The sequence below is a fragment of the Mesorhizobium comanense genome, from assembly GCF_005503535.1.
GTDB lineage: Bacteria > Pseudomonadota > Alphaproteobacteria > Rhizobiales > Rhizobiaceae > Mesorhizobium > Mesorhizobium comanense.
This window is the reverse complement of record NZ_SCNN01000024.1, coordinates 1-57,671: the sequence shown is the minus strand read 5'-3', so window position 1 is coordinate 57,671 and position 57,671 is coordinate 1. Positions and strand designations below refer to the sequence as shown.

General features: G+C 61.5%; 44 protein-coding genes and 3 tRNA genes. 26 read left to right on the top strand and 21 right to left on the bottom strand.

From position 1 onward, the window contains the following. The first annotated feature begins 162 nt into the window (after window positions 1-162). Window positions 163-1,134: an NAD-dependent epimerase/dehydratase family protein gene (locus FFS37_RS29075; protein WP_137934411.1), complete on the top strand. Its 972-nt coding sequence runs from the start codon at window positions 163-165 to the stop codon at window positions 1,132-1,134. 33 nt (window positions 1,135-1,167) lie between these two features. Here FFS37_RS29075 and glf read toward each other — a convergent pair whose 3' ends face one another. After that, entirely contained in the window at window positions 1,168-2,349 is a 1,182-nt protein-coding gene (glf, locus tag FFS37_RS29070) for a UDP-galactopyranose mutase (RefSeq protein WP_137934410.1), read from the bottom strand. A 16-nt stretch (window positions 2,350-2,365) separates the two neighbouring features. After that, the gene (locus FFS37_RS29065; protein ID WP_137934409.1) at window positions 2,366-3,271 is read right to left on the bottom strand and encodes a hypothetical protein; all 906 of its coding nucleotides are present in this window, start codon (window positions 3,269-3,271) and stop codon (window positions 2,366-2,368) included. 51 nt (window positions 3,272-3,322) lie between these two features. Here FFS37_RS29065 and FFS37_RS29060 point away from each other — a divergent pair, with 51 nt between their 5' ends. From FFS37_RS29060 to FFS37_RS29045, 4 genes are all read left to right on the top strand, one after another. Continuing rightward, window positions 3,323-4,426 (top strand): hypothetical protein, encoded by a 1,104-nt coding sequence (locus tag FFS37_RS29060; protein WP_232375804.1) that lies wholly within the window; start codon window positions 3,323-3,325, stop codon window positions 4,424-4,426. Between the two features lie 320 nt (window positions 4,427-4,746). Continuing rightward, entirely contained in the window at window positions 4,747-5,781 is a 1,035-nt protein-coding gene (locus FFS37_RS29055; protein ID WP_137934408.1) for an extracellular solute-binding protein, read from the top strand. Between the two features lie 94 nt (window positions 5,782-5,875). After that, a complete protein-coding gene (locus FFS37_RS29050) occupies window positions 5,876-7,303 on the top strand; it encodes an amidase (protein ID WP_137934407.1) in 1,428 nt (475 codons plus the stop codon). A 27-nt stretch (window positions 7,304-7,330) separates the two neighbouring features. After that, the gene (locus FFS37_RS29045) at window positions 7,331-8,026 is read left to right on the top strand and encodes a TetR/AcrR family transcriptional regulator (protein ID WP_137934406.1); all 696 of its coding nucleotides are present in this window, start codon (window positions 7,331-7,333) and stop codon (window positions 8,024-8,026) included. Between the two features lie 6 nt (window positions 8,027-8,032). Here FFS37_RS29045 and FFS37_RS29040 read toward each other — a convergent pair whose 3' ends face one another. The 5 genes from FFS37_RS29040 to FFS37_RS29020 are packed head-to-tail and all read right to left on the bottom strand — an operon-like array spanning window position 8,033 to window position 12,600. Further along, window positions 8,033-8,794, bottom strand: coding sequence for an MBL fold metallo-hydrolase (locus FFS37_RS29040; protein ID WP_137934405.1), 762 nt, complete (start codon window positions 8,792-8,794; stop codon window positions 8,033-8,035). 3 nt (window positions 8,795-8,797) lie between these two features. Then, window positions 8,798-9,862 (bottom strand): ABC transporter ATP-binding protein, encoded by a 1,065-nt coding sequence (locus FFS37_RS29035; RefSeq protein ID WP_137934404.1) that lies wholly within the window; start codon window positions 9,860-9,862, stop codon window positions 8,798-8,800. Beyond that, window positions 9,859-10,641, bottom strand: a complete 783-nt coding sequence (locus FFS37_RS29030; protein ID WP_137934403.1) for an ABC transporter permease — start codon at window positions 10,639-10,641, stop codon at window positions 9,859-9,861. Before FFS37_RS29030 ends, FFS37_RS29035 begins: the two co-directional genes overlap by 4 nt. 2 nt (window positions 10,642-10,643) lie before the next feature. After that, window positions 10,644-11,507 (bottom strand): ABC transporter permease, encoded by an 864-nt coding sequence (locus FFS37_RS29025; RefSeq protein ID WP_137934402.1) that lies wholly within the window; start codon window positions 11,505-11,507, stop codon window positions 10,644-10,646. Between the two features lie 10 nt (window positions 11,508-11,517). Next, window positions 11,518-12,600, bottom strand: a complete 1,083-nt coding sequence (locus tag FFS37_RS29020; RefSeq protein WP_137934401.1) for a polyamine ABC transporter substrate-binding protein — start codon at window positions 12,598-12,600, stop codon at window positions 11,518-11,520. Window positions 12,601-12,693: 93 nt separating this feature from the next. Between FFS37_RS29020 and FFS37_RS29015 the strand changes: the two genes are divergently transcribed. Beyond that, window positions 12,694-13,308: a TetR/AcrR family transcriptional regulator gene (locus tag FFS37_RS29015; protein ID WP_137934400.1), complete on the top strand. Its 615-nt coding sequence runs from the start codon at window positions 12,694-12,696 to the stop codon at window positions 13,306-13,308. A 99-nt stretch (window positions 13,309-13,407) separates the two neighbouring features. Continuing rightward, complete coding sequence (locus FFS37_RS29010) at window positions 13,408-13,959, top strand: DUF2569 family protein (protein WP_137934399.1); 552 nt, start codon at window positions 13,408-13,410, stop codon at window positions 13,957-13,959. Window positions 13,960-13,983: 24 nt separating this feature from the next. Here the strand turns inward: FFS37_RS29010 and FFS37_RS29005 are convergent, their stop codons facing one another. The 7 genes from FFS37_RS29005 to iolE form a co-directional block, all read right to left on the bottom strand. Beyond that, a complete protein-coding gene (locus FFS37_RS29005; RefSeq protein ID WP_137934398.1) occupies window positions 13,984-14,301 on the bottom strand; it encodes a hypothetical protein in 318 nt (105 codons plus the stop codon). An 11-nt stretch (window positions 14,302-14,312) separates the two neighbouring features. Then, complete coding sequence (gene iolG, locus FFS37_RS29000; protein ID WP_137934397.1) at window positions 14,313-15,305, bottom strand: inositol 2-dehydrogenase; 993 nt, start codon at window positions 15,303-15,305, stop codon at window positions 14,313-14,315. A gap of 20 nt (window positions 15,306-15,325) precedes the next feature. Continuing rightward, the gene (locus tag FFS37_RS28995) at window positions 15,326-16,135 is read right to left on the bottom strand and encodes an ATP-binding cassette domain-containing protein (RefSeq protein ID WP_137934396.1); all 810 of its coding nucleotides are present in this window, start codon (window positions 16,133-16,135) and stop codon (window positions 15,326-15,328) included. Next, a complete protein-coding gene (locus FFS37_RS28990; RefSeq protein ID WP_137934444.1) occupies window positions 16,135-17,175 on the bottom strand; it encodes an ABC transporter permease in 1,041 nt (346 codons plus the stop codon). The genes FFS37_RS28995 and FFS37_RS28990 overlap by 1 nt, the downstream gene beginning before the upstream one ends. A 208-nt stretch (window positions 17,176-17,383) precedes the next feature. Next, window positions 17,384-18,373, bottom strand: coding sequence for a rhizopine catabolism ABC transporter substrate-binding protein (locus FFS37_RS28985; protein ID WP_137934395.1), 990 nt, complete (start codon window positions 18,371-18,373; stop codon window positions 17,384-17,386). A 98-nt stretch (window positions 18,374-18,471) separates the two neighbouring features. Next, window positions 18,472-19,314, bottom strand: a complete 843-nt coding sequence (locus FFS37_RS28980; RefSeq protein WP_137934394.1) for a polysaccharide deacetylase family protein — start codon at window positions 19,312-19,314, stop codon at window positions 18,472-18,474. Beyond that, window positions 19,304-20,233, bottom strand: a complete 930-nt coding sequence (iolE, locus tag FFS37_RS28975; protein WP_137934393.1) for a myo-inosose-2 dehydratase — start codon at window positions 20,231-20,233, stop codon at window positions 19,304-19,306. Before iolE ends, FFS37_RS28980 begins: the two co-directional genes overlap by 11 nt. Before the next feature lie 265 nt (window positions 20,234-20,498). Here iolE and mocR point away from each other — a divergent pair, with 265 nt between their 5' ends. From mocR to FFS37_RS28940, 7 genes are all read left to right on the top strand, one after another. After that, a complete protein-coding gene (gene mocR, locus FFS37_RS28970) occupies window positions 20,499-21,971 on the top strand; it encodes a rhizopine catabolism transcriptional regulator MocR (protein ID WP_137934392.1) in 1,473 nt (490 codons plus the stop codon). Between the two features lie 468 nt (window positions 21,972-22,439). After that, the gene (locus tag FFS37_RS28965; protein WP_137934391.1) at window positions 22,440-24,605 is read left to right on the top strand and encodes a type I secretion system permease/ATPase; all 2,166 of its coding nucleotides are present in this window, start codon (window positions 22,440-22,442) and stop codon (window positions 24,603-24,605) included. A 3-nt stretch (window positions 24,606-24,608) separates the two neighbouring features. Beyond that, the gene (locus FFS37_RS28960; RefSeq protein WP_137934390.1) at window positions 24,609-26,054 is read left to right on the top strand and encodes an HlyD family type I secretion periplasmic adaptor subunit; all 1,446 of its coding nucleotides are present in this window, start codon (window positions 24,609-24,611) and stop codon (window positions 26,052-26,054) included. Further along, a complete protein-coding gene (locus FFS37_RS28955) occupies window positions 26,044-26,580 on the top strand; it encodes a GNAT family N-acetyltransferase (RefSeq protein ID WP_137934389.1) in 537 nt (178 codons plus the stop codon). The genes FFS37_RS28960 and FFS37_RS28955 overlap by 11 nt, the downstream gene beginning before the upstream one ends. Before the next feature lie 259 nt (window positions 26,581-26,839). Then, on the top strand, window positions 26,840-27,025 hold the full coding sequence (locus FFS37_RS28950; protein ID WP_137934388.1) for a hypothetical protein: 186 nt from the start codon (window positions 26,840-26,842) through the stop codon (window positions 27,023-27,025). 89 nt (window positions 27,026-27,114) lie between these two features. Continuing rightward, the gene (locus FFS37_RS28945; protein WP_171026470.1) at window positions 27,115-28,101 is read left to right on the top strand and encodes an SEL1-like repeat protein; all 987 of its coding nucleotides are present in this window, start codon (window positions 27,115-27,117) and stop codon (window positions 28,099-28,101) included. A gap of 1,329 nt (window positions 28,102-29,430) precedes the next feature. Continuing rightward, complete coding sequence (locus tag FFS37_RS28940; protein ID WP_171026469.1) at window positions 29,431-46,248, top strand: calcium-binding protein; 16,818 nt, start codon at window positions 29,431-29,433, stop codon at window positions 46,246-46,248. 356 nt (window positions 46,249-46,604) lie between these two features. Here FFS37_RS28940 and FFS37_RS28935 read toward each other — a convergent pair. After that, window positions 46,605-46,680, bottom strand: a tRNA-Thr gene (locus FFS37_RS28935). A 161-nt stretch (window positions 46,681-46,841) separates the two neighbouring features. Here FFS37_RS28935 and FFS37_RS28930 point away from each other — a divergent pair. The 3 genes from FFS37_RS28930 (at window position 46,842) to FFS37_RS28920 (ending at window position 48,040) form a co-directional block, all read left to right on the top strand. Continuing rightward, a complete protein-coding gene (locus FFS37_RS28930; protein WP_137934385.1) occupies window positions 46,842-47,009 on the top strand; it encodes a hypothetical protein in 168 nt (55 codons plus the stop codon). 274 nt (window positions 47,010-47,283) lie between these two features. Further along, on the top strand, window positions 47,284-47,493 hold the full coding sequence (locus tag FFS37_RS28925) for a hypothetical protein (RefSeq protein ID WP_137934384.1): 210 nt from the start codon (window positions 47,284-47,286) through the stop codon (window positions 47,491-47,493). Between the two features lie 226 nt (window positions 47,494-47,719). After that, window positions 47,720-48,040: a BA14K family protein gene (locus tag FFS37_RS28920; RefSeq protein WP_137934383.1), complete on the top strand. Its 321-nt coding sequence runs from the start codon at window positions 47,720-47,722 to the stop codon at window positions 48,038-48,040. Window positions 48,041-48,115: 75 nt separating this feature from the next. On the opposite strand, the gene FFS37_RS28915 is transcribed toward FFS37_RS28920, so the two are convergent. Then, a complete protein-coding gene (locus tag FFS37_RS28915; RefSeq protein ID WP_137934382.1) occupies window positions 48,116-48,544 on the bottom strand; it encodes a hypothetical protein in 429 nt (142 codons plus the stop codon). A 120-nt stretch (window positions 48,545-48,664) separates the two neighbouring features. Between FFS37_RS28915 and FFS37_RS28910 the strand changes: the two genes are divergently transcribed. After that, window positions 48,665-49,036, top strand: a complete 372-nt coding sequence (locus FFS37_RS28910; RefSeq protein WP_137934381.1) for a hypothetical protein — start codon at window positions 48,665-48,667, stop codon at window positions 49,034-49,036. Here FFS37_RS28910 and bhcR read toward each other — a convergent pair whose 3' ends face one another. Then, complete coding sequence (bhcR, locus tag FFS37_RS28905; protein ID WP_137934380.1) at window positions 49,037-49,858, bottom strand: HTH-type transcriptional regulator BhcR; 822 nt, start codon at window positions 49,856-49,858, stop codon at window positions 49,037-49,039. It lies immediately after the preceding gene. Here bhcR and FFS37_RS35870 point away from each other — a divergent pair. The 4 genes from FFS37_RS35870 to FFS37_RS28890 all read left to right on the top strand — a co-directional run bounded on the left by FFS37_RS35870 (window position 49,784) and on the right by FFS37_RS28890 (window position 53,686). Then, a complete protein-coding gene (locus FFS37_RS35870) occupies window positions 49,784-50,014 on the top strand; it encodes a hypothetical protein (RefSeq protein WP_171026468.1) in 231 nt (76 codons plus the stop codon). The two genes, bhcR and FFS37_RS35870, sit on opposite strands and share 75 nt — an antisense overlap. Before the next feature lie 57 nt (window positions 50,015-50,071). After that, complete coding sequence (gene gcl, locus FFS37_RS28900; protein WP_137934379.1) at window positions 50,072-51,853, top strand: glyoxylate carboligase; 1,782 nt, start codon at window positions 50,072-50,074, stop codon at window positions 51,851-51,853. Window positions 51,854-51,863: 10 nt separating this feature from the next. Then, window positions 51,864-52,661 carry a 2-oxo-tetronate isomerase gene (gene otnI / locus FFS37_RS28895; protein WP_137934378.1) on the top strand — a complete coding sequence of 266 codons (798 nt, stop codon included), beginning with the start codon at window positions 51,864-51,866 and terminating at the stop codon, window positions 52,659-52,661. A gap of 107 nt (window positions 52,662-52,768) precedes the next feature. Continuing rightward, the gene (locus tag FFS37_RS28890) at window positions 52,769-53,686 is read left to right on the top strand and encodes a 2-hydroxy-3-oxopropionate reductase (RefSeq protein ID WP_137934377.1); all 918 of its coding nucleotides are present in this window, start codon (window positions 52,769-52,771) and stop codon (window positions 53,684-53,686) included. 117 nt (window positions 53,687-53,803) lie between these two features. On the opposite strand, the gene FFS37_RS28885 is transcribed toward FFS37_RS28890, so the two are convergent. Beyond that, on the bottom strand, window positions 53,804-54,652 hold the full coding sequence (locus tag FFS37_RS28885; RefSeq protein ID WP_137934376.1) for a TrmH family RNA methyltransferase: 849 nt from the start codon (window positions 54,650-54,652) through the stop codon (window positions 53,804-53,806). Window positions 54,653-54,854: 202 nt separating this feature from the next. On the opposite strand from FFS37_RS28885, the gene FFS37_RS28880 reads away from it, so the two are divergent. Both FFS37_RS28880 and FFS37_RS28875 read left to right on the top strand, forming a co-directional pair. Next, a tRNA-Tyr gene (locus FFS37_RS28880) sits at window positions 54,855-54,939 on the top strand. Between the two features lie 91 nt (window positions 54,940-55,030). Beyond that, window positions 55,031-55,104 (top strand) — tRNA-Gly (locus FFS37_RS28875). Window positions 55,105-55,184: 80 nt separating this feature from the next. Here FFS37_RS28875 and FFS37_RS28870 read toward each other — a convergent pair. Next, a complete protein-coding gene (locus tag FFS37_RS28870) occupies window positions 55,185-55,643 on the bottom strand; it encodes a YidB family protein (RefSeq protein ID WP_137934375.1) in 459 nt (152 codons plus the stop codon). Between the two features lie 130 nt (window positions 55,644-55,773). Here FFS37_RS28870 and FFS37_RS28865 point away from each other — a divergent pair, with 130 nt between their 5' ends. Next, window positions 55,774-56,031, top strand: a complete 258-nt coding sequence (locus FFS37_RS28865; protein WP_137934374.1) for a GlsB/YeaQ/YmgE family stress response membrane protein — start codon at window positions 55,774-55,776, stop codon at window positions 56,029-56,031. Between the two features lie 78 nt (window positions 56,032-56,109). On the opposite strand, the gene FFS37_RS28860 is transcribed toward FFS37_RS28865, so the two are convergent. Then, a complete protein-coding gene (locus tag FFS37_RS28860) occupies window positions 56,110-56,247 on the bottom strand; it encodes a hypothetical protein (RefSeq protein WP_232375801.1) in 138 nt (45 codons plus the stop codon). Window positions 56,248-56,344: 97 nt separating this feature from the next. Beyond that, window positions 56,345-57,232, bottom strand: a complete 888-nt coding sequence (locus FFS37_RS28855) for a DMT family transporter (protein ID WP_137934372.1) — start codon at window positions 57,230-57,232, stop codon at window positions 56,345-56,347. 293 nt (window positions 57,233-57,525) lie between these two features. On the opposite strand from FFS37_RS28855, the gene FFS37_RS28850 reads away from it, so the two are divergent. Next, window positions 57,526-57,671 (top strand): GTP-binding protein (locus FFS37_RS28850; protein WP_232375805.1); only part of this gene is annotated, 146 nt, incomplete at its 3' end.

Sequence of the window (57,671 nt, the reverse complement as noted above, 5' to 3'; positions counted from 1 at the left end):
GGCCCGCAGCCGGCTGGCGCAAGACAAGTTTGATCGTTGCAATTGCAGCATCGATGAAAGCACTGATACAAGACCTCCGGATTCGGACAGGATCCGTTTCCCACCATCTTCGGGAAGCAAGCCGCGGCGCGATGACCGGCCGAATTCTGGAGGGGAGGGCGCATGCCGCGCAACGTGTTGATTTCCGGAGGCTGCGGCTTCGTCGGTTCGCATCTCGTCGATCGCCTGTTGCGGCGCGATGACCTCCAAAAGCTCGTCGTCGTCGACAATCTCTGGACCGGATCGCGCGATAACATCGCTCATGTCGCGGACCCGCGATTGAGTTTGCGGATTGCCGACGCCGAAAGCTTCGCAGCCGATGAACGTTTCGACGAGATCCTCCATCTGGCGTCGCCTGCTTCCCCGGTATGGTACATGCGCGAGCCGGCGCGTACGATCCGGGCCAATATAGGCGGCGCGCTCAACCTTCTGTCGCTGCTCAGACCCGGCGGCCGTTTCTGCTTCGCCTCGACTTCTGAGGTTTATGGCGATCCCATGGTTTCGCCGCAGCCGGAGAGCTACCGGGGTGCCGTGGACTGTACGGGTCCCAGATCCTCTTACGACGAAAGCAAGCGATGCACAGAGGCACTGCTGTTCGAGGAGCAGCGCGTAAGCGGCCTTGATGTGCGTGTCGTCAGGCTGTTCAACACCTATGGACCGCGCACGCGTATCGATGACGGCCGGGCCGTTTCGAACTTTGTCAGCCAGGCCCTGACCACCGGGGTCCTGACCGTCTATGGCGACGGCTCCCAGTCACGCAGCTGGGGCTATGTCGACGACATCGTCGATGGGCTCGAACGCTTCTTCTGGCGCGACGGCATCGAGCACAAGGGGCCTTTGAACCTCGGCAACAATCGCGAAATCTCGGTTGTCGACATTGCGAAGTTCGTGTGCTCGCTCGTTCCGGGCAGCCGCATCGAACACTATCCTCCCGTCCCGCAGGATCCGACAAATCGCTGCCCGGACCTTACCCTGGCAAAGCGGCTTCTTCCCGGCTGGGAGGCGACGACCGGCTACGAGGAAGGGATCCTGCGCACCTTCGAATGGTTCAGGCGCCAGATCGCTGGCGGCGGCAAATCGGCGGCAACCAGCTGAGACCGGAAATTCCAGCGTATTGGAGCCTCGCCGTCACGGCGACCGCGAAACGGAATCTAACCGGCCGGCAAAATAGGGCTCAAGAACGGTCTCGAAGGCCTTGAGGGCCGCGCCGATCGCCTGGTGCATGTCGAGATACCGGTAGGTGCCGAGCCGCCCGCCGAGATGCAGGTTCTTCTCGGCGGATGCCCGTTCGAGATAGCGGCGGTAGACCGCCTGGTCCCTTGCCGTGTCGATCGGATAATAGGGTTCGTCGGCGCGGCCGGCAAAGCGGGAATACTCGCGACCTATGAGCGTCTTGTCGCTGCCATGCTGGCGTTCCGGATTGAAATGCCGGAATTCGACCACGCGGGTATAGGGCACGGTTTCATCGGCATAGTTCATGATCGCCGTGCCTTGATGGTCCGGCGTATCCATGACCTCCAGATCGATGTCGATGGTCCGCCAGCCGAGCTCACCTTCGCTATAATCGAAGTAACGGTCGATCGGACCGGTATAGACGACCGGCAGGTCCTTGCGCAGAAGCGGTTTGATATCGAAGAAGTCGATGCCGAGCCTTGTTTCTATGAGTTCGTGCGCCAGCATCCTTTCGAAGATCGCCGTGTAGCCGTCCACGGGTTGGCCCTGGAAGCGATCATTGAAATAGCCGTCCTCGAATGTGTAGCGGACCGGCAGGCGGGCGATGATCTGTGCCGGCAGTTCACGAGGATCCGTCTGCCATTGCTTGGCGGTGTAGCCCCTGATGAAGGCTTCGTAGAGGGGGCGGCCGACGAGCGAGATCGCCTTCTCCTCGAGATTGGCCGGCGGACGGTCGCCAAGTTCCGCCGCATGCTCGGAGATCATGCGGCGGGCCTCGTCGGGGCTCAGCCGTTTGCCGAAGAACTGACAGATCGTGGCAAGGTTGATCGGCAGAGGATAGACCTTGTCGCGATAGGTCGAAAAGGCGCGATGGCGGTAGGTCGTGAACCCGCTGAAGGTCCGCAGGTAGTTCCACACCTCCTCGTTGGATGTGTGGAACAGATGCGGGCCGTAGCGATGGATTTCGACACCGGTGACGGGGTCCTGTTCGGTAAAGGCATTGCCGCCAATATGCCGGCGTCGGTCGATCACCAGCACGCGCCGGCCAAGTTGAGTGGCGATGCGCTCGGCGAGCGTGGCGCCGTAGAAGCCCGCGCCGACGATGAGGATCTCGGCTTCGCCCAACAGATTGTCCATTCGCGGATTTGCCGCCCTATGGCTCGAGTTCGATCTGGGAAAGATTGACAGGTCTGGACCATTGCCGGCGCAGAAGGCTCCACAACCGCTTCTTGAGCCGCGATGCCTGCCGGAAATGCTTTCTGTCCGCAAAATAATCGGCCACCATGCGCAGGCCGATCATGGATCGCGATCGCCAGTGCCTGCCTTTGCGGTCCACGGCCCCATAAGACAGCGGAAAGAACTCGCCGAATCCATACCGCACGGCCAGCAGGCGATATTCCGCCTCAGGCGTGCGGCCGGACTTGAGCATTGCTGTCGCCAGATGATTTCCGACTGGCCGTGTATGGCGGACGGGCAAGGCGTCGAAGACAGCAGATGTTCCGAGATTCTGCTCGGCAAGTCTCGTCCACAGAAGGTCAAGACCGAACCCACTCATGGAGTCTCTGAAAAGAGGTAGCATCCTGCATGCCACGTCGGATCTCAAACAGGGAGCCATGACCTCGACCTTGTCAATCAAACGAAATTCAAAACTCTTGGAACGCAGAAACGGCAGATGGCTATAATAGCTGTCCGGCGTCAGTGCCGGTTGGGCAACGTGAAGGTCCAGTCGGCGCATATTGGAAAACATCGCCTCGATGGTTGCCCTGTCTGCCTCCAGATCATCGTCCGGAAACCAGATGTACCGGTAGCGATCGAGAAGTTCAGGTCGCTGGGTGAGCAAGGCGTGGATGCCGTCCCATTTGCCTCCGATGTAGTCGACCCTGTTTTCATGGGGCTGCCGGAACAGCGACGGATCGGCGCCATAGTAGCTGACGATCAGATCGAATTCGCATCCGCGATCGTCTGCGCCCCATCCGCGATGGAGGGAGTTGTCACCCGCCCGCACGACCACGAGATTGCGCTGGGCGGCGTTCGTCAAAGATGGGTTTTCGAGAACCATGCTTCGGTCCAAGCTATTGCTGCCCCTGGCGAGGCCGTACACCAAAGCCGGATGAATGCGAAGGGCCGGGCCGGGGATTTGTTCGTCCGATCATTGTCGCTGCGATCCCAGGGATGTCGAGCGCGCCTGGGCCGTGCGACCATCCCACACCGCAATTTGAATTTGGATTCACGGTGCGATCGGATTTACCTCGCTGGAACATTCGGACCGTTATGCGGGAGGATTCTGATGAAGCTGATCGTCGTGACGCCGGCGGGTCGTGAAAAATATCTTCGCCTGCTCAGCCATCATGTTCTCGGGAGTCCCGAAGTGCATGAATGGCAACTTTGGGACAATTGCCGAAACGATGCCGATCGCGCCTATCTCCGGCGCTTGGCGGCGAGTGATCCGCGCTGCAGCATCAAGACGCTTCCAAGCGCGGATGGCAGCGTCGAAATCATCGGCAGGTTCTTCCGTTTCTGCGATGACGCCGACGCTCTGTACCTTCGCCTCGACGACGATGTGGTTTTCCTCGAGGACGACTTTCTGCGCCGATACAAGGAACGCGCCATGGCCGAGAAAGGGTCGGCGCTCTGGTATGCGCCGCTCATCATCAACAATGCGGTCTGCAACACGTTGATCAAGAATTTCTCCAGGGTTCTGATCGATGGGCCACTCACCTGTCAGGCTATGTGTCCTTATTCCTGGGCCCATGCCAGCTTTCCCGAGGCGCTTCACCCGGTCTTCATCGAAGCGGTTCGGACGAACCGGCTGAGTGACTTCCGCGTGCCGGACCGGGAAGTCAGGCTGGGCCGTTTTTCCATCAACGCGATCGGTTTCTTCGGGTCGGACGTGCTGGGCCTGGGCGAGTTGTTCTATCCGCCGGGAGATGACGAGGAAGAATGGCTGTCGGTGACCTTGCCGGCAAAGCTCGATCGTCCGGGCAAGGTCTTCGGTAATCTCGCGGCATCCCATTTCAGTTTCTTCACGCAGGAGCAACGGCTGCTGCAGACCAGCATCCTCGACGATTACTACGCACTCGCCGGACTGCCGCCCCCGCTTTACGACAAGCCGATCGTGCGCAAGAGACTGAAGGATCGGCTGCGGCCTTGGCGGAAGCCGAGGAATTCGGCGCCGCGCTACTCCATTTCACTTCCGACGACCGGCTCGGACTGACGCCCTGGTTCGCCCGGTGCACCAAACCGGCCGCGAGTGCGTGACCAGTTGAGGTTGGGGTGCGTCGTGCAAGGGCCACCCTGACACGCAGGTGCGCGGCCCGCCAGCGATGCGTGAAAAGATATTGACTGAATAGTTAGTCATAGTTATTCCTGATGCCAAGAATGGCCAGCCGGCGTTGCCGGTGAATGGCCCCGGAAGGGAACATCGTGACAGTCGGGCGGCCGTTCGTGGAGCTGAATGGCGCCTCCGGTTTTTCGTCAGAGAAAAATGGACCCGAGGCGATGACGCGGACGGTCCCAACAATGGGAGCAACTCGCATGAACTGGAAACTGACCGCGGCGGCCGTCGGGCTGACACTTTTTACCGCAACAGGTGTCGCGCGCGCGGATGGCGAACTCAACATCTACAACTGGGGCAATTACACCAGCCCGGACCTGATCAAGAAGTTCGAGGAGACCTACAAGGTCAAGGTCACGGTGACCGACTACGACTCCAACGACACCGCGCTTGCCAAGGTGCGCCAGGGCGCTTCGGGCTATGACATCGTCGTGCCTTCCGCCAGTGTCGTGCCGATCTGGATCAGCGAAGGTCTGCTGCTGGAGACCGACCCCAACAAGATGGAGAATTTCAAGAATGTCGATCCGCGATGGGTCGACGTTCCCTTCGATCCGGGCCGCAAATATACGGTTCCGTGGCAGTGGGGCACGACCGGCATTTCGGTGAACAAGTCGGTCTATGCCGGCGACCCGAACACCTCGGCGCTTTTCCTCGATCCGCCGACCGAACTTGTCGGCAAGATCAATGTCGTGCCCGAAATGGGCGACATCATGTTCCTCGCCATCGCCTATGAGGGCGGCAAATACTGCACCGACGACATGCAAGTCCTGAAGAAGGTGCACGACAAGCTGGTCGAAGCGAAGGCGAAGTGGCTTTCGCTCGATTACGCGGCCGTCGATGGCCTTGGCCGGGGCGACATCGCCGCCGGCGTCAACTGGAACGGCATATCGCTGCGCGAGCGGCTGCAGAACGACAAGATCGTCTACGGCTACCCGAAAGAAGGCTTTCCGATCTGGATGGACAATGTCGCGGTTCTCAAGGACGCCAAGAATGTCGAGAACGCCAAGCTCTTCCAGAATTTCATCATGGACCCGAAGAATGCCGCGATGATTTCGGCCTTCGCCCGCTACGCCAACGGCATCAAGGGTTCCGAGGCTTTCCTGCCCGATGACATGAAGTCCGCGCCCGAGGTGGTGATCCCGGCCGAGTTCGCCGACAAAGGCCAGTTCATGCCGGCCTGTCCGTCTGACGTGCAGGCGCTCTACACGAAGATCTGGACCGACCTCCAGAAATAGCGGCGCCCGGCTACCCCATCACATACCGGACCGTGAAACGCGGTCCGGTTACCTCTCATGCCAGGTGCGATCCTACGATCGCAGGAGATTTTCCATGTCCGATCTCGACCTTTGCTATATGCCGGCCCACGAGGCGCTCCGGCTGTTCAAGGCCAAGAAACTCTCGCCCGTCGAACTGATGCAGGCGACCATCCGCCGTGCCGAGGCGACAAAGTCGTCGATCAACTGCCTCACCTTCGAGCATTTCGAAGAGGCGCTGAAGCTCGCCGCCAGGGCCGAGGCGAAGTATGCCAGGGGCGCCAGGACCGGCGCGCTCGAAGGGCTGCCGATCGGCATCAAGGACGAGAGCTACATCAAGGGCAAGCCGACATCGCATGGTTCGCTGCTGTCCAGGGATGCGATGGGCGGCCACACCTCGACCATGAACGAGCGCATCATGAAGGCGGGCGGCATCGTGCATGCCCGCACGGCAACGCCGGAATTCAGCTGTGCCGGCTACACCTGGTCGAAGCGATGGGGCGTCACCCGCAACCCCTGGAATCCGGATTTCACGCCGGGCGGTTCGTCGGGAGGCGCCGCGGCCACGCTTGCCTCCGGCACGTCGTCGATCGCCACCGGATCGGACATCGCCGGATCGATCCGCATTCCAGCTTCGGCCTGCGGCCTGGTCGGCTTCAAGCCGCCCTACGGCCGCAATCCGGACGAGCCGCCGTTCAACCTCGACTTCTACTGCCACACCGGACCGTTGGCCCGGAATGTCCGGGATGCGATCCTGCTGCAGAATGTCATGGCCGGACCGAGCCCGCTCGACATCGCGACGCTTCGCCCGAAGCTGCGCCTGCCGCTCGACTACAAGCCGATCAAGGGTTGGAAGATCGCCTTCTCCATGGATCTGGGCTCGTTTGAAGTCGACCCGGATGTGCGCAGGAACATGCTCGCCGCTTGCGATGTGTTCCGCTCCCTGGGGGCTACCGTCGAGGAAGTCGATCTTGGCTGGGACGACGGGGTGCTCAAGGCCGGAATGGCTTATCTGGAACATCTTTTCGGCGCGTCGCTGTCGCAACTTCTTGCCGAACACAGCAGCGACATGACCAGCTATGCCCGGCGGTTTGCCGAGGACGGCCAGAAATCAAAGGCCACCGATTTCGTCGCGACGCTGGATGTGGCCGCGCGCATGTACCAGACGCTGGGCCCGATGCTGGAGACCTACAATGTGCTGATCTGTCCAACGAACGCCCTCCCTGCCGTGCCGGCGGAGTTCGATCAGACCACGGGCACCGTCGAGATCAACGGCAAGCAGGTCAACCCGTCCCTGGGCTGGGTGATGACGACACCGTTCAACATGGTCAGTCGCTGCCCGGTGCTTTCCATGCCATCGGGGCGCGCGGCCAACGGTGTGCCGACGGGCTTCCAGATCGTCGGGCGCACCTACAGCGATGCCGATGTCTTCCGGGCCGCGATGGCCTATGAAGCGGCACAGGGGCAATGGTACACAACGGCCGGGACGCGCCCTTCGCTCTGACCGGGCGGCGGAAGGAAGAGACGAAAGATGGTGCAACGCAAGGCGACGGCAAAAGGCGCGGTCGCGACAAGCAAGGGCAGGGCGTCGGCCAATGACGCCGCCCCCAAGGACCGCCGGCGCGAGCGCGGCGAAGCAAGCGTGCAGCGCATCATCGACGCCACGATCGAGCTCATCGCCGAGGAGGGCCTGGCGAGCGTCACGATGCAGCGCATCGCCCAGCATGTCGGTTCGTCCAACGCGCTTGTGGTCTTCCATTTCCGCAGCAAGGAGAACCTGTTCCGGGCCGCCCTGCAATATCTCAGCGACCAGTATGACGAACTGTGGCTGCAATTGGTGCGGGCGCCGGGCCTGTCTCCGGTGGAGCGGCTGCTGGGGGCGGTTGGCTGCGCACAAAGCTTTGCCCGCCAGCATCCCCAATGGGTATCGGTCTTCGTCGCGTTTTCCAGCGACCGCAAGAGCATGCAGATCTACAATGAGATCGGCCTGCCGAGCGATCTGGCCTACACCGCCGAGGCGACTGAGTTCCTGGTCGAGATCGCGCGCAGCGGCGGCTATACCGGTGTCGACATTCACACGCTGTCGGAGAGCCTGAACTACCTGGTTCACGGTGCGTGGTACTGGGATCACCTGAACCCTGCCGGCCGCCACACGGACGTTTTGCGCAAGACCATGCTGCTGCTGCTGCACCAGGCATTTCCGAGGCATTTCGATCCGATGCAGTAGCCAGTCTCAGGGGTGGGGCCGCAAATGACAGCCGGCCTGCCGTTTCCGGTCGAGATACTCGTCGATCAACTGCCGATAGCGCACCTTGCCGAAGCTCGGGAAATGGCCGCCATGCACCACGCTGACATCGAGGTCACGCATGGCAAGCAGCGTCTCCATATAGTCTGATATGTCCGAGTGGTAGACGTCATCGATCAGCGGGCCGTCATAGATGATGTCGCCGGACAAAAGGATGCCGGTCTTGTCCTCGTAGAGCGCGATGCCGCCAGGCGAGTGGCCCGGTGTGTGGACGACCTCGAAGGCGCGGTCGCCGAGATCGACGATGTCGCCATGCTCGAGCAGACGGCCGGCCGGCGCGGGCAGGATGCGATAACGCCCCGTGTCCCAACCTTGCGGCTGGCGATCGAACATCTCCTCGGTGGCATAAGTGCCGGCCGCCGTCCATTCGTTGCGTGGATCGGCGAGGATTTCTGCCTCGGCCGTGTGGACGCAGCGGTCGGGGAATTCGTGGTGGCAGCCAATGTGGTCGAAATGCGTGTGGCTGGCCACGCAGGTGAGCTTTCGTTCCGTGACCAGCGGCACCTGACGCCTGAGGCTGACATGGCCAAGGCCGCTGTCGAACAGAAGATCCCGGTCGCGGCCACGCACATGCCACATGTTGCAGCGGAAGAACGGCTTTATCCACGGCTCATGAATGAGCGTAACACCGTCCGCCATGCGTATGGTTTCGTACCAGTTTTCAGCGTCGACAACCGCAAGCGTGCTCATATCTCAGCCGGCCAGTTGGATGATGTCGCCAGCGTTGCATGAAACGCCGATCTTGTCGCCTGACTGGATGACGGCCGAAGCCGGCGCCTTGGCGATGAACTGCAGGCCGGGATCCTGGTCTGATGTGGCAAGCACGCGCTTGAAACTGCCCTGGAAGACGACGTCGCTCACCTTGGCCGTGCCAAGCGAGGTATCGCTTTTGCCTTCACCAAGGATGAGGTGCTCGGGCCGGATGGCAAGCGCAAGGCCTGCTCCCACGAGCGATGTTCCCGGCAGCGAAATTGAGCCGGTCCCGGTTGCGATCGTCATGCGTCCATTGTCATTGTTGCTGACCTTGCCGGCCAGGATCGTGCTTTCGCCCATGAAGGTGGCGGAGAAGCGCGTCGCCGGGCGGGCATAGACGCGCTCGGGTGGGCCCTCGTCCTCGATGCGGCCGTCATTCATCACCACGCAGTGGTCGGCCAGCGCCATTGCTTCCTCCTGGTCGTGGGTGACATGGATGAAGGCGGTGCCGACGCGTTTCTGGATCGCTTTCAACTCATCCTGCATCTGCCGGCGCAGCTTGAGATCGAGCGCGCCGAGCGGCTCGTCGAGCAGCAGCACGGCTGGCTCGATCACCAGGGCACGCGCCAGCGCGACACGCTGGCGCTGGCCGCCGGAAAGCTGATGCGGCTTTTTGTCGAAGGCCGAGGCAAGGCCAACCAGCGCCAGTGCCTCACGGGCTTTTGCCGCGCGCGTTGCCGCGTCCACGCCCTGCATGCGCAAGCCGAAACCGACATTGGCGCCAACGCTCATATGCGGAAACAGGGCGTAATCCTGGAACACGGTGGTCGTCGGGCGTCTGGCGGGTGGCGTCGAGGTGCAGTCCTCGCCCCTGATCAACACCTTGCCTTCGCTCGGATTGACGAAGCCGCCAAGAATGGAGAGCAGCGTCGTCTTGCCGGAGCCGGAGGGGCCGAGCAGGATGGTGTAGCTGCCGGGCTCGATGCGCAGCGAGACGTTTTTCAGCACCGCCAGCTGGCCGAAACGATGCGAGATGTCGCGGATGTCGACGAGGGGTGTGCTCATGCCGGCTTTCTCCGGAGCAGCGTCAGTTCGAACAGTACGACCAGCACGATGGAAACGGCGAAGACCAGCGAACCGACGGCGTTGGTTTTCGGATTGAGGCCCGAGCGCAGCAGGTTCCAGATTTCCACCGGCAAGGTCGTCTCGAAACGGGTCAGCAGGAAGGAGATCACGAATTCATCCCAGGAGAAGGTCATCGACAGGAAAAAGCCGGCGAAGATAGCGGGGGCCATGACCGGCACGGTGATGAGCAGCAGCACCTTCCACTCGGGCGCGCCGAGGTCGCGAGCCGCACGCTCGATGTTGACCTGGTGGTCGCCCATCTGGCTGTAGATGATGGCAAAGCAGAGCGGCAGGTTGATCACGACATGGCCGATGCCGGCCGCCAGCAGCGATTTTGGCACGCCGGCCCAGTTGAACAGCACCAGCAACCCCATGCCGATGATGAGGTAGCTGACCGTCAGCGGCAGCGTGATCAGGCCACGCAACAGGGCGGAGCCCGGCAGGACGAAGCGGGCGAAGCCCCAGGCCGACAGGAAGCCCAGCGTGACGGCGGCGAGCGATGAAATGGACGCCACCAGCAGGGAATTGACAAGCGCCGAGGTCAGCCGCGTGTCCGAAAGCACCGCTTCGTACCAGCGTAACGACGGGCCGGTGAAGGGAGGGATCGGGAAGGAGGTCGACTGGAGCGAGAACAGCACCAGCACCACCACCGGAAGAAAGATGAAGGCATAGACGGCAAGCGCGTAGAGCCACGAAACGATGCGAACAGCCCGGTGCATGGTCAGGCCCGCTCGATCTTGAGCCAGCGCGCGCAGGCAAGATAGGCGACGGTCACGACCGCCATCAGGATGATGGACAGCGCTGAAGCCAGTGGAAAGTCGCCACGCCGGCCGATCTGCATCATCACCAGCTGCGGCATCAGAAGCTCGTTGTTGCCGCCGAGAATCTGCGGCGTGATGTAGTCGCCGATGCACAGAACGAAGGTCAGGAACGCGCCGACCATGATGCCAGGAAGCGTGAGGGGCAGCACGACATGCAGGAAGGTGCGGACCGGCCCGGCACCGAGATCTGCGGCCGCCTTTCGGTAACTCGGACTGAGCTGCTTGAGGTTGGCGAAGATGGTCAGCGTCAACAGCATGACGAAGAAATGCACGAAGCCGGTGACGGTGGCTAGCCGAGTGTTGGCGAGCTGCAGCGGTTCGCTGATCAGCCCGGAGCCGGTCAGCACGCGATTGATGACGCCGTTCTGCGCCAGCACCAGCAGCCAGGAATAGGAGCGCACGACATAGGATGTCCAGAACGGCAGCACGGCCAGCATCAGCGCCAGCCGCTGCCAACGCTCCGGCACCTGCTCGGCCAGGATCCAGGCGAAGGGATAGGCGAGCAAAACGGAAACCAGAGTGACGATCGCGGTCACCTGAAGCGAGTTCACCATGGCCTGCAAGTAGGAGGGGTTGGTGAAGAACTGGCTGTAGTTGGACAAGGCAAAGCCGCCGCCCTCATGCGCGGTGAGGCTCGACAGCCCCATGGCGATGAACGGCAGGACGAAAAATGCCAGCGTCCAGCCGAGCGCCGGCGTGACCAGGGCCCAGGGCAGGGCGCGGCCCGCCCCTCGGCCAGGGCCATTGTTTGCAACCGGGTTCATATGCCGCTGCCTACTTGGCCTGCAGCATCTCGGTCCACATGTCCTGCATCTTCTTGTCGAGATCGGCATTCGGCGCCGGGTAAGCCTGGGCGCGCGACAGGAAGCCCGGCTGCTCGTCGAAGCGCAGCACCTTTTTCTGGTCGTCGGTCAACGCGGCCTTGGTGTTGGACGGCATGCCCCAGTAGCAGGACGAGGTGGCGAGCCGCGCCTGGCCTTCCGGGCTCAGAATGTACTGGATGAATTTCAGCGCCATGTCCTTATTCTTCGAATCCTTGAACATGGCCAGCGACTGCGACCACAGCACGGCCCCTTCCTTCGGGATCGAGAAATCGAGCGCGGGGTTTTCCTTGGCGAGGCCGGCCGTCACCCACTCGCCGCCGCCGACCAGTACATCGACCTCGCCGGTGGCGAGCGCCGTCTGGCTGGCGGTGACTTCGCCGACCAGCTTGGCGTTGGCCTTCATCTTCAGAAGTTCTTCCTTCAGCGCGGGCAGATCGGCTTCGGTGAGGTCGGCCGTCTTCTTGCCGATGGCCAGCGCCGCCATGCCGATGACCGGGAGGTAATAGTCGTAGATCGCGACCTTGCCCTTGTATTTGTCTGATGTCAGCGAGGCCAGCGACTGCATGTCGGCCGGATCGACCTTGGTCTTGTTGAAGCCGATGGTGTTGTAACCGAACTTTTCGGTGATGCCGTAGCGCTTGCCGTCGACGATGGTCGACTTGTCCATCTTCACCTGCGGGAAGAGATCGCCGAAGGGGAGCTTGTCTTCCGGCAGCGGCTCGAACAGGCCTTTTTCGACGCCGCGCGGCACGTCGATGGAATCGATCACCATCACATCCCAGTCGCCCGGCTGCGACTGCTCGACGATCGCCAGGCCGGCGCCGGTGCCTTCGAATTCCTTGACGTTGACCTTGACGTTGTTGGCCTGCTCGAAGGGCTGCAGAAGTGCCGGATCGGAGTGATCGCACCAGATCAGCGCGTTGAGATCGGCGGCCTGAGCACCGCTCGCCGCGATGAGCAGCGCGGCTGCCGCGCAAGCTGCCGCGAGATTGCACTTCAGGGTGGAAAGCGGATTGCGGATGTTGCTGGTCATCGAGTGTTCTCCCTTGCCTTGCTGGCTTGTTGGAGAAAACTTGAACCAATTCTAAAATTGAGTCAATTATGATTTTCTGGCAAAGAGGCCGATATGAGTGGATTGCGCGAAAGACAGAAGGCGGACCGGCATCGCCGCATTATCGAGGCGGCGGCTGAGCTTTTCCGCGAGGCCGGCTATGAGGGCGCCAAGATCGAGGCGATCGCCGCGCAGGCCGAAGTGTCGATCGGCACGATCTACAATTACTACCAGAACAAGGGCGACATCCTCGGCGCTATCGTCTCCCTGGAGGTCAACGAGGTGCTGAATGCGGGGCGCGGCGTCGTAGACAATCCGCCGGCCAATGTCGGCGATGCGCTGGACACGCTGGTCGGCATCTATATCGAGCATTCGCTCCACTATCTCAGCAAGGAGATGTGGCGGCAGGCCATGGCGATCTCGACGCAGCAGCCCGACAGTCCTTTCGGACAGGCCTACACCGCTCTCGACGGTTCTCTGACCGAGCAGATCAGCGCGCTCATCGCTCGCTTGCAGGCACTCGGACTGGTCCGCCAGGATGTCGACGGCAAGGCGCTCGGCGAACTGATCTTCAACAACATGAACATGATGTTCATCGAGTTCGTAAAGCGCGACGAAGCCAGGATACCGGAATTGCGCTCCGCGATAAGACGGCAGAACCGGATCCTCGTGACTGCGATCGTGGTGTGAGATTTCGGATCGTTTGAAGACGCGCGTTCACCGGGGCTTGCGTTCGCGTGCCTGTTCCTGAATAATGCAACCTGGGGATGCATTTTTGGGAGGGGTAGAGTGCATTTTTCATTCTGGCATTGGGCAGTGGTTCTTTTGATCGTGGGTGTGCCGGTGTTTTTTACCGTACGCTCGGCGAGACGGTCTTCACCCGAAGCAGCGCCTGTAGGGTTCGGAGGCTGGCTGATGCTGCTGGCGATCGGCCAGGCGCTGGCTCCGCTGCGAATTCTCAGCATCATAGCGGGATCGATAGAGGGCTATCAGCAGATACTGACGGTCCAGAACGGCGCACTGGTTGTCTATGGCGAACTCGTGCTGCTGATTGGCTTCATGCTCTTTCAGGTGATTGTCTTCATCGCGATGGTACGGCGCAGCCACCGTTTCAAGCGGCTGTTCTTCTACCAGTGGCTCGCGATACCCGTGGTCTTCATCCTCGACACGGCGTTGATCGCGATGGTTCTTGACGTCCCGGCAAGCCAGGTGCTGGCTGGTGGCGCGGCGGTGGCGCCGATAGTTTCGTTCGTATTGGCGGGTGTCTGGGTCGCCTACGTCTATAAATCGGTCCGGGTGAAGAACACTTTTGATGCGCCGGCGGGGCTTAAAAGCGCTTGATCACTGCCGTGAGCCTTTCTGTTCTTACCGGACGCGCCCTCTCAACTGGTCGCGCACGGCTTCGCGAAAGCTGCGGAAGCGCGGATAGCCAAGCAGTGACAATAGTCGAAGCAAGGTGGTGACCGGCAGGCCCGTGGCCGCGGCCATGCCGGCCGCCGTCATGAATGCGGCGTCGGCCCAGCGATGCCTCAGGAAGGCGCCAAGCTCCGGATATTTGGCGACGAGCTTCGGTTCGCGGGAGAGAGCGGCGACAAGTGCCGGCGGCGGCGACGGCCGTTTGAGCGGCGTCGGGAGCGCACGGCGAACCGATGGCTGCAACGAGGGCAGGTCAGGGCTCGTCATGGCAAACGCGCTCAGATCCTCACCGGCTCGAAGCGGCCGGACTTCACTGAGGCGAGGGCCGCCTCGCACAGGATCATCGCCTTGCGCCCGTCGGCGGCTCCGACCGCAGGCGTACGCCCGCTGGCGACCGATTGAATGAAATGGTCGAGCTCGGCCTGGTAGGATTCGGCATAGCGCTCGACGAAGAAATAGAGCGGCCGGTCGGCCGATATCCCGGTCTCGCCGCTGAAACTGACCGAGGTCGGGGTTCGGTTGCTGGCCTGCAGCATCCCCTTGGAACCATGCACCTCGATACGCTGATCGTAGCCGTAGACGGCGCGCACGCTGTTGTTGATGTGGCACTGCCGGCCCGAGGCGGTGCGCAAGATGAACATCGCCGTGTCGTAGTCGCCCAGCTTTTCATAATAGGGCAATACCAGCGACGAGCCCGTGGCGAAGAGTTCGACGGGTTCTTCGCCCAACAAGAAGCGCGCCATGTCGAAATCGTGGATGGTCATCTCGCGGAAGACGCCGCCGCCGCTTGCCAGAGCCTCCTCGCTTTCCGGCTCGGGATCGCGGCTGGTGATGATGACCTGCTCGACCGCGCCGATCTCGCCGGCATCGATCCTTTTACGCACGGCGGCGAAGGATGGATCGAAGCGCCGGTTGAACCCGATCTGCAGCGGCACGCCGGCCTTTTCGACCGCCGCCAGGCATTGATCGGTGCGGGCAAGGTCGAGGTCGATCGGCTTTTCGCAGAAGATCGCCTTGCCCTTCGCGGCGGCCTCGATGATCAGATCGGCGTGGGTGCGGGTTGCCGAGGCAATCACCACCGCCCTGATCGCCGGATCGTTCATCACGGTCGCGGTGTCGGCGATCTCCGCGCCCGTCTCCGCGGCCATTCGCTCGGCCGTGTCGCGGCGCGGATCGACGATATAGCGAAGGCGTACGCCCGGATGGCGGGCGAGATTTTTCGCATGCACCGAGCCGATCAGCCCGGCGCCGAACAATGCGGCGTCGATCATTTTTCTCTCTTTTCAGTCCTTCAGGAAACCGCTTCCACTTCGGATCCGGATTTGCCGAAGCGCTCCAGTTCCTGCTGCAATTCGCGGATCTCGCGGCCGCCGGCCATCATGTCCAGCACCTCCTTCTCGGTGATCTCGCCCTTGCGGAAAGTGCCGAGCGAGCAACCCCGGTTCAACATGGTGAAGACGTCGCCGATCGGATAGGCGTGGTGGATGTTGTGGGTGATGAAGATGACGGCGAGCCCGCGTTGGCGCGCCTGGGCCACATAGCGCAGCACGATGGAGGCCTGGTGCACGCCGAGCGCCGAGGTTGGCTCGTCGAGGATCAGGACGCGCGCGCCATGGTAGACCGCGCGCGCGATCGCAACGCACTGGCGTTCGCCCCCCGAAAGCGTACCCACCGCCTGCTGCGGGTCGCGCACATTGATGCCGATCTTGCCAAGCTCCTCATAGACGATGACGTCGGCGCGTCTCATGTCGATGCGCCTGGTGATCCACGCGCCCTTCAACGGCTCCCGGCCCAGGAAGAAATTGCGGGTGATGCTCATCAGCGGGATCATCGACAGATCCTGGAAGACGGTGGCGATGCCGGCATCGAGCGCCTGGCGCGGTGATGTGAAGGTCACCGGCCTGCCATCGACATACATCTGGCCTTCGCTTGGCGTGTGCACGCCCGACAGTGTCTTGATCAGCGTAGACTTGCCGGCGCCGTTATCGCCGAGCAGGCAATGCACCTCGCCGGCATGTGCGGCAAAGGACATGTCGCGGATCGCCGTAACCGAACCGAAGCGGCGGGTGACGTTGCGAAGTTCAATCAGCGGTTCAGCCATCAGCGTGCCTCCGTCGCCTTGCGGCGCACGTAATTGTTGACCAGCACCGCGATCAGAAGCATCGAGCCGAGGAAGACCTGGAACCAGTCCGTGTCGATGCCTGTGTAGAAGATGCCCATTTCCACCGTGCCGAAGATCAGCGCGCCGAACATGGCGCCGATCGCCGAGCCATAGCCTCCGGTCAGCAGGCAGCCGCCGATCACCGCGGCGATGATGGCCTGGAATTCCTTCTGCGTGCCGCGCAGCGTGTCGGCGGAACCGGATTCCAGCACCTGGATGACGGCAAAGAGGGTGGCCGAAAGCGCGGTGCCGATGAAGAGCAGGATTTTCACGCGGTCCACGGGCACGCCGACGTTGCGGGCGGCACGGTCGTCGCCGCCGACGGCGAACACCCAGTTGCCGAAACGCGTCTTGATCAAAAGCCAGGTCGCGAACGCCGTCACCACCATCCACCACAGGATGGACATGGACAGGCCCTGGACCATCGGCGAGCCGTCGGGACGCGCCGCGATCCAGCCATGGCTGGCGAGCCACGCGAAAACCGGGCCGCCGAATTTGCCGCCGAACAGCCAGACGACGAAACTGCCCTCGTGGCCCTCGGTGATATAGGGGATCTGCGTGCGGCCGGTGATGGTGCGGGTGACCGCAAGGGTGAGGCCGCGCAGGATGAACAGGCCGGCAAGCGTCACGATGAAGGACGGCAGCCTGGTGCGCACGACGAGGAACCCGTTGAGCGCACCGACGACCATGGCGACGACGAAGGTGATCACCACTGTAACCGGGATCGAAAGCCCGAACTGGGTGACGCAGAGGCCGATGGTGACGCTGGCAAAGCCGATCATCGAACCGAGCGACAGGTCGAACTCGCCACCGATCATCAAAAGCGCGACCGCGGCGGCGAGGATGCCGAGTTGGGCTGAGACTTGAAGGAAATTTGCAATGCCGGCCGCGCTGAACAGGCCGCTGCTGCCCGCGGTGATGCCGAAGGCGAGGAAGACCAGGATCGTGCCCGTCAGGGCACCGAGTTCGGGACGCCGCATCAGCCGGGTCAGGCTTCGCGAAACGGGTTTCGGCTCGGGCGAGCGGGCCGGGTTCAGTGCATCTGTCACAATCGTCAAACCTCAGTCGGTGTCTGGCCTCAGTCGGTGTCTGGAGCAACGTCCGGGGAGCCCATGAAGCGGCCTTGCCGGCGAAATTGCATCAATACAAAGCGGCCCGCCAGCCAGGGAACCGGCGGGCCGCCCAGGCTCAGCGGATGCCGGCCTTACTGAGGTCGCCGACGGCGGCCGCGTCATCCTTCATGATGAAGGACGGTCCGGTGCGCACGGCCGAGGTGGGGAAGGTCCTCCACATCGCCTTGTTGGTCAGGAAGACGACCGGATAGTAGCCCATCATGTATTGCTGGTTGTCGATGCCGAACATCATCGTGCCCTTGCTCACGGCATCGAGGATTTCGGGCGACAGATCGAAGGTGCCAATCTTGTAATTGCCGATCGTCCCGGCGTCCTGGAACATCTTGAGCAGGGGCGCCGCGACGGTCGGACCGAGCGTCAGCACGCCGGTGACGTCGGGATGCGCGGTCAGATAGCCCTCGACGCGGCGCGTCACATCGGTCGGGTCCATGGTGGCCGCGACGACGGCGGAAGCGCCACCGCTCTTCTTCAGCCCGTCATTGTAGCCTTCGCAGCGCTTGTCGAGGCTGACATTGCCGACCTCGTGGTTGACGCAGATGCCTTGCTTCACGCCAGCCTTGGCCATGATCTCGCCAGCCTTGACGCCATTGTCGTATTCCGAGCCGCCGCCGACGAAAAGATCGAGGCCCCACGGCTCGACCGCTTCCTCGCCGCTGTCGATGACGACGACCGGGATGCCCGCAGCCTTGGCGGCCTGGATCGGCGCCTTCAAGGCATCCATGTCGGGAATGGAGACGACGAGCCCGTCCGGCTGCGAGGCTGTCGCGGCCTCGATCATGCGGGCCATGCGCACCACGTCGAAGGTTTCCGGCGCCTGGTATTCGACCTTGACGCCGAGTTGCTTGGCGGCGGCCTGCATGCCGTTCTTCACCACGCTCCAATAGACGTCGTTGGCCTGGCCGTGGGTGACGAAGACGATGCGCACATCGCTCTCCTTCTTCACCTGTGCCGGCGCCGGGAGGATGCTGGCGCCGGCAAAGGCAAGCGAGAGCGCGGCCGCGCCCAACGCGTTTCGGATTCCAGACATTGAGAATAAGGCAGTCATCATCGTTCTCCTCAGTTATTGTTGTCGTTGCTCAGGTCCGGCTCCAACCCTCCCGGTCGGGCCATTTCGTCTTCATTCCAGTCGTCTCCGGAGCAGGATCATGCCCTGAAGTCCTGCAGTGAGCCCCGGCGGATGGACAGTCCCTCCACGAAGGCCATGAAATTCGGGTCTGGAAGCAGGTCGAATTCATCGATGCGGATCTGGGCCGAGTTCGGTTCGATCACCTCGATCTCGCCGGGCGCGTTGGCATGCAGGCACAGGAAGTTCAGGCCCTCGCCGATCTGCCTGAACAGCGTTTCGTAGCGCGCGCGGGCCGGCTGGTTGCGGTGCCAGGGCGTCTCCAAGACGGCGCTGGCCAGTGTTTCGCCGGCGTCCGCGAGCCTCTTTCCAGGCGCGGCATAAATGCTCTCGTCGAGCTTGCCGAGGTTGTGGATAGGCCCGTAGACGGAGATGGTTTTCGGAAACAGCGTCGGAATGCCGTATTCGATACCGACCGCGGCATAGCGGTCGACGAATTCGGGCGAGAACACCGCGCCCATGTGGCCGTCAATATGCGTAAGGGAAAGCCCAGCCGCCAATGCCGCATCGATCTGGGCCCGCATCTCGGCTTCTACCGCTTCCGGCTCGCCCCTGGCGCGCAGTTCGGGCACGCTGCGAAAGAGATAGCCGTCGCCGTCGACGATGCCTGACGCCTGGCTAGCCTTGGTCAGGGGCCGCCAGCGGTAATATTTCTTTTCGGACGTGAGCGTGATGTGGACGCCGAGGTTGAGCGAGGCGTCCCGGGCCCCTTCCTCGGCGATTTCCAGGTACCACGGGCAGGGCACCATGACCGAGCCACTGTCGACCGCGCCGGCACGTTTCAGGGCCAGGTAGGCGACATTGGCGCCATGGCACATGCCGACGTCGTCGATGTTGATGACGACCTTGCGTTCAGCTGGCATTGTGGAATTCCTTGTTACGCTGTTCCACGGTGAAACCGGCGGCTTCGGCGAGCGTCTTCAGGTTGCGATAGCCCATCGTGGCATAGGTCAGCGGATGCGCCCTGGCCGGGTCCTGCTCGGCCTCGACCACCAGCCAGCCGGAATAGCCGTTGTCGGCGAGCATCTTCAGCAAACTGGGATAGTCGATCGCGCCGTCACCGGGCACGGTGAAGATGCCTTCCATCACCGCGCCCATGAAGCTCATGTCGGTGTCACGCGCTTTCTTCAGCATCGCCGGGCGCACGTCCTTGCAATGGACGTGGACGACGCGGCCGACATGGCGGCGCAGCAGCTTTTCCGGGTCGCCGCCGGAAAAGGCGCAGTGCCCGGTGTCGTAGAGCAGGCCGACCGCTTCGCCAGTGGTCTTCATCAGCATGTCGATCTCGCCGTCGGTCTCGACGATCGTGCCCATGTGATGGTGGAACGCCATGCCGACACCGAAATCCGCGAAGCGTTCAGCGAGCCGTGTTATCTTGGCGCCGTAGGGCTTCCATTCCTCGTCCGCGAGCCTTGGGCGCTGCGAGATCGGGTCGTGGATCGCCCCATGGCGGCCACGCGAAGTATCGGCATAGACGACGTGCTTCGCGCCGAGGTCCCTGAGCAATGTGAGATGCGGGCGGATCGCCTCGAATTCCTCATCCACCTCCTTCTCGCAGATGCGCCCGTCATACCAGCCCGACACCAGGGCGAGCCCGTAGTGGTCGAGGATCGGACCGAGCGTGCGGCTCTCACGAGGAAACTTGCCGCCGAGTTCTGTACCGGCATAGCCCGCCTGCGCGGTTTCGCTCAGACACGTCTCGAGCGGCGTGTCGCCGCCAAGTTCCGGCACATCGTCATTGCTCCAGGTGATGGGATTGATGCCAAGTCGAACTGTGCTCATTGCTCGCTTTCCAGCCGCGGCCAAGGGCCCCGGCATATCTCAAATCGAAGGAGGAAAAGGCCACGGTGGACGACGGCAGGCTGAAAACCCTTGCCGTTTCCCGCTGGCGCGGCGTCCTCCCAGTGCCTCGCCAACATCTTGCGAAACGAAGTCTACGCTGCTCTGTCTCCATCGCGAGGTCCAGTTTTCTGGAAAATGAAGGAACCAGTTGCATGTGTTTCCCGCTGTGGCAGGATGCGGCGGACAGCCGATGTGAGGAGGCGGGATGCAACCCCTGCAACGCAAGCGCCAGGCCTTTCCGCTCGACATGCTGGCGGTAAACCGTGCGAGCGGCGAGCATCTGTCACGCCAACTTTATCACGGGCTGGTGGCCATCATCCGCAACCGTACGCTGGCGCCGGGCTCCGAGCTTCCCTCGACACGAGCGCTCGCGGCGGAGCTCGGCCTTGGTCGCAACACCATCGTCTCGGCTTATGATCAGCTCGTCACCGAAGGCTATCTGGCGAACCGCCAGGGGGCGCGGCCGGTCATTGTCGACCTGCCGGACGGACCGCGCGAAGCGCCGGCCGAGGCACCGCCCGTGCCGCTGCGATCACCCTCGCGGCGCGGCGAGGAACTGCTCAGCCAACCCTGCCACCATGGCACGCCCGGGCGCTTTGCCTTCCACCCCGGCATGCCGGATGCCGCGAGCTTTCCCTTCGGCGTCTGGGGCAGGCTGGTCGCGCGCCGCGCCAGCCACGGCGAAACGCTGTTCGGTACCTATGAGGTGACCGGCCATCCCGCGCTGAAACAGGCGATAGCCGGCTATCTTTTCTCGGCGCGCGGCGTCGGCTGTCGGCCCGAGCAGATCGTCATCACCACGGGTGCGCAGGCCGCCTTCGATCTTCTGGCGCGCCTGCTGCTCGATCCCGGCGATCCGGTATGGATGGAGGAGCCCGGCTATTACGGCGCGAAAGCCGCCTTCACCGTTGCCGGCGCCCGCATCGTGCCCATCCCGGTCGACCAGGAGCGCGGCTGGCGGCTCGACGCGCCCGATCCCGCGCCACGCCTCATCTATGTAACGCCGGCCTGCCAGCATCCGCTCGGCATCACGATGCGCATGGAGGAGCGGTTGCGGCTGCTCGACATCGCCGAGACCGGCAATTCCTGGGTGATCGAGGACGATTTCGACGGCGAGTACCGCTTCCAGGGCCGGCCGGTGCCGGCGATCCAGAGCATGGACCGCTCCGGCCGCGTGATCTATGTCGGCACCTTCGCCAAACTCCTGTTCCCGGCGCTGCGCCTCGGTTTCATGGTGCTGCCGCCGGAGCTTGCCGAACGCATCGCCAATGCGCTGTCCACCACGGGCCAGTTCGCGCCGCTGGTGCTGCAGGCAGCACTCGCCGACTTCATCACCGAAGGGCACATGAGCCGGCATCTCAAACGCATGCGCCGGATCTACGCGCAGCGCCGTCAGCTCTTCCGCTTCGTCGTGGAAGAAAGGCTCGGCCGGGAAATGACATTGTCACCGGCGGAAGCGGGAATCCAAGTGGTGGGCTATCTCAGGCCCGGCATCGACGACATCAAGGTCAGCCACGCGGCGGGGCGCCGGGCGATCAACGTCTCACCGCTGTCAAAATACTTCCAGAACACCGCGCCCACCCAGGGCCTCGTGCTGGGTTACGCGGCCTGCAACGCGGCGCAGACGATCGAGGGCGTCGACCGCTTGGCCATGGCGATCCGCGAGACGCTTTCTTGAAAGGAACGGGCGCTCTACAGCGCGGCACGGGGGCGGGGAATGCCTGTTTTCTATCGATGCTGGTACCCCCGGCAGGAATCGAACCCGCGACCTTCGGTTTACATGGGCGCAGGTCGTCGGCCGGGCTTTGCGTCTCGTCTGCCGAATTCTTACTGGTGTCCACCGAGCAATCCCTCCTCATAATCGCAGGCGTTTGATAACCGCTTGCCGGTTTGAAGATTTCCGAAGGTAGGTCTGCCCTCTCTCCACAGGCGATAGAGCTAGCATCGCTTCAGTTGTCGGGATACTCGACTGCAGCGCCAACGTCTTAAAAATCGCAATCACTGGCGATGAATATTAAGACGTACTAATATTAATGGTTATCCCACATCCAGAATATACAAATATTTCTCCGGCACCTACTTGCGTAGCAATTAGAAGCGGCTCATGAATCGACGGGTACTATTTTAGTGCCTTACCGGGGGGTAGGTGAACTCCGTCACGCCTACAGTCGTGCGTCTGGACAGTGGTGTCATTTGCTTGACGCTGATGACGCAGTATTTGCGCCAGCCGGCGGACCCGGATGCCATTCGCCATGACCTTGGCCTTGGCGAAAGGCTTGCCGATCGCGTTGACATTGTGCGGGCGGCGAAGAGGCTGAAGCTGAAGGCCAGGATAGCCACGCCGTCACCGAAGCGGCTGGACCGTCTGCCGCTGCCGGCGATCATTGAGAAGACCGACGGCAGCTTCGCGCTGCTGGCCGCAATTTCCCTGGGTAAGGTTCTGCTGCAGGATCCGCAGGCTGGCGCGCCGCAGGAGATAACGCGCGGGGATTTCGAGGCGCTGTGGAGCGGCCATGTCGTTCTGGTCACCAGCCGCGCTTTCGCGCAAGGTTTTTCCAGGCGTTTCGACTTCTCCTGGTTCATTCCCGAGATCATCCGTTATCGCTGGATCTTCGCCGAGGTCCTGCTCGCCTCATTCTTCGTGCAACTGCTCGGCCTGATCTCGCCGATCTTCTTCCAGTTGGTCATCGACAAGGTGCTGGTTCATAACGGCCTGACCACGCTGGAAGTCTTGGTCATCGGCCTGTCGGCCGTATCGATGTTCGAGGTGCTGCTCACCGGGCTTCGCACCTACACCACCATTCACACCACCAGCCGCATCGACGTGGCGCTCGGCGCAAAGCTGTTTCACCATCTGCTTAGCCTGCCGATCGCCTACTTCGAGGCGCGGCAGACCGGCCAGACCGTGGCGCGCGTGCATGAGCTCGAAAACATTCGCGCCTTCCTCACCGGCTCGGCGCTGACCGTGCTGCTGGATGTCCTGTTCCTCTTTGTCTTCCTCGCGGTGATGTATCTCTACAGCCCGTGGCTGACGCTGATCGTGGTCTGCTCGATCCCGGCCTATGTCATCCTGTCGATGGCGGTGACACCGGAGTTTCGCCGCCGCATCGAGGAAAAGTTCAACCGCGGCGCGGAGAACCAGACGTTTCTGGTCGAATCCATCGTTGGCGTCGAAACGCTGAAGGCGATGGCGGTGGAGCCGCAGATGCAGCGGCGCTGGGAGGACCAGCTCGCCGGCTATGTCGGCGCTGGTTTCCGCACCGCCAGGCTCGCCAATTTCGCCTCCAACACCGCCCAGCTCATCTCCAAGGCGGTGATCGTCGCCACCATGTGGTTTGGCGCCAAGGCGGTGGTGGCCGGCGACATGACGGTCGGCCAGCTGGTCGCCTTCAACATCATGGCCGGTCGCGTCTCCGGCCCGGTGCTGCGGCTGGCGCAGCTCTGGCAAGACCTGCAGCAGGTTCGCATCTCCGTCGATAGGCTCGGCGACATCCTCAACGCGCCGGTCGAAATATCGGGCGGCGGCGGGCAGGGTTCGCTGCGCAAGATTTCAGGCCATGCCGCCTTCGATCACGTCACTTTCCGCTATCGTCCTGGCGAGCGCGAGATCCTGAGCGACGTCTCTTTCCAGACCGAGCCCGGCGAGATCATCGGCATTGTCGGGCCGTCCGGCTCGGGCAAGAGCACAGTCGCCAAGCTTTTGCAGCGGCTGCATGTGCCGGAGCGCGGACGCGTGCTGGTCGACGGCGTCGACCTGGCGCTGATCGATCCAAGAAGTCTGCGCCGCCAGATCGGCGTCGTGCTGCAGGAGAACATCCTGTTCCGCCGCACGGTGCGCGAGAACATCGCGCTGGCCGATCCGGCCTTGCCGCTGGAGCGCGTCATCGAGGCGGCAAAGCTGTCGGGCGCGCATGACTTCATCCTGCAACTCAAGTCGGGCTACGACACGGTGCTGGAGGAGCGTGGCGCCAACCTTTCCGGCGGCCAGCGCCAGCGCATCGCCATTGCCCGGGCGCTGGTCACCAACCCGCGCATCCTGTTGTTCGACGAGGCGACCAGCGCGCTCGACTACGAGTCGGAATACATCATCCAGCAGAATATGCGGCTGATGGCCAAAGGCCGCACCGTGTTCATCATCGCGCACAGGTTGGCGGCCCTTCGCGACGCCACCCGCATCATGACCATCGAGGCGGGCCGCATCACCGAACAGGGCACGCATGAGGAGCTTTTGAAACTCAATGGCCGCTACGCCCAGCTCTACCGGCTGCAGGCCGAGCAGCACCCCTCCACCCAACCTCAGGCGGCGGAATAGGTGATGGGGCGCTATTGGCAAGCGGTGAAAGAAGGTGTGGCGCGCGAGGCAGAGGCCAAGCGTCCGAAACTCAACCGCGACGAGCGCGCCTTCCAGGCAGCCGCGGTCGAGATCCTGGAAACGCCGGCCTCGCCGGCCGCGCGTATCTTCGCCGCGCTGATCATGGTCTTCGCCACCGGCGCGCTCACCTGGTCGTGGTTCGGCCGCATCGACACCTATGCGACCGTGCAAGGCAAGCTGATCCCGATCGGCAAGGTGCAGGTCATCGAACCGCTGATCACCGGCACGGTCAAGGCGCTGCATGTCAAGGCGGGCGACCATGTCGCGGCCGGCGACACGCTGGTCGAGCTCGACCCCTCCGAATATCAGGCCGAGCGCCAGAAGAACGCCGGCAACCTTGCCGCGGCGCAAGTCTCCAAGGCGCGGCTCCAGGCGCTGATCGATGCCGTGGCCGACGGTACATCCTCTGACGATGCAACGTTCGTCGTGCCCGAAAACGCCCCGACACCCCTGGTCGAGCTGCAACGCTTGCAGATGCGCCAGTCGCTGGCGGCCTATCAGTCGGAACAGGACAGCCTCGAAGCCGAGATCGCACAGAAGCACATCGAGATCGAGCGCGCCGGCAAGACGTTGGTCGAGCGTCGCAAGCTGGTCGAACTCGCCGGCGACAGACTGGATGTCTTCGAAGAACTCGAAAAGCGCCAGGTTGGCATCAAGACCAGCACCATCGAAGCCCGCCAGGGCGAGCAGGACCAGCTGATGGCGACGGTGTCCGACGAGGGCCACATCGCCGAACTCGAAGCCACGGTGAAGACGCTTACGGCGCAAAAGCGTGCCCGCCGTGACGCCTATCTCGACAAGGTCGCCACCGAACTTATCGAGATCGACCGCTCGATCGGGGTGCTGCGACAGGATCTCGCTAAGGCTACGCTCTTCGAGCGCGCCAGCCTGCTGAAATCCCCGGTCGCCGGCCGCGTGCAGCAGCTCGAAGTCAATACGTTGGGCGAGGTCGTGCAGACCGGACAGAAGCTGATGGTGATCGTGCCCGACGGCACCAAGCTCGAGATCGAGGCGATGCTGCTCAACCGCGACAAGGGCTTTGTCCATGAAGGGCAGGAGGCGCGGGTCAAGCTCGAAGCCTTCCCCTTCACCCGCTACGGCACGCTCGACGGCAAGGTGCTGACCGTCTCCAACGACGCGATCCCCGCAGGCGCGCCGCAGCAGCCATCAGCGGCCAGGGAAGAGACCGCCCGCGACGCCTCCGGCCCGCTGGTGTTCCCGGTGCGCATTACGCTGAACGAGACGTCGATACGGGTCGAGGGCAAGGATGTTGTCTTGACACCCGGCATGTCGGTGACGGCGGAGGTCAAGACCGGCAATCGCCGCGTGCTGGAGTATCTGCTCGACCCGCTGATGGAAATGACGGATGAGGCGTTTCATGAGCGGTGAGGCGGAGATTTTGCAGCGTCCCGAACAAGGCGCGCAACAGAGCCCCAAACAGAGCATCGTTCGTGTGCGCCTGTCTGAAGATGGAGACTGGGCGGCGATACGGTCCCTTGTTCGTCAGTTTCATGCGCGCACCATCTTTGCCGACATGCCGTTTTCCGAGGGCAAGTTTGACGAGATCGAAAAGCAGATCCGGAGTGCGCCGCCGAACCAATGCCTGCTCGTGGCCGAGGCGCGGGGCGAACTGGTCGGTCTGGCCTGGTTTTCCGCCGGCGAATACTTGATCGGCGAGGGTGGATTGATGACCACCGCCCACCTCATTGCCGTCGATACGCAGCGTTGCGGCCGTTTTCTGTCGGCAAAGGTGTTCACGCGCCTGGTTCGCGGCATCGTGCTGTGGTCGCAGAGCCGCAATGCCAAACATGTCCTGATCCATGTCACGACGGGGACGGCAATCAAGGAGACGGACCGGCTGTTACGAGCCGGCGGAGCCAGGCTCCTGGGAGGCGGATATGTCATTCATGTGTAATGCCGGACTGCTGGAATTGCCCCGGAAGAAGCGAAATATATGCTATGTCCGACGTACTCGTACGAGTTGTGCAATAATCTTGATCAGTATTAGTCCGCTCTATTGACTTGTGAGTGCGTCGAGACGTAGCTTGCATATGATAAAAGTCGTATATTTTTGGTCCTTGGAGGTGAGGATCTGCTGTGTGCGACAAATTAGATTTATCTGATACATATGGCCACTCAAGCAATGTTTCGTGGAAATCCATGGGCAGGGATGGATGAGTCGCGCGCAGAGGCCGGAGACAGGGCTGCATGCGACGCCTCTGGGGGCGGTGAAGTTTCCAGCGTGCATCGTGCCGGGTGAGACTTCGTTTCGCGTCAAGGATGGGGGATGTCGTGCTGACGCCTGGCGTGTCGAGAAGGTGGAGGTCAAGACCGGCAACCGCTGCGTGCCGGAGTCTTGATCGATCCCGTGGTGCGCTGACGGATGAGGCTCTTCATGAAAGATAGGGCGCCTGCGGAGGGAGTCCAAAATTTGCGGAGGCGAGTGTCGTTGACTCAAAAAATCGCTTCGTGGGTCCGTGCGGTAGCATTCCTCTGCGTGGTGTTGTCGCCAGCTTTGCCTTTGACAGATGCCTTCGCGGGTTCGTTAGAGGCACAGGCGGCCTACAACGCCAAGAATTATGAGGAAGCGTTCAAGCAGTGGAAGCCGCTGGCTGATGCTGGGGATCCGGCCTCGGAATTTGGCCTGGGTGTCTTGTATGGCCAAGGTCTGGGTGTTGCTCAGGATAAAAAGCAAGCTGTAGCTCTATGGCGCAAGGCTGCGGAGCAAGGAAATTCCGACGCTGCTTACTATCTAGGCTCCTGTTACCTGCTCGGTGAAGGTGTTGACAAAAAAGATGCGTCGGTTGCCGCGGTATGGATTCGACGTGCTGCCGAGGCCGGGCAAACTGAAGCCCAAAATCAGTTAGGCAGCCTGTACTGGCGAGGCGAGGGTGTGCCTGCCGACGACAAGCTAGCATTTGGTTGGTGGCTCAAGGCTGCTCAAGCGGGTGTTGCAGAGTCGCAATTTAACGTCGGAGCGTCTTACACGTCTGGCAGAGGCGTTGCCAAAGACGATGCGCAGGCAATGGCATGGCAACTAAAAGCAGCGCTCCAAGGGCATGCTGTAGCGCAATACGTGTTGGGTTACAGGTATTTTCAGGGGACTGGTGTTGCCACCAGTGGGGCAGATGCAATCGCATGGTGGCTGAAGTCCGCAAATCAGGGCTATGTCAATGCAGAGCTGGCCTTGGGGAATGCTTATGCCGAAGGAAAAATTGTAGAGAGGGATGTAAATTCTGCCAAATATTGGTGGGAGATGGCGGCAAATCAAGGCAATGCGGATGCGCAATTTAATCTTGGTTTTTTGTACTATAATGAGATAAATGGACACATAGACTACGGAAAGTCGGCGTTTTGGCTTAAAAAAGCTGCATCAAATGGGAATGAAAAAGCAAAATATCTATTGGATATGATGAAATCTAAGGGGCAACTTTAGCTAAAGATTCTGGAGGGTGACTTGGCCAACGGCAGTTTGCTCAGTGGATCGAACTCGCAACCGAAAGAGAAGTCCAGCACCGTAAGTGGCGGGGTGGAACAAGAAGGACAAAACATTACCGGATTTACGCTTAGTGGTCAGGTCGGGTATGGGCAGATAAGTGTTACTTTTGGGCCAAAAGATGAAAAAACTGGGCTTAGTAAGATAAGCGGTTTTGTTGGGGTTGGTACGCCAGGTCCTGTTAATGCCAAGGCTGGAATTACTTTTGATAGCACAGGGAAAATAAGTGTAGGAGTAAATATACAGGTAGGTGTTGGTCCAGTTAGCGTCACGGTATTCGATGCGCAGTTTGGAGTCTCTCCAACGCTTAAATTCGATCCAACTACCGTAGCGATGTTGAATCTACAAAATACGTATAATTATCCTAATGTAGGCGCAACGCCTGTAAATGTTGGGCCAAATCCATTCGGTGGGCAGGTAAATTTTACGGCGCCCCCATCAGCACCAAAATTTGATGTTGATGATATGTTCAGTTCAATTAGTGGAGTTAATTGGAATACATTTACAACTGGACCGGCATGGCTTACGACGCCGCCCGATTATTCATGGAGTTATACGCCTGATCCAATTCGGGATCCAACTAATCTGCGCCCCTACTCAATGCCTAATGTCGACTTAGGTATGTATGTCTGGTCCGGATATACCGGAGTCGATACCGGTCTGGATACTCCAAGCGAAACCAACGCTAAGAACCGGACAGCGCCGGGACTGCCCTCCGGATACACCGGCCCGGGTACGGGCTTGGATAGTCCAAGCGAAACCAACGCCAAAAACCGGACAGCGCCAGGATTGGCTCCCGGATACACCGGCCCGGGTACGGGCTTGGATACTCCAAGCGAAACCAACGCCAAAAACCGGACAGCGCCGGGACTGCCCTCCGGATACACCGGCCCGGGTACGGGCTTGGATAGTCCAAGCGAAACCAATGCCAAAAACCGGACAGCGCCAGGACTGCCCTCCGGATATACCGGCCCAGGCACAGGCCTAGATAGCCCAAGCGAAACCAACGCTAGAAACCGGACATCGCCGGGACCCGGCAATGCCGGGGGAATCGGCGCTGGGCCAGGCTCCGGTGGCGGTTCACCTGGCGGTGGCAGCGGCTACACCAACACGGGCAACAATCCTGGCAATAAAAGCGCCCCCGGTTATTTAGGGGGCACTTCGCCGAGCACCGTGACGGACAACCAAAATCCCGCCGCGTACGGACCTGGCTTGGCTCCCCCCGCGCCGCCCAAGTACTCTCCCCCAGCGCCCGAATTTCTTGGAGGCGTGCCGATTACCAATATTTCACCGCCGCCCGCGCCGGTTGGCGTATTTCCGTCTTTTAATCCGCTTGTCCCGTCCATGCCCTATTCTGTGGCCACGCCAGCCCCTCGCGCCCGTCGCGCGCCCCCTACAAAACCCGCCGCACCGCGCGTGGCTCCCCCGGCCTTGGTCGTGCCACCGAAAGTTTATATCCCAGGCTTCAACGACGCCAGCACCGCCCCCATGGATACTATCGGCGCGGGCGTTAAGGATGCGATTGACAAAGGCATGTCGGCCAAGGCCGTGAGGGCGGCGGTCGCGCAGGCCGCCATCAATCAAAAAGTAGACCCCAGAGACCCGAATTTGAAGGTAATGGTCGATCGCCAGCTCGCGGCTGCGGGCAAGTCCGATCACACGAGTAACGCAAGTCCCAGCAAGTCAGGCGGCATCAACGACTCCGGCGGCTATTCCACCACCGGGAATGACCGTCATGGCAACTACAGCAGCAGTGCGGCCAGCCATGCCGGCGCCAATGGAAAATCCGGTGCCAAACCCGTATTGCTCGACCTCTCGGGCAATGGCCTTTCGGTCGACACCTTGTCGACCTCGTCGCAGTTCCTCGATCTCGATGGCGATGGCTATCAGCACCGCACGGCTTGGGCGGGAGACGGCAATGGCGTCCTGGTGCTCGATGCCGATGGCGACGGCAAGATCAGCCGCTCCAGCGAATTTGCCTTCACCGAATGGGACCCGACGGCGAGCAGCGATCTCGATGCGCTGAAGAGCGTGTTCGACACCAATCACAACGGCATGCTCGATGCCGGGGACGATCGCTGGTCCGACTTCAAGATCATGGTCGGCGGCCAGCTTGTCTCGCTGGCATCGCTCGGTATCACGTCGATCGGCCTGACGGCGACAGGTAGCGGCCAGAACTTTGCCGATGGCTCGGCCATCACCGGGACGGCGGTCTACACCAAGACCGATGGCAGCACTGGCGCGGTCGGCAATGCGGTTCTTGCCTCGGACGCCAATGGCTACATCATCCAGAGCAACACCGTCACCAATGGCGATGGCTCGAAGACCACGACGCTTGGCGGCTACGACAAGGACGGCACGCTCGCCTTCCAGAACCGCATCACCGTCAGCGCCGACGGCCTGTCGAAGACGACGCAGTTCGACGATGACGGCAACGGCACCTATGAGCGCTCGCAGACCGATGTCACGAGTGTGGCGGCGGGCGTGCGCCAGCGCGTTGTCAGCGATTTCAACACCGACGGTTCCCTGGCCGAGCGGACGACCACGACGACCAGCGCCGACAAGATGACGGTGACGACGACGCTTGACCAGGATGGCGACGGCGCCGCCGATCAGACGCAGGTGTATGTCAGGAATGCCAACGGCTCGACCGCGACCACGGTTTCGGAAACCAGCGTCAACGGAACTCTGCTTCGCAAGGTGGTGACATCGGCGTCGGCGGACGGCCTTACCAAAACGGTGCAGAGCGATTCCACCGGCAGCGGCGTCTATGATCTGATCAGCACCGAAACAACGGTTGTTGCCGGCGACGGCACGCGCACCAAGACGGTTGCGGAAACCAGCAGCGGCGGCACGCTGATCGATCGCGAGCAGACTGTCACCAGTGCCGACGGCCGCACGCGCACGGTCTCGCATGATCTGGACGGCAACGGCGCTTACGAAACCCGCGACGTCACCGCCATCACCAATGGCGCCAATGGCTCTTCGGTCACCACGGTTTCCACCTACAGCTCGACCAATGTGCTGATCGCCAAAACGGTCGCCACCACCACCGCCGACGGCCTGTCGAAGACGGTGTCGACCGATCTGAATGGCGATGGGTTGAACGACAGCGTCTCTTCGGATGTGACGGTGGTTGGCGCCGGCGGCAGCCTGGCCCAAACGCAGCAGGTCAAGAGCCGCGACGGCACCTTGCTGTCCAGCACCATCACCAACACCAGCGCCGACCGCAAGACGATCTCGATCTCCACCGACGCCGATGGCGACGGCCACACCGATGCGGTCAAGACCATCGTAGTCGACGGCGCCGGGGTGACCACGTCAACCGTCAGCCTGTTCAATCCGGACGGCTCGCTGGTTGGCAAGACCTTCGACCAGACCTCCGCCGATGGCCTGTCGCTGACGAGCAAGGCCGATATCGACGGCGACGGAACCTACGATAAGGTCATCACAGATGTGACGACCACGGATGGTTCCGGCAACCGCACGCGCACGGTCACGACCAGAAGCGCCAACGGCACGCTCACCGGCAGCTCGGCCACAACCACGAGCGCCGACAGCCTGACACAGACGGTCAGGGACGACATCAATGCGGACGGCACGCTCGATCGCACGACGGTAACCGCGACGGTGCTCGGTGGCGACGGCAGCCGCACGGTCACATCGACGACCACCAGCACCAGCGGCGCGCTGCTGGCGAGGACCGAAGCCAAGACCAGCGCCGACCGCAAGACCGTAACGACCAAGATCGATGCCGACGGCGACACGAAGACCGATCGGACGCAGATCGTCAGCACCGGCAGCGATGGCAGCCAGACCGTCACAATATCCGACACCGACAGCAACGGCGTGCAGCACGCCGAGTCTGAAACGACACTTTCCGCGGATCGCCTGACAACAACAGACAAGCAGGACGTCAACGGAGATGGCGTCTATGACGATATCACCCAGGCCATCACCGTCATCGGCACGAACGGCACCCGCACCACGACCACCTCGGAGACGTCGAGCAACGGCACGCTTTTGTCGAGGACGATCGGTGCCGTTTCGGCAAACGGCCTCGTCATCGATGCTCAGATCGATTCCGATGGGGACGGTACGGTCGAAAGCAAGGTAAACGACACCACAGTGCTCAATGCCGACGGTTCGACGACGCGGACGGTGTCGTCGCTGGCCGGCAGTGGCGCCCTGATCGGCAAGACGGTCACCGCCACTAGCGCTGACGGCCTGACCAAGACGATCTCGACCGATCTGAATGGCGATGGACTGTACGATACCGTTGCCTCGGATGTGACGGTGATCGGCGCAAGCGGCAGCACGTCGCAAACCCAGCAGCTCAAGAGTCGCGACGGAACCTTGCTGTCCAGCACAGCCACCAGCACCAGCGCCGACCGCAACACCGTTTCGGTCTCCACCGACGCCGATGGCGACGGCCATGTCGATACTCTCAAGACCGTTGTGGTCGGCAGTGATGGTGTCACGCGCTCGACCGTCAGCATGTTCAATGCCAATGGCTCGCTCAGGGGCAAGCGTGTTGATGTGACCTCTGCCGATGGCCTGTCACTGAGCAGCTATGTCGACCTCGATGGTGACGAGGGCGCAACAGAGTCGGGTAGCTATGATTTGACGACCTACGATGTGACGACATTGGATGCGTCGGGCTATCGGACGCGCACGGTGTCGGTTTTTGACGTCGGCGGCGCGCCGGTCGAACGTACGGCCACGACGACCAGCGCCGACGGTCTGAACCAGACGGTGCGCGAATATATGGACATCGACGAGACAGCGGACCGCACAACGGTGACGGCGACCGTGCTTGGGAGCGACGGCAGCCGCACGGTCACGACCACCAAAACCAGCGCCAATGGCGCCCTGCTTGCCAAGACAGAGGTGAAGACAAGCGGCGACCGCAAGACGACCACCACCAAAATCGACGCCGACGGCGACACCAAGATCGACCAGACGCAAATCGATGTCCTCAATGCCGATGGCAGCCGCGTCACCACCGTGTCCGACACCGACAGCAACGGCGTGCAGCATGGCAAGCGGGAAACGACCATATCCGCCGACGGCCTGACCATCACCGACAAGCAGGATATCAATGGCGACGGCACCTATGATGCAATCACCCAGGCCGTGACGGCCATCGGTGCGAACGGCACGCGCACGACAACGACCTCGCAGACATCCGCCAATGGCACATTGCTGGCCAGGACGATCTCCGCCGTATCGGCGAACGGCCTGAGCATCGACGTGCAGTTCGATGCCGACGGCAATGGTGTTGTCGAAAGAAAATCCAGCGACGCTATTGTCCTCAATGCTGATGGGTCGAAGACCCGGACGGTCTCCACGCTGGCCGGCACCGGCGCTTTGATCGGCAAGACGACCACGAGAACCAGCGCCAATGGGCAGGTGGTGACGGCATCGACGGATCTTGATGGCGACGGGCTTGCCGACATCGTTTCATCCGATGTGAAGCTTATCGGATCCGGCGGCAGCACGAGTGAGACGCTGCTGGTGAAAAGCCGCGACGGCTCACTGCTGTCTTCCTCCACCACCAGCACAAGTGCCGACCACAGGACGATTTCGATTGCGACAGATGCCGATGGCGATGGCCATCTGGATTCGGTCAAGAACATCGTTACGGATGCGGCGGGCGTCACGACATCGACCATCAGCCTGTTCAATCCAGACGGCTCGCTTGCCGGCAAGATCCTTGAGCAAACCTCGCCAAGCGGCGCGACGCGAACCAGCAAGACCGACCTGAATGGAGACGGCATCTATGACGTCGTGGTCACCGATGTGACCGCCCATAACAGCGATCACGTCCGCACGCTGACGACCAGGAGCGCCAATGGCACGCTGATTGGCAGATCCATGACCGGGATCAGCGCCGACGGCCTGACCAAGACCGTGAGCGTCGACCTTGACGGCGATGGCATGACCGATCGCTTGACGACGACGGCCACTACGCTTGGGGCCGATGGCAGCACAACAGTCACCACATCGACGGTAACCAGTGGCAGTGCCCTGCTTGCCAAGACCGAAGTCAAGACCAGCGGCGACGGCAAGACGGTCATCACGAAGATCGACTCGAACGGCGACACCAAGATCGACCAGACGCAGATCGACGCGTTGAACGCCGACGGCAGCGAGGTCACCATCATATCCGATACGGACCGCAATGGCGTACAGCATGCCAAATCGGAGACGGCAGTCTCGGCCGACGGCCTGACCGTAACCGACAAGAAGGACCTCAACGGCGACGGCGTTTATGATACGGTCAGCCAAGGGGTGACGGTCATTGCCTCGACCGGCAGCCGCACCACGACAACGTCGACGACCTCGAGCAACGGTACGCTGCTGTCGAGGACGATCCTCGTAAAGTCCGCGAACGGGTTGAGCACCGATGTCCAGGTCGATGCCAATGGCGACGGCACTGCCGAGAAGAAGTCGAGCGACGTCACCGTTCTCAATGCGGATGGTTCGACGATCAGGACCGTTTCGGAACTTGCCGGCACCGGCGCTCTGATCGACAAGACCATCGTGACGGCAGCCGCCAATGGCCTGTCCTCGACAACCCAGGTCGATATTGACGGCAACGGCACCATCGACCAAACCACGATCGCAACCACGGCCCTTGGGGCGGACGGGTCGAAGACCACCTCCGTCCTGGTCAAGAATGCAAACAACGCCACGATTTCGACTTTCGTGCGGATCACCGGCGGTGACGGCAACACGATCAACACCGCCACGGACGTCAACGGCAATGGAACGACCGACGAAACTCGTTTGATCGTCCTCAATGCCAATGGCTCGACCACGCAGACCGACCGCACCTACGAAGCGGGCGTTCTGAGATCATCGGCCACCCGCACCGTCAGCGCCAATGGCCTGTCGAGCACGCTTGCTACCGATCTCGACGGCAATGGCACCATCGACCAGTCGACATCGGATGTCATTGTGCTCAACGCCGACGGCAGCAAGACCGAGACCATCACCGATCTCGACGCCGCCGGCGTCGTGAAGGACAGGACGGTCGTCGTCACCAGCGCCAATGGTCTCTCGAAGTCCGTGACCTGGGCAGGTACCGGCACGACTACCAGCCGCTCCAAGACCGACGTCATTGTTCTCAACGCCGATGGCAGCACGACGCGGACCGTCGACTACAAGAAGGCGAACGGTTCGCTGGAAAGCAGGACTGTCACCACGGTGAGCGCCGACAAACTGACGACGGCGGTTACCAGCGATGTGAACGGCGACGGTGCGGTCGATCTGACAACCACCTCGGTCGAGGCCTCTGACGGCAGCGTGACGACAACGACGACCGGGCCCGACACGACGGCAAACGCACTGGGGACAGGCGCCTACACGACGGCTCCGTCCACGACCAGCAGGACGACAACCGTCAGTGCCGATGGGCTGAGCATCGTAACGCTGTACGGAACCACCTCGGTCAACTACATTCCGGTGGCCCCCGAAAAGACGACGGCCAATACGACGATCGGGGTCGATGGATCGACGATCCAGACGAACAAGACCTATCAAACCCCCTCGTTTGTGCTGAGCGATCAGACCAGGGTAACGACCTCCGGAAATGGGCTTTCGGTCACCAAAGAGTGGGATTTGAATGGTGATGGAACCTATGAGCGAAAGGAAACCAGTGTCGCGGCTTTGAACGCCGACGGTTCAACGGTTTCAACCGTCAGCAAATTCGAGGGCTCCACGCTGGCGAGCACCGTCGTCACGACGGCGAGCGCCAACGGCCTGTCGATCACGACGAACTGGGATGTTTTCGGAGCCAATCCGTTCAGCCAGGATGCGACCGATGTGACCACGGTCAATGCCGACGGCACGAAGACGCGCACCCTCACCAACCTCAAAGCCGATGGTTCGCTGCTGTCGAAGTTCGTCACCACGACGACAGTCGATGGCAGGACGGCGACCACCCAGGAAGACATAGACGGTGTCGTCGGCTTCGACCGCACCACGACCGATGACGTCAGGAAACTGGCGGATGGGGCAATCGTCGAAACCGTCAGCAGGTTCACGACCGCGGGAGTGCTGCTGGACCGCGAAATCACGACGACGAGCGGCGACGGCAGGACGATTACAACCAGCCGGGATGCTGACGGCGATGGTACCGTCGATCAGACCGAGGTTACGACCAAGGCAGTCGATGGTTCGATAACGACCACAATCACTGATTTCAGTGCAGCAAATCACAAGTCGAGCATTACCAAGATCTCGACAAGCGCGGACGGCCTGTTGACGACGTCTGAGTGGGATTTCGATGCCAACGGAACCGTCGACCAGAAGCGTCAGATAAACAAAAACAGCCTTGGAAATGGAATAGACGAGACCAAAACCATCGATCTGGTTACGCCTGCCAATACGATGATCAAGAAGACCACGACTTATACCAGTGACGATGGTCGCAACAGCTGGTCCGGCGTGGACTATGACGCCAGCAGCGGCGGCTTCGACAATCTGCACAGCACGATTGTCGCCGCCGACGGTTCCATGACGGACGGCTTTTACAACCGGAGGACGGACGTCGCCTTTCTCATCCCTGGCGTTGTCTATTACAAACAAGCAATCGCGGGGCAAATTATCGTTCAGACAAGCGCGGATGGGCTGACGACGAAATCTTACTATGACTACAATGCAAGCGGAGCGAGCCCGGTAAACGTGGCCAATCCGAGCCTTGCGGGATACGAGACCACGGCCGTTTCCCACAAGCAGATCGATGGTTCCGTCGTTACCGAGATACTGGACCATCAACAATGGGACGGGCCTGTCACCGGCAAGGGTATCATAACCGTCAGCGCCGACGGAATGACCACGACGCTGCTCAAGGACGCCGACAACAACGGCACCTATGAACACCGGGAAACGGCTGTCACCCGCATCGACGGATCGATCCGCAAGATCGTCACCGACTACAATGCCAGCGGCGTGATTACGCAGACTGTGACGACGGATGTCAGTGCCGACGGCCAGTCGACCTCGGTCGTGACAGCCAACGCCACGACCGGGACTGGCACAACCGCCGGTCCATCGGGCGTTCAATTCATCGCCACCGGCACCACGAACGACACCATCACCGGCAGCGCCGGCGACGATCACATCCAGGGAGGCGGCGGCGTCGACACGCTCAACGGCGGCGCGGGTGACGATCTTCTCGACGGCGGCACCGGCGCCGACATCATGAAGGGCAATGCCGGCAACGACACCTACATCGTCGACGATGCCGGCGACCAGGTCATCGAGGCCGCGAGCGAAGGCACCGACACGGTGTTGAGCTCGGTCAGCTATACGATCTCGGATCCAGATGTCGAAAACCTGACGCTGACGGGCACGGCCGCGATCAACGGCACAGGCAATGCCTCCAACAATGTGCTGATTGGAAATTCCGCTGCAAATTCGCTCAACGGCGGCGACGGCAACGATACGCTTTATGGCGGGGCGGGCAACGACACGCTCGCTGGCGCCAATGGCAACGACACGGTCTATTCCGGAGCAGGTAACGATTACATCAACGGTGGCGGTGGCGACGACACTCTGGTCTTCCAGCGAGGCGATGGCACCGATACGGTCGATGACGCTTCAGCCATCGTGACGACGGCGGCTGCCGACATCAGCGCCGCCAATGCACTGGGTGTTTCGGCAACCGGGATAGTCAACGACTGGGTCGGCGGCTATCTGTGGCAGACCAGCACCAACAGCCTTTTGAAAAGGCAAGAGGCTGGAACCGGCGACACGCTGGTTCTTCAGGGAATCTCGTCGGACAACTTGTCTTTCACCTGGTTCGGGCACGGGACCGACAATCTGCGCATCGACATCGCCGGCGGCCCGGCCGGCGACGCGGTTCTGCTTTATCAGCAGGGCGTCGTCGGTCGCGTCGAAAAGCTCCAGCTTGACGGCCTCGGGGCGATGAACTTTTTCGTGGCGCCCGCTTCCGGAGCGATCGTCTACGGCGGCACTGGCAACGACATCATGTTCGGCCTGGCAGGCAATGATTGGCTGAGCAGCGGCAGCGGCGACGACATCCTGTACGGCGGCGATGGCAATGATGTTCTGCAGGCGTTCGATGGAAACGACCGGCTGATCGGCGGAAAAGGTAATGATAACATTCAAGGCATGGATGGGAGCAACGAATATGTCTTCCGTCCAGGCGACGGAAGTGATGTCCTGTTCGACTTTACGTGGCCGGGTACCACCGCTGCTGCCGATATCGCCGCCGCCAGTGCGCTGAACGTCAAGGCGGGGGGTGTCGTCGACAGTTGGGTCGGTGGCTATTTCTGGCAGTCTGCAACCAGCACTTTGCTGAAAGCTAGCGGCTCCGGCACCTCGACGTTGACGCTGCAGAGCGGGATAACCCTCGATAATCTGTCATTCGCCTGGACCAGAAACGGCGAAGACCTGACGATCTATACTGGAGGCGCTGGCGATTCCATCACGATCAGCGAATACAAAACCGCGCCGGGCCGTATCGATAAGTTGGCTGTTGACGGCGTGGCCGCGACAAGTTTCGCGGTTGCAACCGCTGCCGGCGCCACAGTGAGCGGGACTGCTGGTGCAGATATCTTGTTCGGTCTGGCGGGCAACGAGTGGTTAGACGCAGGTGCCGGCAACGACATCCTGTATGGCGGCGACGGCAACGACGTCATGAACGCCGGAGATGGAAACGACCTATTGGTTGGGGGCAAGGGTAACGACACTTTGTGGGGAATGGGCGGCGACGATCAGTACGTGTTCCGCCGCGGGGATGGAAGTGATGGGATACAAAACTACAATTGGCCCGTCACCACATTGACTTCAGATATCGCGGCGGCCAGCGCGATAGGTGTGAAAGCGGGCGGCATCGTCAACACCTGGGTCGGCGGCTATTACTGGCAGACGGCGAGCAACAGTTTGCTCAAGGCGTCAGGAACGGGCACCTCGACCCTCGTACTGACGGGTGGCATCAAAGCCGATGATCTCTCGTTCTCTTGGACGGGGCTTCAGAGTGAGGATTTGTCGATCATCATCGCCGGTGGCCCAGCAGGAGATGGAGTGTCCATCTCCCAACAGGCTTTGGCAGTTGGGCGTGTCGAAAACCTTCAGCTCGACGGTTTGGGTTCGCTCAATTTCCTCGTCGCGCGCACGGCAGGTGGAACGATCGCCGGCAGCACGCAGGCCGACATCATCTTTGGTCTGGCGGGCAACGAAACGCTGAACGGCGACGCCGGCAACGACATATTGGTCGGCGGCACGGGCAACGACACGCTGGTCGGCGGCGCGGGCAATGACCAATATCGGTTCAGGGCCGGCGATGGCGCCGACACCATCATCGAATCCGGTGCCTACAACGACAACGACGAACTGGACTTTGGCACGGGCGTCGACTGGAACGAGCTCTGGTTTGCCCAGCAAGGCAACAACCTCGTCGTCTCCGTGCTGGGAACCACCGACAAGGTGACGATCAAGGACTGGTTCGCCGGGCCTGGCAATGTCGTCGAGACGATAAAGTCCGGCGATGGCAAGGTGCTGCATTCATTCGACGTGGCGGCCTTGGTTGCCGCTATGGCCGGGTTCACTCCGGCGACGTCTCCGATGGGCACCGACATCCAGCCGAACGACTCACGGCTGGGCGAGCCGAACCAGATTGGTTCGATCGCCGCCACGATGCAGCAAGCGTGGATGGGCTACAACGTCATTGCCGGAACCTCCGCAGCCAACACGCTGACGGGAACAGCCGGCAGCGACTTCATCTATGGCGATGCTGGCAATGATGTGCTCGCCGGCGGCGCCGGCAACGACATGCTTGACGGAGGCGCCGGCAACGACACGATGCGCGGCGGCGCTGGCGACGACATCTATATCGTGGACAGCGCGGGCGACGTTGTCGACGAAAACGACACGGGTTCTGACGGCACCGATACGGTGTGGTCGGTGATCAGTTTCAGTCTGGTTAACTCGGGGCAGGTTTGGGGCTCGGTCGAGAACCTGATCCTGACGGGCACTGGTGCCATCAACGCCACTGGAAATGCCGGCAACAACCTGCTCGTCGGCAACACCGGCGCCAACATCCTGGATGGCGGCGCCGGCAACGACACGATGCGTGGTGGCGCTGGCGACGATGTCTATGTGGTCAACTCTGCGGGCGACATCGTCGATGAAGGCGTGGCGGGTTCCGACGGCACCGATACGGTGCAATCGGCAATCAGTTTCAGCCTGGCCAATCCCGCACAGGTCTTGGGTTCGGTCGAGAACCTGACCCTGACGGGCACTGGCGCCATCAACGCCACTGGGAACGCTGGTAGCAACCTGCTCATTGGCAACGGTGGCGCCAACATCCTGGATGGTGGCGCTGGCGCCGACACGATGCGCGGCGGCGCAGGCAATGATGTCTATGTCGTCGACAGCTTGGCCGACATCGTCGACGAAAGCGTGGCAGGTTCTGACGGCACCGATACGGTGTGGTCGGCGATCAGCTTCAGCCTGGCCGCCTCCGCACAGATATTGGGTTCGGTCGAGAACCTGACCCTGACAGGCGCTGGCGACGTCAACGCCACCGGCAATGGCGGCAACAACCTGCTCATCGGCAACAGCGGCGCCAACATTCTGGAAGGCGGGGCCGGCGATGATGTGCTCGACGGCGGCGCCGGCAACGACACGATGCGTGGCGGCGCGGGCAATGATGTCTATATCATCGACAGCCTTGGCGATATCGTCGATGAAAGCGTCGCGGGTTCCGATGGCACCGATACCGTGCAGTCGGCATTCAGTTTCAACCTGGCCACGTCCGCACAGATATTGGGTTCGGTCGAGAACCTGACCCTGGCGGGCACCGGCGACATCAACGCCACCGGCAATGCCGGGAACAACGTGCTCACCGGCAACAGCGGCGCGAACGTCTTGGACGGTGGCGCCGGCAACGACACGCTGCGCGGCGGCGCTGGCAACGATGTCTATATCATCGACAGCATGGGCGACGTTGTCGACGAAAGCGTGGCCGGTTCCGGTGGCATCGATACCGTGCAGTCAGCGTTCAGTTTCAGCTTGGCCGATCCGGTGCAGGTCTTGGGCTCGGTGGAGAATCTGACTCTGACAGGTACCGGCGATATCAACGCCACTGGCAATGCCGGCACCAACGTGCTCACCGGCAACAGCGGCGCCAACATTCTGGATGGTGGCGCTGGTGGCGACGTGATGTACGGTGGCGCTGGCGACGATATCTATATCGTCGACAACGCCGACGATGTTGTGGACGAAAGCATGGCGGGCTCTGGCGGTATTGACACGGTGCTGTCGGCGGTCAGTCGCAATCTGAGTGGCGGGCGGATTTATGGCACGGTCGAAAACCTAACGTTGACGGGTACTGGCGACACTATCGGTATTGGCAATGCCATTGATAACGTGCTCATCGGTAACAGCGGGGCCAACACACTAGATGGCGCCGCTGGCAACGACATTATGCGCGGTGGCGCTGGCGACGATGTCTATATCGTCGACAGTGCTGGCGACATCGTCGATGAAAGTGTGACGGGTTCCGGCGGCATCGACACTGTTCAATCGTCGATCAACTTCAGCCTAGCCAGCTCGGTCCAGATCTTGGGCTCCGTGGAGAACCTGACTCTGATTGGCAATGCCTGGATCGGCACTGGCAATGCTGGCAACAACGTCCTTGTTGGAAACAGTCAGTTCAACATTTTGGACGGCGGTGCGGGCAACGATACGCTGATCGGTGGCGCTAGTGGTGATTGGTATCGTTTTGGTGCCGGCGGCGGTGCCGATGTCATTATCGAATCTGGCATTTCATCCGATAATGACGAGCTCGATTTCGGGGTTGGTATCGACTGGGATGAATTGTGGTTCAGCCAGCAAGGCAGCAATCTCGTTATTTCGGTGCTGGGAACGACCGATAAGGTGACGATCAACGACTGGTTCGTCGGCACCGGCAACGTCATTGAAACGATCGTGTCGGGAGACGGCGCGCGCCTGTATTCGTCCAGCGTCGCAAATATGGTTGCCGCCATGGCCGGTCTCGACCCGGCTACGTCGCCCACCGGATCGGGCGTACAACCCAATGATCCGCGCATTGGCGACCCCTTCCAGACCGGCTCGATCGCGGCAGCCATGCGGTCGTCTTGGGCTACTCCCAGTAACGCCTATTATGGCACCCCTGGCAACGACATCTTCCACGGCCCTGCCGGCAACCAAAAGCTCTATGGCGGAGCGGGCGACGACATGCTTGATGGCGGCGCTGGCGACGACATGATGCATGGTGGCGCTGGCAACGATGTCTATGTCGTCGACAGCGTCGGTGACGTCGTCGATGAAGGTGTTGCGGGCTATGACGGGATTGACACAGTGCAGTCAACCATCAGCTTCAGCCTGACCAATTCGGCGCAGGTCCTGGGCTCTGTCGAGAACCTGACCCTGATGGGCGCCGGTGCCATCAACGCCACTGGCAATGCCGGCGACAATGTGCTCATCGGCAACAACGCTGCCAACGTCTTGGACGGCGGTGCAGGCAACGATGTGATGCGCGGTGGCGCTGGCGACGATGTCTATCGTTTTAACGCCGGCGGCGGAGCCGATACCATCGTCGAATCGGGTGCCTCCAACGACAACGACGAGCTGGATTTCGGCGCGGGCATCGATTGGGACGAGCTATGGTTCAGCCAGCAAGGCAACAACCTCGTTGTCTCGGTGCTGGGAACGACAGACAAGGTGACGATCAACGACTGGTTTGCCGGCCTTGGCAATGTGGTCGAAACGATCAAATCGGGCGATGGCCTTGTGCTGCGTTCGTCCGATGTGGCGAGCCTGGTTACCGCGATGACGGGTTTCGATCCGGCAACTTCCCCGACCGGATCGGGCATCCAGCCGAATGATCCACGTCTCGGCGATCCGAACCAGGCCGGCACGATCGCCGCGGCCATGCGGTTGTCGTGGATGAGAGGCTTCTACGGTGGTGCCGGCGACGACACACTTTACGGTACCGATGGCAACGATATGCTCGACGGTGGCGCCGGCAACGACACCATGCGTGGGGGCGCCGGCAATGATGTCTATGTCGTCGACAGCGTTGGCGACATCGTCGACGAAAGCGCGGCGGGTTCTGGCGGCACCGATGCCGTCCAATCGGTAATCAGTTTCAGCTTGGTCAACTCGTTGCAGATCCTGGGCTCGGTCGAGAACGTGACCCTGATAGGTACTGGCGACATCGACGCGACCGGCAATGCTGGCAACAACGTGCTCGTCGGCAACAGCGGCGCCAACATCCTGGATGGCGGAGCCGGCGATGATGCGCTCGATGGCGGCGCCGGCAACGACACGATGCGTGGGGGCGCCGGCAATGATGTCTATGTCGTCGACAGCGTTGGCGACATCGTCGATGAAAGCGTGGCGGGTTCTGGCGGCACCGATACCGTGCAATCGGCAATCAGCTTCAACCTGGGCTCCTCTGTGCAGATACTGGGGTCGGTCGAGAACCTCACTCTGATAGGCGTTGCCGACATCAATGCCGCTGGCAATGGCGGCAACAACCTGCTCATCGGCAACAGCGGCGCCAATATCCTGGATGGCGGAGCTGGCGACGACACGATGCGCGGCGGCGCTGGCAACGATACCTATGTCGTCGATAGCGTGGGCGACATTGTTGATGAAAGTGTAGCGGGTTCAGACGGCGCCGATACCGTGCAATCGGTAATCAGCTTCAACCTAGGCTCCTCCGCGCAAATTCTGGGTTCGATCGAGAACCTGACTCTGATAGGCGTTGGGGACATCAACGCCACTGGCAATGCCGGCAACAACCTGCTCATCGGCAATAGCGGCGCCAATATCTTGGATGGCGGCGCTGGCACCGACACGATGCGCGGTGGCGCGGGCGACGATATCTATATCGTCGACAACATGTTCGATGTCGTTGATGAAAGCGTGGCCGGCTCTGGCGGCATCGACACCGTGCAGTCGTCGGTCAATTTCAGCTTGACGGTGACGTTCACGGCTGCGTACGCGCGGGGCTCCGTTGAGAACGTAATTCTAACAGGTAGCGCTAACATCAATGCCACCGGCAGTGCCGGCAATAACGTCCTCGTTGGCAACAGCGGCAATAACACCCTGAGCGGTGGTGCCGGCGACGACACGATGCGCGGTGGCGCTGGCAATGACACCTATGTGGTCGACAGTGTGGGCGACATCGTCGACGAAAGCGTGTCGGGTTCAGACGGAAACGACACTGTGCAGTCGTCGATCAGTTTCAGCCTTGTTAACTCGGCGCAGGTTCTGGGTTCAGTGGAAAATCTGACGCTTTTGGGTGCGGGTGCCATTAACGCCACTGGCAATGCTGGCAATAATGTTCTTACGGGCAACAGCGGCTCCAATATCCTGGATGGCGGAGCTGGCAATGACACGCTTAGCGGTGGCGCTGGCGATGATACGATGCGCGGTGGCGCCGGCAACGATACTTATGTGATCGATAGTGTTGGCGACGTCGTTGATGAAAGCGTGGCGGGCTCCGACGGCACCGATACCGTGCAATCGGCGATCAGCTTTAGTCTGGTGAACTCGGCCCAAGTTTTGGGCTCGGTCGAGAATTTGACGCTGACAGGCGCTGGCGCGATCAACGGTACCGGCAATGCTGGCAACAATTTGCTCGTTGGCAACAGCGGCGCCAACATCCTGGAAGGCGGAGCTGGCGATGATACGCTTAACGGTGGCGCTGCCGATGATACGATGCGGGGTGGCGCGGGCAATGATATCTATGTCGTAGACAGTGCGGGCGACGTCATAGACGAAAGTGTGGCGGGCTCCGACGGCACCGACACAGTTCAGTCGGCAATCAGCTTCAGCTTGGGTAGTTCGGTGCAGATTTTGGGTTCGGTCGAGAACCTGACCCTCACTGGCAATGGGGACATCAACGCAACCGGCAATGCCGGCGACAACGTACTCATCGGCAACAACGGCGCCAACATCCTGGATGGCGGCGCCGGGAACGATAGGCTCGACGGTGGCATTGGCAACGATGTGCTCAACGGTGCCGCGGGTGATGACACACTTATTGGTGGCTTTGGTAACGATACACTCAACGGCGGCGCTGGCGACGACACACTCGACGGTGGGCTCAACGATGACGTGATGCGGGGTGGCGCCGGCAACGATACCTATATCGTTGATTGGGCCGACGTCGTCGATGAAAGCGTAGGCGGTTCCGATGGCGTCGATACGGTGCAGTCGGGGATGAGCTTTAGTCTGGTTAACTCAGCACAGGTCTTGGGTTCGGTTGAGAACCTTATCCTGACGGGTGGAGCCGCCATCAACGCCACCGGCAATGAAGGCAATAACGTGCTCACCGGCAACGTTGGCGCCAACATCTTGGATGGCGGCGCTGGCAGCGACACGATGCGCGGTGGCGCCGGCGACGATGTCTATATCGTGGACAACGTGGGTGACGTCGTCGATGAAGGTGTTGCTGGTTCAGCCGGCATCGACACAGTGAAATCGGCGGTCAGCTTCAGCCTGGTCAACTCGGCGCAGGTTTTGGGTTTGGTTGAGAACCTCACCCTGACAGGCGCTGGCGATATCAACGCTACCGGCAATGCTGGCGACAACGTACTCATCGGCAACAACGGCGCCAACATCCTGGATGGCGGGGCTGGCAACGACACGATGCGTGGCGGAGCCGGCAATGACAGCTATTATTTCAATGCCGGTGGTGGCTCGGATACTATCTTCGAATCCGGTTACGCCACCGACAGTGATGAGCTGGACTTCGGCGCTGGGATCGACTGGAATGAACTCTGGTTCGCCCAGCAAGGCAACAACCTCGTCGTCTCGGTACTGGGAACGACCGACAATGTGATGATCGGCAACTGGTTCGCCGGGACTGGCAATGTCGTCGAGACCATCAAGTCCGGCGACGGCAAGGTGCTGCATTCATCCGATGTCGCAACCCTGGTCGCGGCCATGGCCGGCTTCGATCCGGCGACCTCGCCGACGGGTTCAGGCATTCAGCCCAACGATCCACGGCTCGGCGACCCAAACCAGACCGGCACCATCGCCTCCGCCATGCAGCAGACTTGGATGGCGGCCTGAGAAGGTCGCTTGGGATGGGCCGACCGAGCAAGATTTGCAACGTCGGCCCACATCCGCAGCTTATTGGATAGCGATGTGAATGTGGCAGGTACAACCCAGGCGCCATACCACAGCTGTCAACATGATCGCCGCGGCTGTCTTTCCGGCTAACGCTATTGGCCAATAGGGGTGTTGCCTCCGACCATATTCGAAAAGGCACGTCGTACGACCCAATAGAAAGTCAGATTCGCCTGGAAGGACCACAGAAAAGGCGTCTATCCGTTACACAAATGCCGGATACGTCGACCGGCGGCGTAGTCGGCACTCTGAGCTGCGCCAAATTATGCAGGCAATAGAACGGCTTACATCTTGAAAGCTGGTGCCCCCGGCAGGAATCGAACCCGCGACCTTCGGTTTACAAAACCGCTGCTCTACCAGCTGAGCTACAAGGGCACTGGCGCCCCGTTAGCATATTTGCCGCGCCAGTAAAGACAAAACTCTGTTTTCAGTGCCCGGCCGGCAATTTGCGACGGTTCCCAGCCGTGTGCTGAAAACCGGCAGCCCGCTTCCTATATGCCCGTCAGGTGCAATCGCTTGAGCGAGGAGGCTGTCGCGTGATCAGGTTTGTCATCATCTTGCCGCTCGTAATCGTGGCCTGGATGCTGCTGGTTAAGGTTGTCAGGGACGTCAGGAACGCCAATGTCGACTGGACCGGCATCACCACCATCATCGGCTTCATCGCGCTGGCCTTCTGGCTGCGCCACGTCACCGGTATGGGGTGAGAGTAGGGAGTAGGGAGTAGGGAGTAGGGAGTAGGGAGTAGGGAGTAGGGAGTAGGGGTTAGTCCGTCTGAGATAGATGCATGGGGTTGCATCGCCTTTATGCGCATGGTGCAATTTCACTACTGCCTACTGCCTACTGCCTACTGCCTACTGCCTACTGCCTACTGCCTACTGCCAGAAATCTACCGACTCCGTCGAACCTTTTTCCGCGCCGTGCCGACTGATCTCCCGAGAGGCGAATGGGTCGCCTCGATCAAGGATCCAGGAGATCATCATGTTGAAGCGCACTCTGACATCGGGCCTCGTCGCCATCTTCATCGCCACCGGCGCGCTTGCCGGCACCGTCCAGTCGTCCTCGGCTCACGGCATGCACCACCACCATCATCACCACCACCATCACCATCATAATCACCACAAGAAGTTCTGGTGGTGGCACCACAACCATCATCACCACAAGCATGGCAAGGTGATCATTCTCCTTTGATGGACGACCCCATTTCTCCTGAGCAGGGCGGCTTCGGCTGCCCTGTTTTGCGTTTTGTCTGGCCCTTTCCGGATTGTGCCCCGTAGCGGAAAAACCTGGGCTTGGAGAGATATCGTGCGGGGCCCGCAAAAAAATCAGAAAGCGGTTCGAACCTTTTTCCTTGCCGTAACGACAGATGATCAAGAGGCGGATGGATCGCCTCGGTCAACGAAGCAAGGAGATCATCATGTTCAAGCGCACACTCGTTTCCGGTCTTGTCGCCACCACCGTCGCCGCCACCATGCTGGCCGGTACTGTTCAGCCTTCGGCGGCTCATCCCCTGCATCACCACAACCACGATCTTGGCATCGGCATCGCCGCCGGCGTCGGCGGGTTCGTCTTGGGCAGCCTGCTTGCCCAGCAACAGCCCCGCACCGTCTATGTCGATGAAGGCGGTTACGACGGCTCCTGGCATGTCCGCCGCTGCATGGCCCGCTACGGCAGCTACGATCCAGACACCAACACCTACATCGGCTATGACGGCTACCAGCATTACTGCCACCTCTAAGCGAGGGAACTGTCTCGGCAAACAGAAGAGGGGCCCCGCACGGGCCTCTTTTCTGTTTTATGCCGGAAGCCCCGCCTAGGCATGGGCCTTCGAACCGGCGGCAGGCAGCGGCAATCCGGCTGCTCGGCAGGCAGTGTCGATGACAAGGTCGGCATTCGGCGATTGACCGCTCATTGCAACGAGCTCGAAGTTGCTGCCGGCGTCCGGGTAGACCTTGGCCAAAAACGATCCACCGTCGCTATGGGCTTCAGTTGTGCTGACATAACCGCAGATCACTATTTCCTGGTGGCCATCGGACGTCCTCTGGCCAGCGGCCATTGTTCCGAATTTGGCGGACACGGGGTCCTGAAGGTGCTGCCGGACGCCCGTGGTGATGATCTCCTCGAGGGCGAGCGAGATTGGAATGGGAGTAACGCGCTGGCCGCCGCCGGCATCAGGCCGAGGTGCCGCCGCCACGCATCCGCAAAGTGAAGCGGTAAGCAGAATCTGGACCGTTTTCCGCATCCGTGCCCTTTCGCATGCATTCGAACGCCAGGAAAGGCGGAGTCCATGCCGCCGGCGGTGTACAGCGATTTTGCGAACGTCTAGTCTTCTCATTCGAGCGCCAACGAAGGGGAGGGTGGCTTGGACGAGCAGGACCCCAAGAAAGATTTGAGCGAAGATCTGATCGAGACGGTTTTTCGCAACGGCACCGTTACCACTGTCGGCATCCTGCTGGCGTTTTCGCTGGGCTTCATCACCCATTGGGCCGCCAATCCGATTCCGTGGCGGGCTTATCATCTTGTCGCCGTCCTGCCGATCCTGGCCGGCATCGCCTTGCAGATGCGGGCATTGTCGCTGCTGCTAGACGTCAACTCCCTGCAGCGGCGTGTCTATGAGCGCGCCAACCGCATCTTCATGACCGGCCTCATCTTCACCGCCTGCGGAGTCGGCATGGCTATACTGCTCGATTTCTTCGATATTGCGACCAGGAGCGCGTTGCCGGGAGCCGGCTGATCAGCCGGCTTGCATGCCGCCGATCATCCTTGTTACCTCAGCCGCCGCGTTGCGCACCATCGGCCCGATCTCGGCGAGCCGCTCGGGCGTCACACGCACGGTGGGGCCAGACACCGACACGCCGCCAATAGGCTCGCCGAATTCGTTGAAGATCGCGGCGGCCACGCATCGCATGCCGGGGTGCCGTTCCTCGTCGTCGACAGACCAGCCGCGCCGCTTGATGGCGGCCAGATCATGCGCCAGGGCAGGGATGTCCGAAAGCGTCCTGTCTGTGAAGCGCTGCAGGCCGGCCTTGCGCAATATGGTTCCGACGCGCTCGGGATCGAGATGCGCCAGCACCGCCTTGCCGATGCCGGAGGCATGGAAGGGGCTGCGCGTTCCCGGCCTGAAGAAGGCGCGGATCGCCTGATGCGTCTCGACCTGGCTGACGAAGACCACGCAATCATCCTCCGCAACACCGAGATTGGCGGTCTCGCCTGTCCTTTCCATCAACTCCTGCATGACGATGCGGGCACGGTCGACCAGCTTGCGGCGGCGCAGGAACGCCGCGCCCATGCGATAGGTCTCGACACCGATCGACCACAACTGGTCACTCGTGTCGAATTCGACCATGCCGTGGTTCTGCAATGTCGTCAGCATGCGATAGGCGGTGGATGCGGCCAGTCCGCTTTGCGCCGCGATCTCGCTGAGCGACAGGCCGCTGCCCTCGGCGACGATGGCCAGGATGCGCAAGGCGCGGTCGAGTGATTGCACCGAGCCGGCCTCGGAGGGGCCGTTGAAGGCGCGGGGCCGGCCGCGCTGGCGTTTCTCGGCGGTTTCCATCGATTCATTGTCGGCAATTCAGCGCAAACAGGCAATGAAAAAGTTTTTCATTGTGCGGCGCAACAAAATAACTGGAAAACGGAAAACCATTTGAATTCAGCACTTAAGCCAACTTTTCTAGAAATGAAAAAATATTTTGAAAAAATTGAAAAATAGCCGGCTTGCTGAGATAACGGGCCATCCAACAATGACAACCCTGTGGAGGCCCGGAAAATGGCCAGGATGCGCGCTGTCGATGCCGCCGTTCTCGTTCTCGAAAAGGAAGGTATTTCCTGTGCTTTCGGCGTGCCGGGCGCGGCGATCAACCCGCTCTATTCGGCCCTGAAGGCGAGGGGCACCATCCGCCATGTGCTGGCCCGCCATGTCGAGGGCGCCTCGCACATGGCCGAGGGCTACACCAGGGCCAAGGCCGGCAACATCGGGCTCTGCATCGGCACGTCGGGCCCTGCCGGCACCGACATGATCACCGGGCTCTATTCGGCATCAGCCGATTCCATCCCGATCCTGTGCATCACCGGCCAGGCGCCGCGCGCCCGGCTGAACAAGGAAGATTTCCAGGCGGTCGACATCGCGGCCATTGCCGCTCCCGTCGCCAAATGGGCGGTCACCGTCATGGAGCCTTATCTGGTGCCGATGGCGTTGCAGAAGGCCTTTCACCTGATGCGCTCTTCGCGGCCCGGGCCAGTGCTGATCGACCTGCCGGTCGACGTCCAACTGGCCGAGATCGAGTTCGACATCGACGCCTATGAGCCCCTGGCGCCGTTCAAGCCGGCAATGACACGCGCCCAGGCCGAGAAGGCGCTGGCCATGCTCAATGCAGCCGAAAAGCCGCTGATCGTCGCCGGCGGCGGCATCATCAATGCCGACGCATCCGATCTTCTGATCGAATTCGCGGAGATCACCGGTGTGCCGGTCATCCCGACGCTGATGGGTTGGGGCGCCATCCCCGACGATCACCGGCTGATGGCCGGCATGTGTGGCCTGCAGACCTCGCACCGCTACGGCAACGCGACGATGCTGGAAGCCGACTTCGTCTTCGGCATCGGCAACCGCTGGGCCAATCGCCATACCGGCTCGGTGGATGTCTACACCCGGGGCAAGAAATTCATCCATGTCGACATCGAGCCCACTCAAATTGGCCGTGTCTTCGCGCCGGATCTCGGCGTCGTCTCGGATGCGGGTGCGGCGCTGAAGATGCTGCTCGACGTTGCCACCGAGTGGAAGACGGCTGGAAAACTGCGCGACTGGTCGGGCTGGGCCAGGGAATGCCAGGCCCGCAAGAAGACCATGAAGCGCAAGACGCATTTCGACCAGGTGCCGCTGAAGCCGCAGCGCGTCTATGAGGAGATGAACAAGGCGTTCGGCCGCGACGTCACCTATGTCACCACGATCGGCCTGTCGCAGATCGCCGGCGCGCAGTTCCTGCATGTCTACAAGCCGCGCAACTGGATCAATTGCGGCCAGGCCGGCCCGCTCGGCTGGACGTTGCCGGCCGCACTCGGCGTGCGCGCCGCCGATCCGGAGCGCACGATCGTTGCCCTGTCGGGCGACTATGATTTCCAGTTCATGATCGAGGAACTGGCTGTCGGGGCGCAGCACAAGCTGCCCTACATCCATGTCGTCGTGAACAACGCCTATCTCGGCCTGATCCGGCAGGCGCAGCGCGGCTTCTCCATGGACTACGAGGTGAGCCTCGCCTTCGAGAACATCAACCGATCAGACGATCCGGAGGCTGGTTATGGCGTCGACCACGTCGCCGTCGCCGAGGCGATGGGCTGCAAGGCGGTCAGGGTGCGCAAGCCGGAAGAGTTCGCGGGCGCCTTCAAACAGGCGCAGCGGCTGATGAGGGAGCACCAGGTCCCTGTCGTGCTCGAATTCATCCTCGAGCGCGTCACCAATATCTCGATGGGTACCGAGATCGACAAGATCACCGAATTCGAGGAACTTGCCGAACATCAGGAAGATGCCCCGACCGCGATCGTGATGTTGGATTAGGAGAAAAAGAATGCCACGTTTTTCAGCCAATCTCTCGATGCTCTTCGGAGAGCATGATTTTCTCGACCGCTTCGATGCCGCCGCCCGCGCCGGCTTCAAGGGCGTCGAATATATCGGCCCCTACGACCATGCGCCCGAGGTGGTGGCCGCGAGGCTGAAGAAGAACGGCCTGACGCAGGTGCTGTTCAACCTGCCCGCCGGCGACTGGGGCAAGGGCGAGCGCGGCATTGCCGTGCTGCCGGACCGCGTGCCGGAATTCCGCCAGGGTGTCGCCAAGGCGATCACCTATGCGCAGGCGCTGGGCTGCCAGCAGGTCAATTGCCTGGCCGGCATCGCGCCGGCCGGCGCAGACCGCAAGGTGCTGGAGGATGTGTTTGCCGAGAACCTTGCCTTCGCGGCGGAGAAGCTTGACCAGGCCGGCATCCGGCTGCTCATCGAGCCGATCAACACGCGCGATATCCCGGGCTTCTTCCTGAACTATTCCGACCAGGCCTTGGCGCTCATCGATCGCGTCGGCTCCAAAAACCTGTACCTGCAATACGACATCTACCACATGCAGATCATGGAGGGGGATCTCGCCCGTACGATCGAGGCAAACCTCGGCCGCATCGCGCATATCCAGCTTGCGGACAATCCCGGCCGTCACGAGCCGGGGACGGGCGAGATCAACTATCCCTTCCTCTACGACCACATCGACCGCATCGGTTATGCCGGCTGGATCGGTGCGGAATACAAGCCGAAGGCCGGCACGGATGCCGGTTTGGGCTGGTTCCGGGATCTGGCCGGGCAGGGGAGCGCTGCGGCCTAAGAGCTTCCTTCTCCCCATCTCTATACGGGGAGAAGGTGCCGGCAGGCGGATGAGGGGCAGCGCCACCTTCCGATAAATTCGAGCTAAGATTCTCTGGAGAAAAAACAATGGAAACCATAGGCTTCATCGGTCTCGGCATTATGGGCGCACCAATGGCGGGACATTTGCTTGATGCCGGCTATCCCGTCGTCACCAGCGACCACCGCTCCAAGCCACCGGTCGATCTCGTCAGCAAGGGACTGAAAATCGTCACCGGTCATGACGCTGTGGCCAAGGTCGCCGGCATCGTCATCACCATGGTGCCCGACACGCCGCAGGTGGCCGACGTGTTGTTCGGCGAAAACGGTGTCGACTCCGGCTTGGCCAAAGGCAAGCTGGTCATCGACATGAGTTCGATCTCGCCCATCGCGACCAAGGAATTCGCAAAGAAAATCAACGAGCTCGGCTGTGACTATCTCGACGCCCCGGTTTCTGGCGGTGAAGTCGGCGCCAAGGCGGCGTCGCTGACCATCATGGTCGGCGGTGATGAAGAAGTGTTCGAGCGGGCAAAGCCCGTGTTCGAGAAGATGGGCAAGAACATTACGCTGGTCGGCCCGAATGGCGTCGGCCAGACCACCAAGGTCGCCAACCAGATCGTCGTCGCGCTCACCATTGAAGCCGTCGCCGAAGCTCTTGTTTTCGCATCGAAAGCCGGCGCCGATCCAGCCAAGGTCAGGCAGGCCTTGATGGGTGGGCTGGCGGCCTCGCGCATTCTCGAAGTGCATGGCGAGCGCATGGTCAAGCGCACTTTCGCGCCGGGGTTCCGCATCGAACTTCATCAGAAGGATCTGAACCTTGCCCTCGAGGGCGCGAAAGCGCTCGGCGTGTCGCTGCCCAACACTTCGACCACACAGCAACTGTTCAACTCCTGCGCGGCCAATGGCGGCGCCAAGGAGGATCATTCGGCGCTTGTTCGCGCGCTGGAGCGGATGGCCAATTTCGAGGTCGGCGGTGAAGCCGCCGAAGTCAAAGATAAGGCGGCATAGGTCAGGAGAGGGCGGCACAACGTTCCCAAGCCGCCAACTCTTTCCCTGTTGAAGAGCGGGTTCCGGCGTTGATCGCCTGAACCCGCTCTCGTTTCAGGATCAACTCGTGTCCCTGGCCTAACCGCGCTTCAGGAAGGCCCGCGCGGCATAGAGGCTGACAGCCGCCGCGTTCGACACATTGAGCGAACGGATGGCGCCGGGCATGTCGAGTCGCGCCAGCGTCGTCACCGTCTCGCGCGTCTTCTGGCGCAGGCCCTTGCCCTCGGCGCCGAGCACGAGGGCTATTCTGTCACCGGCAAAGCTCGTTTCGAGTTCCGCCGGCCCATCCGAATCAAGCCCGATGGTCTGGAAGCCGGCCTCGTGCAGCTGGCCGAGCGCATCGGCAAGGTTCTTCACCTCGACCTGGTCGATATGTTCCAGTGCACCGGAGGCGGATTTCGCCAGAACGCCGGATTCCTGCGGGCTGTGGCGCGCCGTGGTGATCAGCGCGCCGGCGCCGAAGGCAACCGCCGATCGCAGGATGGCGCCGACATTGTGCGGATCGGTGACCTGGTCGAGAACCAGCACCAGCCTTGCCTCGCCCAGCGCGTCGAGGCGCTTGGGGTTCAACGGCTCCGCCTCGATCAGCACGCCCTGATGCACCGCGTCCGATCCGGTGATCTTGTCGATGTCGCGGGGCTCGACCAGTTCCGCCTTGAAGGGCAGGGCGGTGAGGTCGGCAATATTCAGACGCTCGGCGGCGTTGCGCGTCACCAGCATTTTGCTGATGCGGCGGCGCGGATTGTCGAGCGCGGCGCGCACCGTATGCAGGCCATAAAGCCGCACCAGGCCGTCGGCCGCGTTTTCGCCCGGCGGCACGGGCTGGCGCGGCCGGAACTCCGGCGCGCCACCGCTTTTCTCGTCGCGATGCGCCCTGCGCAGCTTGGCGTAATGAGTGTCTTTCGGCGTGTGGGTCTTGTTGCTCATGGCTGGCTTCTATAGCCGTGCGCCGCGGTCATGGATATGGCCGGGTGACGCAGTCGGCGAACAAGTTCGAAAAACGCTTGCTGCGCGGTTGACACCCACTGGCCTTGCCGCCATAAGGCGCTTCGCTGATTTCGGACAAGACTTCTATCTCGGGCTCCGGGATCGGCGTGAATGCCTCGTTGCATGGCTCCGGCGGCAGACTGGAGAGGTGCCCGAGTGGTTAAAGGGGACGGACTGTAAATCCGTTGGCTTAGCCTACGTTGGTTCGAATCCAACCCTCTCCACCACTGCCGGCCCGGAAGCCCTGAAACGATAAAAGCATCGGAGACGAAAAGCGCATGGCGCCTTTCGGATGAATCCGGTACTTCAGTGCAAGGCGCGGGTATAGCTCAGTGGTAGAGCAGCAGCCTTCCAAGCTGAATATGCGGGTTCGATTCCCGCTACCCGCTCCAGATTTCCATTCCATACCGTTGCCAAGGTGAAACGCCGCGCGACAAGGGCGCGGCGCTTCAGGGATGCGGCATTCCGTGCTTCAGCCGTTGAAGGCGGATGCGACCTGGTGCTGCTGCGGCACCTGGCCATTGGGTGTCAGCTTGTCGACGATGCCGGGTAGTGCCGTCGACAGCTGCTGCAGCAATTCCTGTTCGTTGAGGCCCGTCCGCTGCGCGATCTCGTGAATCACCTGCGGTCCAAGTGCTGCGCCCAGATCATTCGCGTTGATCGACTGGTTCTGCCCGGTGCCGACCCAGGAATCGGCGACATTGCCATGGCCGGCGTCCTTCAGCTTGTCCAGCAGTCCGCCAAGGCCACCGAGCAGGCCACCGTCACTGGCGGTGGTCGTGGCCGGGTCGGCCGGCGCTGGCGTCTGAGGTTGGTCCGGCTGCTCAGCGCTTCTGCCGCTCAGCATTTTCCCGACCAGAAGCGCGCCGAGCGCGATCATCAGCGGTTTGGTGATGTTGCCGCCGGGGACGGCGTTGTCAAAAAGTCCCATAGTGGATCCTCCATCTCAACCAAGCCCAGCCCGGTTTCAACAATGGCGCATCCGGGCGGAATTTCAAGCTGGCTTGAGCTTTTGACAATCATATGAAAATGTTGGCCCCGCGGGGGATGGAGAGGAAAAAATGGGTATCATCAGCTGGATCATTCTCGGCGTGATCGCCGGCTTCATCGGCAGCAAGATCGTCAACAAGACCGGTCAGGGCGTGATAATGGATATCGTGCTCGGCATCGTCGGCGCCATTGTCGGCGGTCTGATCTTCAGCGCCTTCGGCGCGTCTGGGGTAACCGGCCTCAACATCTACAGCCTGATCGTCGCCGTGATCGGCGCGGTGGTCGTGCTGTGGGCGTACCATCAGTTCAGCGGCAACCGGACGCTCTAGACAGGCGCCGCACAATTTGAAGGTTTGACTTGGCTGCAGGCCAAGGCCGGCTTCGAGCCGGCCCGGGCATCGATGCGGCTATGGCATCAGGATGGCGTCGGCGGCGACGAAGAAAATCACGGTCCCGGTGATGAACACCGCCCATCCGACAAGGGAATGCCGAATGGCGGCCTTGCGCTCGGCCTCGGAGCGCTTGTCCTGGTCAAAATCGGTCATGGGCTGCTCCCTTGGCTGATCACGTTTAGGCTGGATAGACGACACCGCCCGCATAGACGATCCATTCTGCCTTCGCAACCGGGGCGCGGCGTGGGCCTCAGGCGACGATGCCGAGCCTGCGTCTGCGCTGGTCCAGCGACACGATCGTCAGCCCGCTGCCGACCACCAGCAGGATGCCGCAAACCGCCAGCGTATTGGGGAACTGGCCGAACACCAGCAGGCCGGAAATGACCGCCCAGACGGTGAAGCAGTAGTAGAATGGCGCCACCGCGCTGGTCGGCCCGACGCGATAGGCCATGAAGATGAAGAAGTGGCCGAAGATCAGGAAGAAGCCGGCGCCGGCCATCAGCAGCAGATGATAGGCCTCGGGCATGATCCAGTGCTCGGAGACCAGATGCGCCGCACCGGCGCCAACCAGCACCACGACGACAGCCGAGATGGCCACGATCATTCCCGGCACCTCAGCCGGAATCCGCCTTCCGGTAAGGTCTCGCGCGGCCGACAGCGCCGCGTTGCCGAGCGCAAGCAGGGCATAGACGGAAATGCCTTGCATGGTCGGTTGCGCCACCATGAGCGCGCCGATGAAACCGAGCCCGATCAGCGCCATGCGCTGACCGCCGATGCGCTCACCGAACAGGATCGAGGAGCCGACCAGCATGAGAAGCGGCGTGATCTGGCCAAGTGCCGTGGAATCGGCGATCTGCATGTTGGCGAGCGCCACGACGTAGCAGAGGATCGCCGCCAGCTCGAGCAGGTTGCGGCGCAGCACGCGCCTGTCGAAGATCAGCGGGATCTGCTTGCCGTAGCCCAGCAGGAACAAAAGCGGGAAGCCCCAGAGCGTCGCCGCCGCGCCGCGCAGGAACAGCACCTCGTAGGACGGCAAGCCCGCCGTGGCGAGCTTCATCATGGTATCGTTGACCAGGTACGATCCGGTCGAGACGATCATGAACAGCGGGCCGCGAATGGCAGTCGGGATGAAATCCATCCAGGCAGGAAACCAGAGATGGGTCGGTGCCGCAATGGGCCATGAGCGGCCCGGATTTTCGACAGGACTGGCGGGCCGAAGCATCGCGCAAGTGGTGCTGCCGGACCGGCCTCGCGCCCATTTCATTTCGCGTATCGCGTTCCTATATCAGCGCCATACCCCGCAATCGGATCAGCGGTTCGGCCCGGGTGATATGGCGCCCGGCCAAAAGACGCTTGTGTTTTTTGGCCTTTCTCGCTAATCGCCCCGCATTCGACTGAACTGAAGGTCCAGGCCGTCCAAGGAAAGAGACTATGGCAAAAGGTAAATTCGAGCGTACGAAGCCCCATGTGAACATCGGCACGATCGGCCACGTCGATCACGGCAAGACGTCGCTGACGGCTGCGATCACCAAGTATTTCGGCGAATACAAGCGTTACGACCAGATCGACGCGGCTCC

What these genes read in the sequence shown, in the direction of transcription:
- FFS37_RS29075 (WP_137934411.1), top strand. Translation starts at nt 163, where the DNA reads ATGCCGCGCAACGTGTTGATTTCCGGAGGCTGCGGCTTCGTCGGTTCG.
- glf (WP_137934410.1), bottom strand. Translation starts at nt 2,349, where the DNA reads ATGGACAATCTGTTGGGCGAAGCCGAGATCCTCATCGTCGGCGCGGGC.
- FFS37_RS29065 (WP_137934409.1), bottom strand. Translation starts at nt 3,271, where the DNA reads ATGGTTCTCGAAAACCCATCTTTGACGAACGCCGCCCAGCGCAATCTC.
- FFS37_RS29060 (WP_232375804.1), top strand. Translation starts at nt 3,323, where the DNA reads ATGAATGCGAAGGGCCGGGCCGGGGATTTGTTCGTCCGATCATTGTCG.
- FFS37_RS29055 (WP_137934408.1), top strand. Translation starts at nt 4,747, where the DNA reads ATGAACTGGAAACTGACCGCGGCGGCCGTCGGGCTGACACTTTTTACC.
- FFS37_RS29050 (WP_137934407.1), top strand. Translation starts at nt 5,876, where the DNA reads ATGTCCGATCTCGACCTTTGCTATATGCCGGCCCACGAGGCGCTCCGG.
- FFS37_RS29045 (WP_137934406.1), top strand. Translation starts at nt 7,331, where the DNA reads ATGGTGCAACGCAAGGCGACGGCAAAAGGCGCGGTCGCGACAAGCAAG.
- FFS37_RS29040 (WP_137934405.1), bottom strand. Translation starts at nt 8,794, where the DNA reads ATGAGCACGCTTGCGGTTGTCGACGCTGAAAACTGGTACGAAACCATA.
- FFS37_RS29035 (WP_137934404.1), bottom strand. Translation starts at nt 9,862, where the DNA reads ATGAGCACACCCCTCGTCGACATCCGCGACATCTCGCATCGTTTCGGC.
- FFS37_RS29030 (WP_137934403.1), bottom strand. Translation starts at nt 10,641, where the DNA reads ATGCACCGGGCTGTTCGCATCGTTTCGTGGCTCTACGCGCTTGCCGTC.
- FFS37_RS29025 (WP_137934402.1), bottom strand. Translation starts at nt 11,507, where the DNA reads ATGAACCCGGTTGCAAACAATGGCCCTGGCCGAGGGGCGGGCCGCGCC.
- FFS37_RS29020 (WP_137934401.1), bottom strand. Translation starts at nt 12,600, where the DNA reads ATGACCAGCAACATCCGCAATCCGCTTTCCACCCTGAAGTGCAATCTC.
- FFS37_RS29015 (WP_137934400.1), top strand. Translation starts at nt 12,694, where the DNA reads ATGAGTGGATTGCGCGAAAGACAGAAGGCGGACCGGCATCGCCGCATT.
- FFS37_RS29005 (WP_137934398.1), bottom strand. Translation starts at nt 14,301, where the DNA reads ATGACGAGCCCTGACCTGCCCTCGTTGCAGCCATCGGTTCGCCGTGCG.
- iolG (WP_137934397.1), bottom strand. Translation starts at nt 15,305, where the DNA reads ATGATCGACGCCGCATTGTTCGGCGCCGGGCTGATCGGCTCGGTGCAT.
- FFS37_RS28995 (WP_137934396.1), bottom strand. Translation starts at nt 16,135, where the DNA reads ATGGCTGAACCGCTGATTGAACTTCGCAACGTCACCCGCCGCTTCGGT.
- FFS37_RS28990 (WP_137934444.1), bottom strand. Translation starts at nt 17,175, where the DNA reads ATGCGGCGTCCCGAACTCGGTGCCCTGACGGGCACGATCCTGGTCTTC.
- FFS37_RS28985 (WP_137934395.1), bottom strand. Translation starts at nt 18,373, where the DNA reads ATGACTGCCTTATTCTCAATGTCTGGAATCCGAAACGCGTTGGGCGCG.
- FFS37_RS28980 (WP_137934394.1), bottom strand. Translation starts at nt 19,314, where the DNA reads ATGCCAGCTGAACGCAAGGTCGTCATCAACATCGACGACGTCGGCATG.
- iolE (WP_137934393.1), bottom strand. Translation starts at nt 20,233, where the DNA reads ATGAGCACAGTTCGACTTGGCATCAATCCCATCACCTGGAGCAATGAC.
- mocR (WP_137934392.1), top strand. Translation starts at nt 20,499, where the DNA reads ATGCAACCCCTGCAACGCAAGCGCCAGGCCTTTCCGCTCGACATGCTG.
- FFS37_RS28960 (WP_137934390.1), top strand. Translation starts at nt 24,609, where the DNA reads ATGGGGCGCTATTGGCAAGCGGTGAAAGAAGGTGTGGCGCGCGAGGCA.
- FFS37_RS28955 (WP_137934389.1), top strand. Translation starts at nt 26,044, where the DNA reads ATGAGCGGTGAGGCGGAGATTTTGCAGCGTCCCGAACAAGGCGCGCAA.
- FFS37_RS28950 (WP_137934388.1), top strand. Translation starts at nt 26,840, where the DNA reads ATGAGTCGCGCGCAGAGGCCGGAGACAGGGCTGCATGCGACGCCTCTG.
- FFS37_RS28925 (WP_137934384.1), top strand. Translation starts at nt 47,284, where the DNA reads ATGTTGAAGCGCACTCTGACATCGGGCCTCGTCGCCATCTTCATCGCC.
- FFS37_RS28920 (WP_137934383.1), top strand. Translation starts at nt 47,720, where the DNA reads ATGTTCAAGCGCACACTCGTTTCCGGTCTTGTCGCCACCACCGTCGCC.
- FFS37_RS28915 (WP_137934382.1), bottom strand. Translation starts at nt 48,544, where the DNA reads ATGCGGAAAACGGTCCAGATTCTGCTTACCGCTTCACTTTGCGGATGC.
- bhcR (WP_137934380.1), bottom strand. Translation starts at nt 49,858, where the DNA reads ATGGAAACCGCCGAGAAACGCCAGCGCGGCCGGCCCCGCGCCTTCAAC.
- gcl (WP_137934379.1), top strand. Translation starts at nt 50,072, where the DNA reads ATGGCCAGGATGCGCGCTGTCGATGCCGCCGTTCTCGTTCTCGAAAAG.
- otnI (WP_137934378.1), top strand. Translation starts at nt 51,864, where the DNA reads ATGCCACGTTTTTCAGCCAATCTCTCGATGCTCTTCGGAGAGCATGAT.
- FFS37_RS28890 (WP_137934377.1), top strand. Translation starts at nt 52,769, where the DNA reads ATGGAAACCATAGGCTTCATCGGTCTCGGCATTATGGGCGCACCAATG.
- FFS37_RS28885 (WP_137934376.1), bottom strand. Translation starts at nt 54,652, where the DNA reads ATGAGCAACAAGACCCACACGCCGAAAGACACTCATTACGCCAAGCTG.
- FFS37_RS28870 (WP_137934375.1), bottom strand. Translation starts at nt 55,643, where the DNA reads ATGGGACTTTTTGACAACGCCGTCCCCGGCGGCAACATCACCAAACCG.
- FFS37_RS28865 (WP_137934374.1), top strand. Translation starts at nt 55,774, where the DNA reads ATGGGTATCATCAGCTGGATCATTCTCGGCGTGATCGCCGGCTTCATC.
- FFS37_RS28860 (WP_232375801.1), bottom strand. Translation starts at nt 56,247, where the DNA reads ATGACCGATTTTGACCAGGACAAGCGCTCCGAGGCCGAGCGCAAGGCC.
- FFS37_RS28855 (WP_137934372.1), bottom strand. Translation starts at nt 57,232, where the DNA reads ATGGATTTCATCCCGACTGCCATTCGCGGCCCGCTGTTCATGATCGTC.